This is a genomic window from Ruegeria sp. HKCCSP346 (assembly GCF_017872595.1).
Lineage (GTDB): Bacteria > Pseudomonadota > Alphaproteobacteria > Rhodobacterales > Rhodobacteraceae > Ruegeria.
The window spans coordinates 1-57,046 of sequence record NZ_JAEDOT010000006.1 but is presented as its reverse complement, the minus strand read 5'-3'; the positions used below and the strand labels follow the sequence as shown (position 1 = coordinate 57,046).

The 57,046-nt window shown below is 59.2% G+C and carries 54 protein-coding genes; 31 read left to right on the top strand and 23 right to left on the bottom strand.

Going from position 1 to position 57,046, the window contains the following annotated elements:
* Positions 1–71 precede the first annotated feature (71 nt).
* Together I9185_RS15690 and I9185_RS15685 are read right to left on the bottom strand one after the other, a co-directional pair.
* Positions 72–311, bottom strand: a complete 240-nt coding sequence (locus I9185_RS15690; RefSeq protein WP_210093591.1) for a hypothetical protein — start codon at positions 309–311, stop codon at positions 72–74.
* Between the two features lie 313 nt (positions 312–624).
* On the bottom strand, positions 625–855 hold the full coding sequence (locus tag I9185_RS15685; RefSeq protein ID WP_210093523.1) for a hypothetical protein: 231 nt from the start codon (positions 853–855) through the stop codon (positions 625–627).
* A gap of 353 nt (positions 856–1,208) precedes the next feature.
* Between I9185_RS15685 and I9185_RS15680 the strand changes: the two genes are divergently transcribed.
* Complete coding sequence (locus I9185_RS15680) at positions 1,209–2,075, top strand: lytic transglycosylase domain-containing protein (RefSeq protein WP_171636865.1); 867 nt, start codon at positions 1,209–1,211, stop codon at positions 2,073–2,075.
* Positions 2,076–2,112: 37 nt separating this feature from the next.
* Here I9185_RS15680 and I9185_RS15675 read toward each other — a convergent pair whose 3' ends face one another.
* Together I9185_RS15675 and I9185_RS15670 are read right to left on the bottom strand one after the other, a co-directional pair.
* Positions 2,113–2,739: a CoA transferase subunit B gene (locus tag I9185_RS15675; RefSeq protein WP_152457252.1), complete on the bottom strand. Its 627-nt coding sequence runs from the start codon at positions 2,737–2,739 to the stop codon at positions 2,113–2,115.
* A complete protein-coding gene (locus I9185_RS15670; protein WP_171724430.1) occupies positions 2,739–3,443 on the bottom strand; it encodes a CoA transferase subunit A in 705 nt (234 codons plus the stop codon). The genes I9185_RS15675 and I9185_RS15670 overlap by 1 nt, the downstream gene beginning before the upstream one ends.
* A gap of 205 nt (positions 3,444–3,648) precedes the next feature.
* Between I9185_RS15670 and I9185_RS15665 the strand changes: the two genes are divergently transcribed.
* A complete protein-coding gene (locus tag I9185_RS15665; protein WP_210093522.1) occupies positions 3,649–3,984 on the top strand; it encodes a hypothetical protein in 336 nt (111 codons plus the stop codon).
* 71 nt (positions 3,985–4,055) lie between these two features.
* Here I9185_RS15665 and topA read toward each other — a convergent pair whose 3' ends face one another.
* The 3 genes from topA to tldD form a co-directional block, all read right to left on the bottom strand.
* Positions 4,056–6,683, bottom strand: coding sequence for a type I DNA topoisomerase (topA, locus tag I9185_RS15660; RefSeq protein WP_210093521.1), 2,628 nt, complete (start codon positions 6,681–6,683; stop codon positions 4,056–4,058).
* Between the two features lie 167 nt (positions 6,684–6,850).
* A complete protein-coding gene (dprA, locus tag I9185_RS15655) occupies positions 6,851–7,975 on the bottom strand; it encodes a DNA-processing protein DprA (protein ID WP_210093520.1) in 1,125 nt (374 codons plus the stop codon).
* Between the two features lie 238 nt (positions 7,976–8,213).
* Positions 8,214–9,635, bottom strand: a complete 1,422-nt coding sequence (gene tldD, locus I9185_RS15650; protein ID WP_171724428.1) for a metalloprotease TldD — start codon at positions 9,633–9,635, stop codon at positions 8,214–8,216.
* Between the two features lie 176 nt (positions 9,636–9,811).
* Between tldD and coxB the strand changes: the two genes are divergently transcribed.
* From coxB to I9185_RS15595, 11 genes are all read left to right on the top strand, one after another.
* Entirely contained in the window at positions 9,812–10,723 is a 912-nt protein-coding gene (coxB, locus tag I9185_RS15645; protein WP_171636878.1) for a cytochrome c oxidase subunit II, read from the top strand.
* Positions 10,724–10,811: 88 nt separating this feature from the next.
* The gene (cyoE, locus tag I9185_RS15640; RefSeq protein WP_171636880.1) at positions 10,812–11,762 is read left to right on the top strand and encodes a heme o synthase; all 951 of its coding nucleotides are present in this window, start codon (positions 10,812–10,814) and stop codon (positions 11,760–11,762) included.
* Entirely contained in the window at positions 11,759–11,920 is a 162-nt protein-coding gene (locus I9185_RS15635) for a hypothetical protein (protein WP_171636882.1), read from the top strand. The genes cyoE and I9185_RS15635 overlap by 4 nt, the downstream gene beginning before the upstream one ends.
* On the top strand, positions 11,920–12,495 hold the full coding sequence (locus I9185_RS15630; protein WP_152457260.1) for a cytochrome c oxidase assembly protein: 576 nt from the start codon (positions 11,920–11,922) through the stop codon (positions 12,493–12,495). Before I9185_RS15635 ends, I9185_RS15630 begins: the two co-directional genes overlap by 1 nt.
* Positions 12,496–12,517: 22 nt before the next feature.
* Positions 12,518–13,333 carry a cytochrome c oxidase subunit 3 gene (locus I9185_RS15625; RefSeq protein WP_152457261.1) on the top strand — a complete coding sequence of 272 codons (816 nt, stop codon included), beginning with the start codon at positions 12,518–12,520 and terminating at the stop codon, positions 13,331–13,333.
* Between the two features lie 157 nt (positions 13,334–13,490).
* Positions 13,491–14,168, top strand: a complete 678-nt coding sequence (locus I9185_RS15620) for an SURF1 family protein (protein WP_210093519.1) — start codon at positions 13,491–13,493, stop codon at positions 14,166–14,168.
* Positions 14,165–15,553, top strand: a complete 1,389-nt coding sequence (gene thrC / locus I9185_RS15615; protein ID WP_210093518.1) for a threonine synthase — start codon at positions 14,165–14,167, stop codon at positions 15,551–15,553. Before I9185_RS15620 ends, thrC begins: the two co-directional genes overlap by 4 nt.
* Entirely contained in the window at positions 15,550–16,812 is a 1,263-nt protein-coding gene (locus I9185_RS15610; RefSeq protein WP_209834968.1) for a pitrilysin family protein, read from the top strand. Before thrC ends, I9185_RS15610 begins: the two co-directional genes overlap by 4 nt.
* Positions 16,812–17,396 (top strand): GNAT family protein, encoded by a 585-nt coding sequence (locus I9185_RS15605; protein ID WP_117869702.1) that lies wholly within the window; start codon positions 16,812–16,814, stop codon positions 17,394–17,396. Before I9185_RS15610 ends, I9185_RS15605 begins: the two co-directional genes overlap by 1 nt.
* 102 nt (positions 17,397–17,498) lie before the next feature.
* The gene (locus I9185_RS15600; RefSeq protein WP_210093517.1) at positions 17,499–18,317 is read left to right on the top strand and encodes an MBL fold metallo-hydrolase; all 819 of its coding nucleotides are present in this window, start codon (positions 17,499–17,501) and stop codon (positions 18,315–18,317) included.
* Positions 18,318–18,355: 38 nt separating this feature from the next.
* Entirely contained in the window at positions 18,356–19,771 is a 1,416-nt protein-coding gene (locus I9185_RS15595) for an FAD-binding oxidoreductase (protein WP_171636892.1), read from the top strand.
* A 36-nt stretch (positions 19,772–19,807) separates the two neighbouring features.
* Here I9185_RS15595 and I9185_RS15590 read toward each other — a convergent pair whose 3' ends face one another.
* Both I9185_RS15590 and I9185_RS15585 read right to left on the bottom strand, forming a co-directional pair.
* Entirely contained in the window at positions 19,808–20,290 is a 483-nt protein-coding gene (locus tag I9185_RS15590) for a fasciclin domain-containing protein (RefSeq protein ID WP_117869700.1), read from the bottom strand.
* A 170-nt stretch (positions 20,291–20,460) separates the two neighbouring features.
* Positions 20,461–21,000: an adenine phosphoribosyltransferase gene (locus tag I9185_RS15585; protein WP_171636894.1), complete on the bottom strand. Its 540-nt coding sequence runs from the start codon at positions 20,998–21,000 to the stop codon at positions 20,461–20,463.
* A 438-nt stretch (positions 21,001–21,438) separates the two neighbouring features.
* Here I9185_RS15585 and I9185_RS15580 point away from each other — a divergent pair, with 438 nt between their 5' ends.
* Positions 21,439–21,612: a hypothetical protein gene (locus I9185_RS15580; RefSeq protein WP_210093516.1), complete on the top strand. Its 174-nt coding sequence runs from the start codon at positions 21,439–21,441 to the stop codon at positions 21,610–21,612.
* A gap of 7 nt (positions 21,613–21,619) precedes the next feature.
* On the opposite strand, the gene I9185_RS15575 is transcribed toward I9185_RS15580, so the two are convergent.
* The 3 genes from I9185_RS15575 to I9185_RS15565 form a co-directional block, all read right to left on the bottom strand.
* Complete coding sequence (locus I9185_RS15575) at positions 21,620–22,249, bottom strand: LysE family translocator (RefSeq protein WP_171636898.1); 630 nt, start codon at positions 22,247–22,249, stop codon at positions 21,620–21,622.
* Positions 22,250–22,532: 283 nt separating this feature from the next.
* Positions 22,533–23,405 carry an S-methyl-5'-thioadenosine phosphorylase gene (locus I9185_RS15570; protein ID WP_171636900.1) on the bottom strand — a complete coding sequence of 291 codons (873 nt, stop codon included), beginning with the start codon at positions 23,403–23,405 and terminating at the stop codon, positions 22,533–22,535.
* Between the two features lie 66 nt (positions 23,406–23,471).
* Positions 23,472–24,032 (bottom strand): hypothetical protein, encoded by a 561-nt coding sequence (locus I9185_RS15565; protein ID WP_210093515.1) that lies wholly within the window; start codon positions 24,030–24,032, stop codon positions 23,472–23,474.
* Between the two features lie 166 nt (positions 24,033–24,198).
* Between I9185_RS15565 and I9185_RS15560 the strand changes: the two genes are divergently transcribed.
* Positions 24,199–25,833 carry a SulP family inorganic anion transporter gene (locus tag I9185_RS15560; RefSeq protein ID WP_209834978.1) on the top strand — a complete coding sequence of 545 codons (1,635 nt, stop codon included), beginning with the start codon at positions 24,199–24,201 and terminating at the stop codon, positions 25,831–25,833.
* Between the two features lie 31 nt (positions 25,834–25,864).
* Here I9185_RS15560 and I9185_RS15555 read toward each other — a convergent pair whose 3' ends face one another.
* Positions 25,865–26,503 (bottom strand): CatB-related O-acetyltransferase, encoded by a 639-nt coding sequence (locus I9185_RS15555; RefSeq protein ID WP_210093514.1) that lies wholly within the window; start codon positions 26,501–26,503, stop codon positions 25,865–25,867.
* Entirely contained in the window at positions 26,503–27,108 is a 606-nt protein-coding gene (locus I9185_RS15550) for a flavin reductase family protein (protein ID WP_171636908.1), read from the bottom strand. The genes I9185_RS15555 and I9185_RS15550 overlap by 1 nt, the downstream gene beginning before the upstream one ends.
* Positions 27,109–27,179: 71 nt before the next feature.
* On the opposite strand from I9185_RS15550, the gene I9185_RS15545 reads away from it, so the two are divergent.
* From I9185_RS15545 to I9185_RS15525, 5 genes are all read left to right on the top strand, one after another.
* The gene (locus tag I9185_RS15545) at positions 27,180–27,674 is read left to right on the top strand and encodes an N-acetyltransferase (RefSeq protein WP_171636909.1); all 495 of its coding nucleotides are present in this window, start codon (positions 27,180–27,182) and stop codon (positions 27,672–27,674) included.
* A gap of 52 nt (positions 27,675–27,726) precedes the next feature.
* Positions 27,727–28,470 (top strand): EcsC family protein, encoded by a 744-nt coding sequence (locus I9185_RS15540; protein WP_171724418.1) that lies wholly within the window; start codon positions 27,727–27,729, stop codon positions 28,468–28,470.
* A gap of 132 nt (positions 28,471–28,602) precedes the next feature.
* Positions 28,603–29,064, top strand: a complete 462-nt coding sequence (locus tag I9185_RS15535) for an NUDIX hydrolase (RefSeq protein ID WP_210093513.1) — start codon at positions 28,603–28,605, stop codon at positions 29,062–29,064.
* Between the two features lie 72 nt (positions 29,065–29,136).
* Positions 29,137–29,592, top strand: a complete 456-nt coding sequence (locus I9185_RS15530) for a DUF1178 family protein (protein WP_171330180.1) — start codon at positions 29,137–29,139, stop codon at positions 29,590–29,592.
* 2 nt (positions 29,593–29,594) lie between these two features.
* Entirely contained in the window at positions 29,595–30,233 is a 639-nt protein-coding gene (locus tag I9185_RS15525; protein WP_210093512.1) for an SDR family NAD(P)-dependent oxidoreductase, read from the top strand.
* On the opposite strand, the gene I9185_RS15520 is transcribed toward I9185_RS15525, so the two are convergent.
* Complete coding sequence (locus tag I9185_RS15520; RefSeq protein WP_171363717.1) at positions 30,227–30,583, bottom strand: hypothetical protein; 357 nt, start codon at positions 30,581–30,583, stop codon at positions 30,227–30,229. The two genes, I9185_RS15525 and I9185_RS15520, sit on opposite strands and share 7 nt — an antisense overlap.
* Positions 30,584–30,748: 165 nt before the next feature.
* On the opposite strand from I9185_RS15520, the gene I9185_RS15515 reads away from it, so the two are divergent.
* The 6 genes from I9185_RS15515 (at position 30,749) to I9185_RS15490 (ending at position 39,559) form a co-directional block, all read left to right on the top strand.
* Complete coding sequence (locus I9185_RS15515; protein ID WP_171636914.1) at positions 30,749–31,987, top strand: aspartate kinase; 1,239 nt, start codon at positions 30,749–30,751, stop codon at positions 31,985–31,987.
* Between the two features lie 46 nt (positions 31,988–32,033).
* Entirely contained in the window at positions 32,034–34,277 is a 2,244-nt protein-coding gene (gene ptsP / locus I9185_RS15510; RefSeq protein ID WP_171636916.1) for a phosphoenolpyruvate--protein phosphotransferase, read from the top strand.
* Between the two features lie 149 nt (positions 34,278–34,426).
* Complete coding sequence (gene zwf / locus I9185_RS15505) at positions 34,427–35,872, top strand: glucose-6-phosphate dehydrogenase (RefSeq protein ID WP_171636918.1); 1,446 nt, start codon at positions 34,427–34,429, stop codon at positions 35,870–35,872.
* A 2-nt stretch (positions 35,873–35,874) separates the two neighbouring features.
* Entirely contained in the window at positions 35,875–37,680 is a 1,806-nt protein-coding gene (gene edd, locus I9185_RS15500) for a phosphogluconate dehydratase (RefSeq protein WP_216598296.1), read from the top strand.
* Between the two features lie 4 nt (positions 37,681–37,684).
* Positions 37,685–38,317: a bifunctional 4-hydroxy-2-oxoglutarate aldolase/2-dehydro-3-deoxy-phosphogluconate aldolase gene (locus I9185_RS15495; RefSeq protein WP_171636920.1), complete on the top strand. Its 633-nt coding sequence runs from the start codon at positions 37,685–37,687 to the stop codon at positions 38,315–38,317.
* A gap of 51 nt (positions 38,318–38,368) precedes the next feature.
* A complete protein-coding gene (locus tag I9185_RS15490) occupies positions 38,369–39,559 on the top strand; it encodes an aminotransferase class V-fold PLP-dependent enzyme (protein ID WP_210093511.1) in 1,191 nt (396 codons plus the stop codon).
* Between the two features lie 131 nt (positions 39,560–39,690).
* On the opposite strand, the gene I9185_RS15485 is transcribed toward I9185_RS15490, so the two are convergent.
* On the bottom strand, positions 39,691–40,800 hold the full coding sequence (locus I9185_RS15485; RefSeq protein WP_210093510.1) for a pyridoxal phosphate-dependent aminotransferase: 1,110 nt from the start codon (positions 40,798–40,800) through the stop codon (positions 39,691–39,693).
* A gap of 88 nt (positions 40,801–40,888) precedes the next feature.
* Between I9185_RS15485 and I9185_RS15480 the strand changes: the two genes are divergently transcribed.
* A complete protein-coding gene (locus tag I9185_RS15480) occupies positions 40,889–41,959 on the top strand; it encodes an SMP-30/gluconolactonase/LRE family protein (protein WP_210093509.1) in 1,071 nt (356 codons plus the stop codon).
* Between the two features lie 66 nt (positions 41,960–42,025).
* On the top strand, positions 42,026–42,808 hold the full coding sequence (locus I9185_RS15475) for a crotonase/enoyl-CoA hydratase family protein (RefSeq protein ID WP_210093508.1): 783 nt from the start codon (positions 42,026–42,028) through the stop codon (positions 42,806–42,808).
* Here I9185_RS15475 and I9185_RS15470 read toward each other — a convergent pair whose 3' ends face one another.
* The 4 genes from I9185_RS15470 to I9185_RS15455 all read right to left on the bottom strand — a co-directional run bounded on the left by I9185_RS15470 (position 42,809) and on the right by I9185_RS15455 (position 48,454).
* A complete protein-coding gene (locus tag I9185_RS15470; protein WP_210093507.1) occupies positions 42,809–43,141 on the bottom strand; it encodes a DUF1992 domain-containing protein in 333 nt (110 codons plus the stop codon).
* Positions 43,142–43,182: 41 nt separating this feature from the next.
* Positions 43,183–44,346: a benzoate/H(+) symporter BenE family transporter gene (locus tag I9185_RS15465; RefSeq protein WP_210093506.1), complete on the bottom strand. Its 1,164-nt coding sequence runs from the start codon at positions 44,344–44,346 to the stop codon at positions 43,183–43,185.
* Positions 44,347–44,484: 138 nt separating this feature from the next.
* Complete coding sequence (locus tag I9185_RS15460) at positions 44,485–47,646, bottom strand: valine--tRNA ligase (RefSeq protein ID WP_210093505.1); 3,162 nt, start codon at positions 47,644–47,646, stop codon at positions 44,485–44,487.
* 79 nt (positions 47,647–47,725) lie between these two features.
* Complete coding sequence (locus I9185_RS15455; RefSeq protein ID WP_210093504.1) at positions 47,726–48,454, bottom strand: dienelactone hydrolase family protein; 729 nt, start codon at positions 48,452–48,454, stop codon at positions 47,726–47,728.
* Between the two features lie 113 nt (positions 48,455–48,567).
* Here I9185_RS15455 and I9185_RS15450 point away from each other — a divergent pair, with 113 nt between their 5' ends.
* Both I9185_RS15450 and I9185_RS15445 read left to right on the top strand, forming a co-directional pair.
* A complete protein-coding gene (locus I9185_RS15450) occupies positions 48,568–50,859 on the top strand; it encodes a xanthine dehydrogenase family protein molybdopterin-binding subunit (RefSeq protein WP_210093503.1) in 2,292 nt (763 codons plus the stop codon).
* A complete protein-coding gene (locus tag I9185_RS15445) occupies positions 50,837–51,913 on the top strand; it encodes a DUF2235 domain-containing protein (RefSeq protein ID WP_171724407.1) in 1,077 nt (358 codons plus the stop codon). The genes I9185_RS15450 and I9185_RS15445 overlap by 23 nt, the downstream gene beginning before the upstream one ends.
* A gap of 313 nt (positions 51,914–52,226) precedes the next feature.
* On the opposite strand, the gene I9185_RS15440 is transcribed toward I9185_RS15445, so the two are convergent.
* The gene (locus I9185_RS15440) at positions 52,227–53,249 is read right to left on the bottom strand and encodes an alpha/beta hydrolase (protein ID WP_171636939.1); all 1,023 of its coding nucleotides are present in this window, start codon (positions 53,247–53,249) and stop codon (positions 52,227–52,229) included.
* Between the two features lie 240 nt (positions 53,250–53,489).
* Positions 53,490–54,734 carry an alpha/beta hydrolase gene (locus I9185_RS15435; protein WP_210093502.1) on the bottom strand — a complete coding sequence of 415 codons (1,245 nt, stop codon included), beginning with the start codon at positions 54,732–54,734 and terminating at the stop codon, positions 53,490–53,492.
* Between the two features lie 196 nt (positions 54,735–54,930).
* On the opposite strand from I9185_RS15435, the gene I9185_RS15430 reads away from it, so the two are divergent.
* The gene (locus I9185_RS15430; RefSeq protein WP_245223607.1) at positions 54,931–55,440 is read left to right on the top strand and encodes a tyrosine-type recombinase/integrase; all 510 of its coding nucleotides are present in this window, start codon (positions 54,931–54,933) and stop codon (positions 55,438–55,440) included.
* A 1,475-nt stretch (positions 55,441–56,915) separates the two neighbouring features.
* On the opposite strand, the gene I9185_RS15425 is transcribed toward I9185_RS15430, so the two are convergent.
* Positions 56,916–57,046 (bottom strand): integrase core domain-containing protein (locus I9185_RS15425; RefSeq protein WP_210093585.1); only part of this gene is annotated, 131 nt, incomplete at its 5' end.

Genomic DNA, 57,046 nt, shown 5'->3' with positions numbered 1-57,046 from the left:
GCAGCGCTTTGCTTCGAAACGGTTAAGCAAGACGTTTTTGGAAACCAGCCAGAGCGCGCATCAGCCGCGACTTAGTTTCCGCCGCCGGCAGTTCCCGCCGTGATAATACCAGACGGCGCAGTATTCGAGCCGGTGCTGACGACGGCGCTGTTCATGGCCCCGTTGATATTGCCGCCCATGCTGTCGACGCTTGAGCTTATTACAAGGTAGGTCGCGCCTGACAATCCTATGACCACTGCGGTCAACACCACCCAGTCAACTGTCACCGCTCCTGCTTCGTCAGATTTGAACTGATTAAGGAACCTTAACATGTGCTTATCTCCAAATACGTCGCGTCAGTGCCAACAACAGGCTGGCCTGTAACTGGTTCGCATGGATGGCGAAAGTTGGGCTAAATATTGATTTCGTAGGGAAATTTTGAGCTTCTACCGGGTTTCGCGCGTTAGTCGAATTGATTGGAGCAGAAGAAACGCGGCAATTACAGCAAAACGCCATGATCGTCGCGATTGCCTTCACAACTTGCGCGCGGGCAGGCTCCAGCGAACTTGGGATGGAGCAGTTTCAGATCACAAAAAAAGGCCGCGCCCGATGAGCGCGGCCTTGGAAATTCTCTAGATCAGCAACTTAGTTGTTTTTGCCTTCGCCGGTGATACCACCTGTCGCGGTGTTGCTGCCGGTGCTCAGCGATGCGCCGTTCAGGGCGGTGTTCACGTCTGTTGCCAGGCCGGTCGCGCCAGCCGAGATCTGCTGATATGCAACGGCGGCCAGGCCGATGACTGCTGCGGTCAGAACAACCCAGTCAACTGTTACTGCGCCGTCTTCGTCTTTGCGGAAGTTCTTGATGAACTTGATCATGTTACGTCCCTCCTAAAGGATCAAAAAGAGTTTAACAAACCTAGGCGTCTTTCAGAGCTTTCTCTCTCAGTCCGCTCATGTCCGTCTCGGTATGGGACTATGTTTGACCGTTGGGCGTGGCAGGAATTGGGCCAAACACAGATTTTTTTTCGCATGGCTTAACTTTTTGGTTATAATTTTCATAACACAATGAAAATAAAAGATAAAAAAATCACAACGATTGAAGCAAAGGCCCTATAGCGATGCAAAATTGCGCCAAATGAGGCGAAACTGCCCCATTTCGCTTTGTTTTTCTGGCCTTGCGGGAAGATTCGGGGTTCAAATCGCCTAAAAAGAAAACATGAGGCAGGCAAATGAATCTCCGGAACGCACTTCAATGCGCCGGTGTGCTGGCGTTTCTGATATCGGGTACTGCATCCGTAAATGCGACCGAGACAGAGCCGCGCGGCGTATACAAGCGCGTCAAAGTCCCAAAACCCGGTGAACGTCCGCGTGTGACCGTGCAGATCACTCCGGAAGAACATGCAGCCAACCCTTCAGCGCCCAGCACGGGCACTGAACTGGTGGTGCCGGAAATCATCGCGCGTACCAAAGTCGCTCCGCTGCCGGCGCCCGGTGCGGAAGTCAAACGAGATCCCAAAGGATCGTACAAGGCTTTCTGGAACTTGATTTCACCGCACATTGATGAAGGTGGGGCCGGGAGGCTTGACGCGGCGATCAGCGCCCTGGCCGCAACCAACGTGAGATCACCGCGACTGCAATCGCTGCAAGATATCGCAAAGGAACGCGGGATCGATATCCTTCGTTCCACTGTGGGAACCAATGTTTCACCTGCGCTGGTGCTTGCGGTCATCTCGGTGGAATCGGCCGGGCGTACAGACGCGGTCAGTTCCGCAGGCGCGCAGGGGCTTATGCAGTTAATGCCCGCGACAGCGGCCAGATTCGGGGTAAAGGACAGCCTTAAGCCCTCTGAGAACATTGCGGGCGGTGTAAAATACCTCAACTGGCTGATGGAAGAGTTCGGGAATGATCCAATACTTGTATTGGCTGGATACAACGCAGGAGAGGGGGCCGTACGCAAACACAGCGGTGTGCCACCCTATGCTGAAACCCGGGACTACGTGCCAAAAGTCCTCGCCGCGTTTCAGATCGCGCGGGCTTTGTGCGCAACGCCGCCAGACCTGATTTCCGATGGCTGTGTTTTTCAGACTTCCAACTAACAAGGCCCGCCGTGATCCGGCGGGCCTTTCCATTTGATCAGGAAACGATTGTCGCTTCCGTTGCGGCGCGCAGCTCATCTTCGCTGACACCTTCCGCCAGTTCGACGATTTTCAGACCGCCTTCAACCACATCCAGCACACCAAGATTGGTGATAATGCGATCCACGACGCCCTTTCCGGTCAGTGGCAGGGTGCATTCCTTCAGGACCTTGCTGTCGCCGTGCTTGTTGGTGTGATCCATCACGACAATCACCCGGCCGACGCCTGCAACCAGGTCCATCGCGCCGCCCATGCCTTTCACCAGCTTGCCGGGGATCATCCAGTTTGCCAGATCGCCTTTCTCATCCACTTCCATGGCGCCCAGAATCGCCGCTGCGATCTTGCCGCCGCGGATCATGGCGAAGGACGTGGCACTGTCGAAATAGGCCGTGCGGGACAGTTCGGTGATCGTCTGCTTGCCTGCATTGATAAGGTCCGGGTCTTCTTCGCCCTCGAAGGGGAAGGGGCCCATGCCCAGCATGCCGTTTTCCGATTGCAGCGTGATGTCCTTGTCACCCACATAGTTTGCCACCAGCGTCGGGATCCCGATACCCAGGTTCACATACATGCCGTCTTCCAGTTCCTCTGCCGCGCGTGCGGCCATCTGATTGCGGTCCCAGGGCATTATGCTTCCTCCTTCTTGCGGGTGGTGCGCTGTTCGATGCGCTTTTCGTGTTCGCCCTGAATGATGCGATGCACATAGATACCGGGCAGGTGGATGCAGTCGGGGTCCAGCGAACCACGCGGAACGATCTCTTCCACTTCGGCCACGCAGATCTTGCCGCAGGTCGCGGCAGGAACGTTGAAATTACGGGCGGTCTTGCGGAAAACCAGATTGCCGGTGTCGTCAGCCTTCCAGGCTTTGACGATGGCCAGATCGGCAAAAATGCCTTCTTCCAGAATGTAGGTCTCGCCGTTGAAGTCCTTGTGCTCTTTCCCTTCAGCGATCACGGTGCCGACGCCGGTCTTGGTGTAGAAGCCCGGGATGCCCGCCCCACCGGCGCGCATCCGTTCGGCCAGTGTTCCCTGGGGGTTGAATTCCAGCTCCAGCTCACCGCTCAGATACTGGCGCATGAACTCGGCGTTTTCACCGACATACGAGCTGATCATCTTCTTGACCTGCTTGGTCTGCAACAGGATGCCGATTCCGAAATCGTCCACACCGGCATTGTTCGACGCAAAGCTCAGGTCTTTGACGCCCGAATCCCGGATGGCCTCAAGCAACAATTCCGGAATGCCGCACAGGCCAAACCCGCCTGCGGCAATCAGCATGCCATCCGACAGCAGCCCATCGAGCGCCTCGGTGGCATTGGCATAGACTTTCTTCATGGAAAACTCCCCCAATGACATGGTGATGGGCTGGTTGTGCCGTCGCGTCACAGGGAAGTCAATGAAACCGGAGGCTGGGTCGTATTTCTACCAATGGAAAAGGCCGTTGCAATTGATCGGGTGGCTCTGCATGTTCGCCGCACTTTTATAGGAGGTTGAAAACATGAAACGAATTTGGGTCTGAGCAACCGCAGCTGCTGCGCTTTTGACTTTGTCAGCCTGTGAGCCTGATCAGGCGGCGGTACTTCAGCTCGATGATAACAAGATCAAAGTTGTTGGTACTGGATATTCTGAGAAGTCTTCACTTGAATCTGCAATTTCAACCGCCAACGCACGGTGCGCACAGCAGGGCAAAGAGGCCTTCGTTCTGGCCAGCGATACCGGCTATCAGGAGGTGGACAAGAATGCAGCCCTGATCATCGATGTCCTGACGGCTGCTGCCCAGAACTCAGGCAGCGCACCCGGCTACTATCCTAGCTCAAGCAGCTCAGAAGACTGGCAGACGACGCTCGAAGTGCGGTGCGGCCCTCAGCCCAGGTAATTCGCTGACAGCCCCCCGCAATGCCGAAACGGCGATTGTGGGGGGGGTTTCAACCCCGACCACCTGTCAGACTAGGTTGTTGCTTTCTTGATGGTTGCTTTCTTTTTAGACGTGGCCTTCTTCTTGGTGCCTTTTTTGGCAGCGCGCTCGTTGACAAGCTCGATGGCCATTTCCTGCGTTACGTCCTCGGGTTTGATGTCCTTGGGGATCGTCGCGTTGACCTTTTCCCATTTCACATAAGGCCCATAGCGCCCGTCCAGAACCTGCATCGCGCCGCCATCGGGATGCTCACCCAACTCCTTCAGAGGTTTCGCCGCGGCCCGCCGTCCACGACCGGGGTTTGCCCGCTTTTCGGCCAGCAATTCAACGGCGCGGTTCATGCCGATCTCGAACACGTCATTGGGGTCTTTCAGATTGGCGTAGACCGGCTTTGCCTCCTCCGGCAGCTGATGCATCAGGTAGGGGCCGAACCGCCCGAAATTCGCGCTGATCATGCCGCCTTCGGGGTGTTCGCCGATCTGACGGGGCAGGGACAGAAGCGTCAGCGCCTTTTCCAGATCCATGTCATCCTTGCTCCACCCGCGCGGAAGGGATGCGCGCGGGGGCTTTTTGTTCTCGGGCGTGGGTTCGCCCCGCTGAACGTAAGGGCCGAACCGGCCGGACTTCAGCCAGATCTCATCCCCGCCATCTTCGCCCAGCAGCCTTTCGTCACCTTCCGCGCCTTCACCGGCAATCGGGCGCGTATAGGTACATTCCGGATAGTTCCCGCATCCGACGAACCCACCCGTACGAGAGGTCTTCAGGTGCAATTGACCGGTGCCGCATTTCGGGCAGATACGCGGATCGGACCCATCCTCGCGCGGCGGGTACAGCTGCGGAGCCAGAGCTTCGTCTAGCTTATCCAACACTTCCGAAATCCGGAGCTCGGAGGTCTCGCCAATCGCGGCTGAAAAATCACGCCAAAACTTGCCCAGCAGATCCTTGTAGTCGCGCTCCCCGGCGCTGACGTCATCCAGTTGCTCTTCCAGATTCGCGGTGAACTCGTAGCCAACATACTGGCGGAAGAAGTTCAGCAGGAAGATGGTGACGATCCGGCCCTTTTCCTCGGGGATTAGCCTGTTCTTGTCCTTGCGGACATATTCCCGGTCCTGGATCGTCGTCACGATCGAGGCATAGGTAGATGGGCGCCCGATCCCCAGCTCTTCCATCCGTTTGACCAAAGTGGCCTCGGTATAGCGCGGGGGCGGTTGGGTATGGTGTTGAAGGGCCAGAACGGATTCGTTCTCGGACAGGATTGCTTCTTTCGCGATCTTGTCACCGCTGTCGCTGGTCGCCTTGGCAAACTGATCCTTCAGAGAGGCTTTGGCAAAACGGGCCGGATCGCCCTGCGTGATCTGTGGCAGGCGCTTTTCATCCTCGTCCGCGACGTCATCCCGGCCTTCTTCGTATACCCGCATGAACCCATCGAACATTACCACCTGGCCCGTGGCGCGAAGGCCGACCTGACCGTCGTCGCTGCCGATCTCGACGGTGGTGCGCTCCAGACGTGCGGCAGCCATCTGACAGGCGATGGTGCGTTTCCAGATCAGGTCATAAAGCTTGCGCTGATCCTCGTCTGTCACTTTCAGCGCCTTGGCGTCGCGCGACATATCCGTCGGTCGGATACACTCGTGGGCTTCCTGCGCGTTCTTGGCCTTGTTCTTGTAGATGCGCGGGCTGTCCGGCACATATTCTGCACCGTAGCGATCCGCGATGGCGTCGCGGGTCGCGGCCACGGCTTCGGGCGCCATATCGATCCCGTCGGTCCGCATATAAGTAATGTATCCGGCTTCATAAAGCCGCTGCGCCACCTGCATTGCATGGCGCGCGCCCATGCCGAATTTGCGGCTGGCCTCCTGTTGCAGGGTCGAGGTCATGAACGGAGCGCTTGGGTTACGTGCGGCGGGTTTGGCCTCGACCGATGTCACGCTCAGCGCGCGGCTGGTGATCGCCTGAACCGCCAGCTCGGCCTGTGTCGCATTGGCCAGATCGTGCTTGTCCAGCTTCTTGCCGGCCAGCGTGACCAGACGCGCCTCATAGGTCTGCCCGCGCGGTGTCTCGAACAGCGCCCGAACCGACCAGTATTCCACCGGCTTGAATGCCTCGATTTCCATCTCGCGCTCGACGATCAGGCGCAGACAGACGGATTGCACGCGACCCGCCGATTTCGCACCGGGCAGTTTGCGCCACAAAACCGGAGACAGGTTGAACCCCACCAGATAATCCAGCGCGCGGCGGGCCAGGTAGGCCTCGACCAACGGCATATCGACCTGACGCGGGTTCTGCATCGCCTCGGTCACGGCGTCCTTGGTGATGGCGTTGAAGGTGACGCGGCTGACGGGCGTATCCTTCTTGATCGAGCGGCGTTTGGTCAACGCCTCCTGTAAGTGCCAGCTGATTGCCTCGCCCTCGCGGTCGGGGTCAGTGGCGAGGATCAGCGCATTGTCTTCTTTCAACGCGTCGGCAATGGCCTTGACATGCTTGCGGCTGTCGTTCCCGACCTCCCATTTCATCGAGAAGTCATGTTCAGGATCGACCGATCCATCCTTTGGCGGCAGGTCCCGCACATGGCCGTAAGAGGCCAGAACCGTGTAGTCGGGGCCCAGGTATTTATTGATTGTTTTTGCTTTGGCCGGAGATTCTACAACAACTACGGGCATTTAAGGGGAAACCTCGCTCGACGAATTTGGCGCCTTCTATGGTGGTGCAAAATGTGTGGGGCAAGCGGGAATTGTCAATGCGTTCCTTTCGTCGGTGGAAAAGCGCCGTGATTTCAGTGCGCTATCACAAATCTTCAGAAACCGGGCACGCCGGAACGAGGGTACGATCAACTTGCCAGCGACAACAGACCTCCGGGCTGACGCTGGATTCGCCCATCAAGTTCAAGGTCGATCAGCGCCGGTCCAAGCTCACCGGCCGAGGCCGCGATATCCCGCAGCAATTGATCTTCGGCGATGGGCGAGGGGCCAAGCCGCGCGATGATTTGCTCGTGCAGGTCTCTTGCAGGACGCACGATTGGTTCCGAGGGCGGTTCGATTGGCCGGGAAATCAGGTCGTCCTGCCTCGGCAAGGCTTCAATAACGTCTTCAGCAGATCGGACAAGTGTGGCGCCGTCACGAATCAACAGATTGCAACCGGCGGCCCGCGCGTCGAACGGATGGCCGGGAACGGCCAGAACCTCGCGCCCCTGATCCAGTGCGTCCCGTGCCGTGATCAGACTGCCGGACTTGGCGGCTGCCTCGACGACGACAACCGCCTGCGCAAGCCCCGAAATGATCCGATTTCGGCGTGGAAAGTGCCGGGCCTGGGGTGTTACGCCCATCGGTTGTTCCGAAATCCGTAAGCCGCGGGACGCGATGTCATGGGCCAGTTCCGTGTTTTCGGCGGGATAGATCACATCAACGCCACCGGCCATGACTGCCACGGTGCCGGTCTCCAGCGCGGCCATATGTGCGGCTGTATCGATGCCACGCGCCAGGCCAGAGACGATTACGTGCCCCTTGCTGCCCAGTTCGGTGGCCAGGCCACGTGCCATCCGCGCGCCGAGCGAGGAACAGTTTCGCGCGCCGACCATCGCAATCGTTGGTTTTTGCAGCAGCGAAACGTCTCCGATCGCCCAAAGCAGCGGCGGGGCTTCGTTGAGTCCAGCCAGGGCCGCGGGGAAATCAGCGGACCCAAGGCACAAAAGCCGCGCTTTAGCGGCTTTTGCGGCCCTGAGTTCCGCCTCGATCACGCCGGGGGGGCAGGTTTCATACCCTTTTATACCGGCGGCGCGTGCCATTTCAGGCAGCGCGGCCAGCGCGTTCTGCGCTGAGCCATGTTCGCGAAGCAGCCGACGAAATGTCGCCGGACCGACCTTGCGAGAACGCAACAGACGAAGCCACGAGAACCGGTCCTCTTCCGTGGTGGGTGGGAGTGGGGGGTGATTGGAAGAAAGCTGCTCTTCGGTCATCCGTTGCTCCGCCTTGTTGCAGAACTGGTTTACGGGACAGGCAGTTAACAGCTTGTGAATCGTCGAAAATTAGAACTGTTTTTTTGCAATTCTGTCAGAGAAAAGCATAGAACACATTGATAATAAGCAAAATAAATAATGCTCAGTCAGAAAGGGCGCTTTGGTCGCCTAAGGCAATTTTCGCAAAAAAAGAGACGCTGGGTTAACCCTGCGCCTCCGGGAATGCGCCGCTTCCGACTCAGGCGGCCGAACCACCGACAGTCAGCCCGTCCATCAGCACGGTCGGCTGGCCAACACCCACCGGCACCCATTGCCCGTCCTTGCCACAGGTTCCCATACCTGGGTCCAGCGCCATATCGTTACCCAGCCCGCGGATGCGTTTCAAGGCCGACGGCCCGTCACCGATCAACGTGGCGCCCTTGACCGGCGCGCCGATTTTGCCGTTTACGACACGATATGCCTCGGTGCACGAGAAAACGAACTTGCCGTTGGTGATGTCCACCTGACCCCCGCCGAATCCAACGGCCCAGATGCCGTCCTTGATATCAGCCACCAGGGCCTGCGGGTCGGCTTCGCCACCCAGCATGATCGTGTTGGTCATGCGCGGCATGGGTTTGTGCGCATAGCTCTGCCGCCGCCCGTTACCCGTAGGAGCAACCCCCATCAGTCGCGCATTCTGGCGGTCCTGCATGTATCCGGTCAATATACCGTCTTCGATCAGCACCGTGCGCGCGCTGGGCGTGCCCTCATCATCCACGGTGATCGAGCCGCGACGATCGGCAATCGTGCCGTCATCCACCACGGTCACGCCTTTCGAAGCAATCTGCTGCCCCATCAACCCGGCAAAGGCCGAGCTGCCCTTGCGGTTGAAGTCGCCTTCCAGGCCGTGGCCGATGGCCTCGTGCAGCAGGATGCCCGGCCAGCCGGGGCCAAGCGCGACTTCCATGACACCGGCCGGTGCAGGAACCGCGTCCAGGTTGACTAGTGCGATACGCAGGGCTTCGCGGGCCTTGGCCTGCCAGTCGGCGGGGTCGATCAACCCGCTCAGGCCAACCCGGCCACCACCACCGGCGGATCCGCTTTCGCGGCGTCCGTTCTGTTCGACAATGACCGACACGTTCACGCGGGTCATGGGGCGCACATCGCGGACCATCACACCATCGGGGCGCAGAATCTCGACCTCTTGCACGGCTGCCGCGATCGTGGCGCTGACCTGAACCACACGCGGGTCCAGATCGCGGGCGAAGGCGTCGATCTCACGCAATGTCTCGATCTTGACCGGGAAAGCGGCAGAATCAATCGGGTCTTCGTCCGTATAGAGGCGCGTATTGGTGGAGCGCGGAGCATCCGCCAAGACCCCGCCGCCATCCCCGACAGCCAGTCTTGCTGTTTCCGCCGCCCGTTTCAGGGCAGGAATCGAGACGTCTGTGGAATGCGCATATCCAGCCACTTCACCTTGTACGGCACGCAGCCCGAACCCTTCCGACGCATCGTAAGACGCGGTGCGCAGACGGCCGTCATCGAACACGAGAGACTCGGATTTTCGCCGCTCGACAAACAGCTCTCCGTCCTCGGCCCCGTCCGTGGCCGAGCGCAAAATGGCAAGCGCTTCATCGTGTGGTAGAGCGCTTTCAAACGGGCGAAACGGGGCGTCGGACATGGGTTGCGACCTTTCGGGTTTGATCCAGATCAAAAATAGCGTCTGTTTGACGCAAGCATTTTGCTTTATCTACCCGACGGAATATGGTTTTTAACGCGGCCAAAGACAACGGGAGAGGTGCGACCGATTCACACCTTTTCGCCAGGGACGCAAAGATCAAACGATCAGGACAGAACATGAAGAATGCTTTGATGCTTTCAGGGTTTATGACAGCCCTCTCCAGCCTTCCAGCCATGGCTCAGGAGCTTGAGATTATTGGCAAGCCGGTTGACGGCGGTATGGGCTTTCAGCCCGCGGCCACCAGCCTTGCCACGGGAATTCAGCGTCTGGACGGCATGATTCTGGTGATCATCACCGTCATCTGCCTGCTGGTTGCCGGCCTGCTGGTTTATTGCATCGTGCGTTACAACGAACGCGTTAACCCGAAACCGGCGCGTTTTTCACACTACACCCCGGTTGAGATTGCATGGACCCTTGGCCCGATCCTGATTCTGGTCTTCATCGGTGCGTTTTCGTTGCCGGTTCTGTTCAAACAGCAGGAAATTCCGGAAGGCGACATCACCATCAAAGTCGTGGGCAACCAGTGGTACTGGACCTATGAATATGTTGATCACGATTTTGCCTTTGACAGCTACCTGCTGGGCCATCCGGCCACTCTGGACGAGGGCGCGCGCCCGGCTGACGCCGACGTGACCCCGTTTGTTCTGGATGATGCCATGCGCGCCAAGCTGGCAGATGCGGGTTACAGCGAAGACGAATGGCTGCTGGCCACCGACACTGCCGTTGTTGTACCGGTTGGCAAGGTTGTCGTGATGCAGGTTACCGCATCTGACGTGATTCACTCCTGGACTATCCCGTCCTTCGGCGTGAAGCAGGATGGCGTGCCCGGGCGTCTGGCGGAACTTTGGTTCGAGGCCGAGAAGGAAGGCATCTATTTCGGTCAGTGTTCGGAACTCTGCGGCAAAGACCACGCTTATATGCCGATCACCGTGAAAGTCGTCAGCCAAGAAGCGTATGACCAGTGGCTGCAAGGTGCGATCGAAGAATATGCCGGTCTGCCGCAAAGCTATCAGGTTGCATCGAACTGAGCACACTGAGGGCGGGTAAAAGCCCGCCTGACACGAAATGCAGGCTGTGCGGGCTGACCGCGCAGCTTTCGCCCCAAAAGGACCCGAGATGACCGACGCAAGCATCAATGCCAGCACAGCGACCGCCCACGCGGACGAGGCCAGCTTTGGCGATTACTTCGCCTTGCTGAAGCCGCGCGTGATGTCTCTGGTCGTGTTCACGGCGCTGGTCGGTCTTCTGGCGGCCCCGGTTCCGGTCCACCCCTTTGTCGGGTTTTGCGCCATTCTGTTCATCGCCATCGGTGGCGGCGCATCGGGTGCGCTGAACATGTGGTGGGATGCGGATATCGACAAGGTGATGAAACGCACCAAAGGTCGCCCGATCCCCTCCGGCAAGGTAGAGGAGGGTGAGGCGATGGCCATCGGCCTGACCCTGTCGGGCCTGTCGGTGATCATGCTGGGCCTTGCGACCAACTGGTTCGCAGGTGCGTTTCTGGGCTTCACAATCTTTTTCTATGTCGTTGTCTACACGATGTGGCTGAAGCGCTCGACACCACAGAACATCGTGATCGGTGGTGCGGCGGGCGCTTTCCCTCCGGTGATCGGCTGGGTGGCTGCTACCGGGTCCATGGAGGTTGAACCGTGGCTGATGTTCGCCCTGACCTTCATGTGGACACCGCCGCATTTCTGGGCACTCGCGCTGTTCATGCGCTCGGACTATGATGACGCGGGCGTGCCTATGCTGACCGTCACGCATGGTCGCCGTGCGACGCGTGTACACATTCTCGTCTATACGGCCCTGCTGGCGATACTGGCGGTGGGAACCGCGTTCTCTGGCATCGGTGGTCCCATCTATCTGACCGTGGCTTTGGTGTTGAACGCGTTGTTCCTGCGCGGCGCCTGGCAAATTTCACGTCGGACCGAGGATGACTCGGAGGCCGATAATTTCAAGGTCGAACGCAGCTTTTTCAAGCTTTCGCTGCTCTACCTCTTCCTGCATTTCGGCGCTATTCTGGCCGAAGCCTTGCTGAAACCCTATGGTTTGGGAGGATGGTCATGAGCCTGCGCAAAAGCCATGAACTGCATCAGCGTCGGTTCAGCCGCAATCTGGGCGTCGGCCTGACGCTGGCTGCCTTTATCGTGATCATTTTCGGCCTGACGATCGTCAAGGTCTCGGGTACTGACTTCAACATGGCCACACAGGAGATCCAGAACTGATGGCTTTGTCTGGTCCACAGAAAACGGTCGCTCAAACCGTGGGTGTGGTTGTCCTGATGGGTAGCCTGGCCTGGGCGGCGGTACCATTCTACGACTGGTTCTGCCGCGTGACCGGATTTGGCGGTACAACCGGTGTGGCCGAAGCCGCCCCCGAAGACATTCTGGACCGCACGGTCACCGTACGGTTTGATGCGTCCAAGGCCAAAAACATGGCCTGGGAATTCAAACCGGTCGTTCGCGAGATGGAAGTGCGCATCGGCGAGACCGGACTGGCTTTCTATGAGGCCTACAACCCAACGGATCGTCCAATAGCGGGTCAGGCCTCATACAATGTGGCACCCTATTCGGCGGGCGGGTATTTTCAAAAAATTGCCTGTTTCTGCTTTGAAGAGCAGGTGCTGCAACCCGGCGAGCGGGTAGAGATGCCGGTGACCTTCTTCGTCGATCCTGAAATGGTCGAAGATCTTGAAGCAAAGTATGTTCATACGATCACGCTGTCGTATACATTCTACGAAATTGACCTGCCAGAGGGCTATGCCGCCCTTGAAGCGCAGGCAGAAACAAACACGAACTAACGCCTGTAGGTGAGGGACGCTGATGGCACACGCTAAAAACCATGATTATCACATTCTGGCCCCGTCGATCTGGCCTCTGATCGGAGCTGTCGGCGGCTTTGTGATGTTGTTCGGAGCCGTCCTTTGGATGCACGGATTGACCCCGTGGATGTTCTGGGCCGGTCTGGTCGCAGTTCTTTACACCATGTTCGCTTGGTGGTCCGAAGTTGTTGTCGAAAGCCGCCAGGGGGATCACACCCCTGTGGTTCGCATCGGTCTGCGGTACGGTTTCATCCTGTTCGTCATGTCCGAGGTGATGTTCTTCTTTGCCTGGTTCTGGTCGTTCTTCAAACATCGCATGTACCCGATGTACGACTATGCCGGCACCGAATACATCCAGCCGGACATCCACGCGGTTGACCCGTTCCACCTGCCGCTGATCAACACGCTGGTTCTGCTGCTGTCGGGCTGTGCTATCACCTGGGCCCACCACGCGCTGGTGCATGACAACGACCGCAAAGCGCTGATCAACGGTCTGGCCATCGGTATCGTTCTGGGCATTGCCTTTACCGGTTTGCAGGCGTTCGAATACTATGAGCTGCTGGCCCATGAAGGCTGGAAATTTGGCGATGATCAGTTCTATTCGAACTTCTTCATGGCGACCGGTTTCCATGGTTTCCACGTCATCATCGGCACCATCTTTCTGTCGGTCTGCCTGATCCGGGCCCTCAAAGGCGACTTCACACCGGAAAAGCATGTCGGGTTCGAAGCGGCGGCCTGGTACTGGCATTTCGTTGACGTTGTCTGGCTGTTCCTGTTTTTTGCAGTCTACATCTGGGGACAGGCCCCGCTGATGTAAGCTCGATCAGCTCATCAAATTGCTAAAGCCGCCCTTGAGGGGCGGCTTTTTCTCTGTTCCGGGCGCAAGATTGCGCCCCATACAATTGCGTGGTTGCAATTTGGCCCACACGCCCCTTAACAAGACGCCGGTTCCTGAAACGAGGTTCGACCCTGCCATGCGCCGCATTCTGTTCCTGCTGATCTTCGGCCTCGCCGGTTTGGGCGTTCTGCTGTCGCTGGGGATCTGGCAGATGCAGCGTCTGGCCTGGAAACAGGAGCTGTTGGCAGAGATTGAAAGTCGCATTTCAGCCGACCCTATCGCCTTGCCCCGGCAGGTTTCAGAGGACACCGACAAATACCTTCCGATAACGGTTTCGGGTGAGATGGAACCAGGCGAAATCCATGTTCTTGTTTCGGTCAAACAGGTCGGGGCAGGGTATCGCATCATCCAATCGTTCAGCACCGAGGACCGCACAATTCTGGTCGATCGGGGGTTTGTGCCGACAACTGCAAAACAGGCGTCGCGTCTGACCGGTCCGATGGAGATCACCGGCAACCTGCACTGGCCGGATGAGGTCGACAGCTATACGCCCGAGCCCGATATTGACGACAACATCTGGTTTGCCCGGGACGTGCCCAATCTGGCCGCCGCGCTGGGGGCCGAACCGGTGTTGCTGATTGCGCGGTCTCAGACCGACCCGAACGTGACGCCTTTGCCGGTGGATACGGCCGGGATTCCAAACGATCACCTGCAATATGCAATCACCTGGTTTGGCTTGGCTCTGGTTTGGGCTGTGATGACCGGTTATTTCCTGTGGCGCAATCGCGCCCCTTCTGAGAGTGAAGAGCAATGAAATACATCTCGACCCGTGGCCAAGCGCCAGAACTGACCTTTGAAGAGGCGATGCTGACCGGATTGGCCCGCGATGGGGGGCTTTATCTGCCCGTTGAGATCCCAGTGATGAGCCATGACGAGATCGCGGCGCTTGCTGGTCTGCCCTATGAGGACATCGCGTTCCGTGTGATGTGGCCCTATGTCAGCGGCTCCTTTGCCGAGGATGAGTTCAAGCAGATCATCGCGCGTGCCTACGAGGGTTTTGGTCATGACGCCCGCGCGCCGCTGAAGCAGCTGAACGAGAATCACTTCTTGCTGGAGCTCTTCCACGGCCCCACGCTGGCATTCAAAGACTTTGCCATGCAGTTGATCGGCCAGTTGTTCCAAGTGGCCCTGAAACGGCGCAATGACCGCGTGACCATCGTGGGCGCGACCAGCGGCGACACCGGTTCTGCCGCGATTGAGGCGTTCCGGGGGCTGGATGCCGTGGATGTGTTCATCCTGTTCCCGCATGGCCGCGTGTCCGAGGTGCAGCGTCGCCAGATGACGACGCCTGCGGACAGCAACGTTCATGCTCTGGCCGTGGACGGCGATTTCGATGATTGTCAGGCCGCGCTGAAAGATATGTTCAACGATTTCGACTTCCGCGACGGGGTCAAGCTGGCAGGTGTGAACTCGATCAACTTCGCCCGGGTGCTGGCGCAGATCGTTTATTATTTCTCGGCCGCCGTCAGCCTCGGCGCGCCGCACCGCAAGGTCAGTTTCACCGTGCCGACCGGCAATTTCGGCGACATCTTCGCAGGCTATCTGGCCAAGCGCATGGGCTTGCCCATCGACCGTCTGGTCGTTGCAACCAACCAGAATGACATCCTGCACCGCTGTCTGTCGGGTGAGGGGTATTTCAAGGGCGACACCATCCCCTCGATCAGCCCGTCGATGGACATTCAGGTCAGCTCGAACTTTGAGCGGGCGTTGTATTACGCCTATGGCGAGGACGGCGGTGCCGTGGCGCAGTTGATGGATGAGCTCAAGTCCGGCGGCTTCAATGTCAGCCAGGGCGCGATGGAAGCGCTGCGCGAGAGTTTCGACTCGGGCCGAGTGTCCGAGGAGGAAACGCTGGCGACGATCCGGCATACGCTTGCACACAGCGCGGAACTGGTCTGCCCGCACACTGCGGTCGGGATCAAGGTCGGCGAAGACCACCGTGCCACCGATACCCCGATGATCACCTTGGCGACCGCGCATCCCGCCAAGTTCCCTGCGGCGGTCGAGAGGGCGAGCGACGTGCATCCACCTCTTCCATCCCGCATGTCTGATCTGTATGAACGTCCGGAACGGGTGACCCGCATCGCCAATGATCTGGGTGCCCTTGAGGATCATATAAAAAGGCACATCGCTGAGTGACTGTCAGACAAGACCAACTGAAGAACGGGTTTCGTATCGTCAGTGAACATATGCCGGGGCTGCAATCTGCGGCCATCGGCATCTGGGTAACCGCCGGTGGGCGGCATGAGCGGATCGAACAGAACGGAATCGCGCATTTCCTTGAACATATGGCGTTCAAGGGAACAGAGCGCCGTTCGGCGCTGCAAATCGCCGAGGCGATCGAGGATGTGGGCGGGTATATCAACGCCTATACATCGCGCGAGGTAACGGCCTATTACGCGCGCGTTCTGAAGGACGACGTGGCGCTGGCGATGGACGTGATCGGCGACATCGTTCTGAACCCGGTTTTCGACCCGCGCGAAATCGAGGTTGAGCGCGGCGTGATCCTTCAGGAGATCGGCCAGGCCTATGACACGCCCGACGATGTGATCTTTGACTGGTTGCAGGAGCAGAGCTATCACGACCAGCCTTTGGGCCGAACCATTCTGGGACCATCCGAACGGGTCAGTGCGTTTTCACGAGAAGACCTCTCTGGCTTCGTAGCAGAGCATTATGGCCCCGATCAGATGATCCTGTCCGCTGCCGGTGCCGTGGATCACGATCAGCTGATAAAAATGGCCGAAGAGATGTTCGGTCATCTGCAACCACGCACCGGGCTGATCGCTGACCCTGCGCGCTTTACCGGTGGTGAAGCACGGCAGGAGAAAAAGCTGGAGCAGGCCCATTTTGCACTTGCGCTGGAAAGCCCGGGCTATCGCGACGATGCGATCTATACGGCGCAGATATATTCGACGGCTCTGGGTGGCGGCATGTCCTCACGGCTGTTCCAGGAGGTGCGTGAAACACGCGGGCTCTGCTATACGATCTTTGCCCAGACTGGTGCCTATGCGGATACCGGTACGACGACGATCTACGCCGGTACCTCGGCAGATCAGGTGGCAGAGCTTGCCACCATCACCATCGACGAGATGAAGCGCGCAGCAGAGGACATGACCACGGAAGAGGTTGCCCGTGCCCGTGCGCAGATGAAAGCCGGGATGTTGATGGGGCTGGAAAGCCCGTCAAACCGGGCCGAACGGCTGGCGCGGCTGGTTCAGATCTGGGGGCGGGTCCCGTCTCTGGAAGATACGGTGGCCAAGATCGATGCGGTCAGCACCGAAAATGTGCGCGTATTTGCCGAGCAGATGGCCGTCAACGCACCTGCCGCTTTGGCGCTGTACGGGCCGGTTTCGGGGGCGCCGACATTGGCCGAACTACAGGAGAGGCGCGCGGCGTGATGCTGTTGGGCAGACGCAAGCTGAAACTCGAGACTGCGCGGCTCAGCCTGCGCCCGCCTGTACATTCCGACTTCAACGATTGGGCCGCGTTGCGGCGGGCCTCGAAAGATTACCTGACGCCTTGGGAGCCGATCTGGGCCAAGGACCACCTGAGCCGCAAATCCTTTACCAACCGTGTGTATTGGGCACAACGTTCGGTAGCGGCCGGGACGGCAATTCCGCTTTTTCTGTTTCGCCGTGAAGATGACGTGTTGGTTGGGGCCATCACGCTGGACAACATTCGGCGCGGTCCCGCACAGGCGGGCACATTGGGGTACTGGACCGGTCAGGCTTTTGCCCGACAAGGGTATATGCGTGAAGCCATCGGCGCGATGGTTCACCATGCCTTTACCCGTTTGGACCTGAGCCGGATTGAAGCCGCCTGCCTGCCGGAAAACCGGGCGTCGCGCGGGTTGCTGGAAAGCTCGGCCTTTAAATACGAGGGCGTGGCGCAGTCGTATTTGCAAATCAACGGGCGGTGGCGGACGCATGTTCTGTATGCCAGCCTGCGGTCTGACCGGCGTGGAAAAACCGACGCGGGATAGGGGGCGCTGCCCCCGTCGCGGCAAGCCGCGCCTCCCCCGGGATATTTGGGGCCAGATGAACAAGGGGCATGACTTGTTGTCTTTCTGCGCTACACTCGGGGTATGCGCTGGTTGATTGCGGCATTGATGGTGATTTCGGGCGGGGCCGCTGCGCAGGAGCGACGGCCAAGTCATTGTGTCGCCATTGCCGATGCGGCGCCCGGAATCGAGTATCTGCACAGGGCGGCCTGGCAGGATCCGGTGCCGGAATTCTCGGTGCGGATCAGCTATATCGCGCATGCGTCTTTCATGATCCAGACCCGCGGCGGGCTGAATGCGGTGACGGATTTTACCGGATTTATCGGCAGCGCAAACCTGATCCCCGACGTGGTGACGATGAACCACGCCCACGGCACGCATTGGACGGCGCATCCCGACCCGGCCATTCCGCATGTTCTTCCGGGGTGGGGAGAGTTCGGGAAAGGTATCGAGCATCATCTGGATCTGGGTGAGATGCTGGTGCGCAATGTCTCGACCGATATCCGGTCTGTATATGGTGGGGTCGAAGAACGCGGCAATTCAATTTTTGTGTTCGAGGTTGAGGGGTTGTGCATAGGTCATCTGGGACATTTGCATCATGTCCCTTCGGATGAACAGTTTGCCGCGCTCGGGCGGCTGGATGTGGTCATGGCCGCCGTGGATGGCGGGACCACGATGCCTCTGCCCGATATGATTGCGGTTCTGAAACGGCTGAAAAGTTCTGTCATCATTCCGATGCACTGGTTCTCGCAGTTTTCGCTGGATCGCTTCCTAGTGGATATCAGGGATACATTTCCGGTTGAGCGCGGCGGGGTGTCGGAGATCACCGTGTCGTTGCGGAACCTTCCGGACCGACCCACGGTTGTGGTGCTTGAGCCGCGCTATCTGATTGATCTTGAATAAGGCTTGCGGCAACCGCATCGCTTGGGCATTGGAGGCGTATGAGTTTGAACCCCGCTGATGACCGTTTTGCCGCGCTGCTCCGTTCGAAACTGGGCGACGGTGTGCTGCGCCCCGTAGAGGAACGGTATTTGGAAGAACCGCGCGGGCGTTTTTCGGGACGGGTCGGTCTGCTGGCCTTGCCGCGCAACACCGATGAGGTGGCGCAGCTGGTAAAATTGGCTGCACAGGCACAGGTTCCGATTGTTCCATATGGCGGCGGCACTGGCCTGGTCGGCGGGCAGGTGATGTCGGCGGGGCCTGCGCCGTTGGTGATCTCGTTGGAACGGATGACCGTCATCCGGTCTGTCTTTCCAACCGAGAACGTTCTGGTCGCCGAAGCCGGGGCTATTCTTCAAGACGTTCAGGCCGCAGCCGAGGCGGTAAACCGGTTGTTTCCTTTGTCATTGGCGGCGCAGGGATCCTGTCGGATCGGGGGCAACCTGTCGACCAACGCAGGGGGCGTCAACGTTTTGCGGTATGGCAACGCGCGCGACCTGTGCCTGGGGCTTGAGGCGGTGCTGCCCAGTGGTGAGATCTGGCATGGCCTCAGCCGGCTGCGAAAGGACAACACCGGCTATGACTTGCGCAACCTGCTGATTGGGGCCGAGGGGACGCTGGGGATCATCACTGCCGCATCGCTGAAGCTGTTCCCGCGACCCACCGGTGTCGGGACCGCGGTGTTTCAGGTGGCTTCTCCCGAAGCGGCGATCGACCTGCTGGCTTTGGCGCGGGACAAGGTGGGTGAGGCCGTCAGCACGTTTGAACTGATCCACCGGCAAGGGCTTGATTTCCTGACCGAGGTTCTGCCGGATGTCCGTCAGCCGTTCGCCTCGCCCCCGGAGTGGAGCGTTTTGATCGAGCTGGGTCTGGCTGATGGGCAATCACCATTTGCCGCGTTGGAGGAACTCTTTGTTCGCGCTGAAGAACTCGGTCAGGTTCAGGACGGAGTAATCGCCCAAAGTGAAGCGCAGAGAGCCGATTTGTGGGCGGTGCGCGAACGCATTCCCGAAGCCAATCGTCTGATCGGGTCAGTGTCGAGCCATGATATCTCGATCCCGATTTCCAGAATCCCCGATTTCATTTGCGAAGGCAGAGAATTGATTGCACGCCTGGGGCCCTTCCGGATCAATTGCTTTGGTCATCTTGGTGACGGCAACCTGCATTACAACGTGTTCCCGCCCAAAGGGCGATACCGATCGGAATTTGATGATCAAAGAGGCGCGATCAAGCAGGCCGTCCATGATCTGGTCGATTCCTTCGACGGTTCGGTCAGTGCCGAACATGGGGTCGGGCGCCTCAAGACCAGCGATTTGGAACGCTACTGCGATCCAGCCAAGCTGGGCGCGATGCGGGCCATCAAGCGGGCATTGGACCCGCAGGGCATCATGAATCCCGGCGCGGTTCTGAAAGGGTGAACACGGCCCGAACGTCGGACCGTGCCCGGTTGATTCCTACGATGCAGGCAGGATCACCTTGTCGATCACATGGATCACGCCGTTCTTGGTTTCGATGTCGGCCTGAACCACGTTGGCGTCATTCACCATCACACCCGAATCCAGATCGATCGTAATATCGCCGCCTTGTACGGTTGCAGCCGTCATGTCATCGCTCAGATCACCTGACATCACTTTGCCCGGCACGACATGGTAGGTCAGAATGGCAACCAGCTGATCCTTGTTTTCGGGCTTCAGCAAGTTTTCGACGGTGCCTTCTGGCAAAGCCGCGAACGCATCATCGGTGGGGGCAAACACGGTGAACGGGCCTTCGCCTTTAAGTGTGTCCACCAGTTCGGCGGCCTGAACTGCCGCGACAAGTGTTTCAAAGCTGCCAGCGGCGACGGCTGTGTCGACAATGTCCTTGCCGTGACCATCGGCGAATGCAGCAGTGCTGAAGAGGATCGAGGCGACACCGGCGGCGGCGAATTTGCGGAACATGAGCTAAACTCCCTGGGTTGAAATGCTTCAAGCAGCATCACACAGGGTACGGGACAGCCTGACCACAAGATCACTTATATTGATCCGTTTTGCGGCTTGATCGGCGCGAAAACCAGCCTAAGCCTTTCCGGTTTTTAGCTTCCAGTCACGTTTTTGTGAAAAACTCCTGGTCAGAGTCCTTCGAATTCGCACAGGACATGCACGTCCATGCCCATCTCTTCCAACACTTTACTGCCGCCAAGCTCGGGCAGGTCAATGATGAAGGCGCACGAGACGATTTCGCCCCCAAGCCGCTCGATCAGCTTGATGCCCGCCGCTGCAGTTCCGCCCGTGGCGAGCAGATCGTCAACCACCAGAATTTTTTCGCCGGGTTGGATGGCATCGTCATGGATCTCGACGATCGCCTCTCCGTATTCCAACTTGTAGTCCTGGCTGATTGTCGTGCCGGGCAGTTTGCCTTTCTTGCGGATCGGGACAAAACCGACGCTCAACTGATGTGCAATCGCACCGCCCAGAATGAACCCGCGTGCTTCAAGCCCGACCACTTTGTCAATCTGCTCACCGGCATAGGGGTGCAGCATCTGGTCAATCGCCATCCGAAACCCACGGGGGTCGGCAAACAGGGTTGTCACATCCCGAAACATGATCCCTTCATGCGGGAAATCGACGATGGTTCGGATATAATCTTTGACAGATTTGTTTCTGGACATGGACCAACCTTTTAGCGTCAAACACAGGTATTGTGTTTGGCCCAACAGGGTTGGCCATGCAAGGAACAATTCCACGGCTGGATCAGCACGGGAGTGAGGTTGCAGCGTTGAGCAGGCCAAAAACCGAGTCAACTTGTGCGCCGGCCAAGATAAGTCTCCGACCCATTTTCTTGCTTGCTGCCACCTGTTCCAAACAGTTCCACGCTCGAATTTCCGGTAGCGCAATGAGCAATCTGTTTGGTTTGCAATTCGACATGTCCGTGTCTCAGGCGCGGTCGGCTTCAATTGCGAGGAGCTGGCTCAAGAACGGTCCGAAGGTGGCAAGGTTCATTGTCAATGTCCTGTCCTTGCCGTTAAGTGCCCGATAACGACAAAAACTATGCTATGGATATGCACAGCATCGCCAGATAGAGCTTAACTTCGTTGGGAAAAATACACGTGGCCAGGAATGAAGGCAAAGGATCGGCCAAGAAAAACAGTCAGTTGGTCTTACGCCTCGACAGGGATGAACGTGACTCGTTTGTCGAGCTTTGCAAAGAGCTGGACACGTCGGCTGCGCGCGAAATCCGCAGATTTATCCGTGGATTCATGAAAGAGCACGCCGAAGACTGATGCGGTGTCAGGCCGGTCGGCGTAGGACCGCCGTGGCCATACCCATGCCGATCAAGGTCAACCCGCCAAACCGTGTCATCGCAGTGATTACGCTGGCGCGGCCGATCAAACGCCGCAACCTGTCTGCCAACAGGGCGTAGGCCAACGCGTTCAACCAGGCCAGCCCGACGAATGTGGCAATCAGGATGACGAACTGAGGTCCAAGCGGTTCAGCGGGGCGTATGAACTGCGGCACAAAGGCAATGAAGAAGGCAATGGATTTCGGGTTCAGGGCTGTGACGGCGGCTGCGTGGCCAAATACGCTGCGCGCTGTGACATCCCGCCCGGTGTCGACCATGTTCAATCCACCGGCTGGCGCACTGCGCAACAGCTTGATCCCAAGCCAGACCAGATAGGCCGCGCCCACCCATTTGAGAACGGAAAACAACGTGGCCGAAGCCAGAACAAGCGCGCCAAGCCCCAGCAAAGATGCGGTCATGGCCAAAAGATCGCCCACCGCCACCCCCGTGGCCGATGCGACGGCGACACTGCGCCCCTTGGACAGGGCATAGCTGAGAACCAGCAACACCGTCGGGCCGGGGAGCAGCAGCAAAGCCGTAGATGCAGCCACAAAGGCCAGCCAGACTTCAAAAGGCATGATGCGGTTCCTTTACTCAACTCAATTCATACAGATTTTCTGTCATACTACGAATTGGATTCAAGTCGACAATGTCGGATTCAATTTCCCTCGAGGCGCTAAAACAGGCCAAATACGCAAAACGCATTACGCTCGAAACCCAAGAAGTCGCAGGAAACACTTAAAGAAAAATGCCAGGGAACGTTCCGTTCTGACAAACCGGCAGGACAACAAACCTTACCAGTACCCTGTGCCAGGCCGGGTTTCGGCGCGATTTCCAGCCATCAGTAGCAAAACCGGGCGTTTACATCACACGCCCGGCCACCGCATCCAACTTGGCCATAAGCGCCGGGTCGCGCTTTTCCGGTGCGGTCAGGATCGCGTATTCCAGCGCCCGGTCGCAACCGTGCGGGCAGGGTGTTCGTTCGGCCCCCAGAAGGGACGGCAGGCCCTTGACCAGTGCGCGGCCTTTTTCGGCATTGCCGGTCAGGGTGGCGATGATCGTGGTCACGTCCACCTCGCCATGGTCCGGGTGCCAGCTGTCATAATCGGTGACCATCGCGATCGACGCGTAACACAGCTCGGCCTCGCGGGCGAGTTTCGCCTCGGGCATGTTGGTCATGCCGATCACGTCACAGCCCCATTGCTCGCGATACATCCTGGATTCCGCAAGGCTTGAAAACTGGGGGCCCTCCATCGCCAGATAGGTGCCGCCCCGGTGGATTGTGATGCCGGCGGCCTTACCTGCCGTCTCGCATGCGTCCGACAGGCGTGGGCAGGTGGGGTGAGCAACGCTGACATGGGCAACGCAGCCCGTTTCGAAAAAGCTTTTGTCCCGTGCAAAAGTGCGATCGATGAACTGATCGACAATCACGAAGTCACCCGGTGCCATATGTTCGCGGAACGATCCGCAGGCCGACACCGAGATCACGTCCGTCACGCCCAACCGTTTCAGCGCATCGATATTGGCGCGATAAGGTACATCGGTGGGTGAATGCACATGACCGCGCCCATGACGTGGCAGAAAGGCCATTTCGATACCGTCAAGCGACCCTGTCAGGATCTGGTCTGACGGCGTTCCCCATGGGGTCTCAACCTCTACCCATTCCGGGTTTTCCAGCCCATCGATGTCATAGATGCCCGATCCGCCGATGACGGCTATTCTGGTTTGGGTCACTGTCCTGCTCCGCCTGAATATCTGATGTTGAATTTGTGCGGGTTCAGCCCGGATTTGACAAGAGGCCTATTCCCGTAACGTCAACAGGTTGCGCTGCTGCGATTGCACGGTGAAATCATCCCAGACCGCGCCAAACATGCCCAGAGACCAGGTCAGATCCTGTGATTGTCCGTGCCGGTCTCGAAACACAAAGCGGAACGCATCGCCGGTCAGCATGGCGTCCAAAAGCGCCTCGGCACGTTGGTCTTCGAAGGTACAGCCAAGCCCGGTCAGGCATCCGGGGCGCCGCGTGCGCCATATGGCTTCTTCGCCGTTGTCGATGCGAAATCCGGATGGGTTGAAGAAAGTGCCCGGCTCGATCCCGAATTCAACTTTGAAACCTTCAGGTTCGGGCGTAATGAAAACGAACTGTGCCGCAAATTTTGGCCGAAAGGAAAACACCTCTGCCCGTCGGATGTAACACCGCTGCCGCAGGGTGTTGTCTTCTTCGCGCTCGTCACAGATCGAATTCCAGATGCCGAAAATCTCGTGATGCGTTACCCGCCAGTTGCCGGCCGTGTCATTGCCATCCAAATCCTGTGCAAGGACGGGAAGGGCCGGGAACAGTAAGAAGAGGATCCAACGCATGGCCTCACATGTTGTGGCTTCATCATGGTTCTGCAAATCAACTTGCCGCGAGCGTCACGTATGCGCCACACGCATGGCTGCATCCCGTTTTATGCAGTAGCTCAATGCCGGCGCGCCAGCTACAACGACGCCTTCGCGCGAACATATAATCCTATAGGACTGTCTGATGCCCCGAGCCTTGCTGGCAAGCTTTGCCAATCGCCTCGCCATTCCCGATCTGCGCTGGGTTCCAGATGAAGGGCTGACCGTCTCACGCCTGCGGATCGAGCTGCTGTCCGGCCTGACTGTTGCTCTTGCACTGGTGCCCGAGGCGGTGGCCTTTGCCTTTGTGGCGGGTGTGCACCCGCTGGTCGGTCTTTATGCGGCGTTTTTGGTCGGTTTGATCACCGCACTGATCGGTGGACGGCCGGGCATGATCTCGGGCGCGACCGGCGCGCTTGCGGTTGTCATGGTGGCACTGGTGGCCGAGCATGGGGTTGAATACCTGTTCGCGACCGTTGTTCTTATGGGAATCCTTCAGGTCATCGCCGGGGCGATGCATTGGGGGCGCTTCATCCGTTTGGTGCCGCATCCTGTCATGCTGGGCTTTGTGAACGGTCTGGCCATCGTGATCTTTCTTGCCCAGATGGGGCAGTTCAAAGTGCCCGGAACCATGGAAAATACCGGTCATGGCATGGGCGGCGGCGAATGGTTGTCCGGGATGCAGCTTTACACCATGTTGGGTCTTGTCGGGCTGACAATGGCAGTGATCTGGGTCATGCCCCGGATTACACGCATCATTCCTGCGCCGCTGGCCGGTATTCTGGTTGTCGCGGCAATCGTGATCGGTTTTGGCCTTGATGTGCCGCGCGTCGGCGATCTGGCATCGATCGAAGGCGGCCTGCCTTCCTTCCATATTCCAATGGTTCCTCTGAACTGGGAAACCTTTGAGATCATCCTGCCATATGCAGTCATTCTGGCCGCCATCGGCCTGATCGAATCCTTGCTGACCCTGAACCTTGTGGGTGAGATCACAGGCAAGCGTGGTGGGGCGTCTCAGGAATGCATCGCGCAGGGCGCATCGAATATCGTGACCGGATTTTTCGGCGGCATGGGCGGTTGCGCGATGATCGGGCAGTCGATGATCAACGTGAAATCCGGCGGGCGTACTCGTATTGCCGGAATTGCAGCAGCGCTTTTCCTGCTGGTCTTCATCCTGTTCGCATCACCCCTGATCGAACAAATCCCGCTGGCCGCGCTGGTTGGCGTGATGTTCATGGTTGTGATCGGCACCTTTGCGTGGAACTCGTTCAAAATTCTGCGCAAAGTACCAATGACCGATGCGTTCGTCATCGTTCTGGTCACTGTCGTAACGGTGATGGAGGACTTGGCCGTTGCCGTTGTGGTCGGCGTCATCGTCTCGGCGCTGGCCTATGCCTGGAACAATGCCAAGCGCATTCATGCGGTCACGCGTGACTCCGAGACCGAGAAAGGCGCGAAAGTCTATGAAATTCAGGGGCCGTTGTTCTTTGGGTCCTCTGACGGCTTTATCGAACTGTTCGACGTCCCGAACGATCCCGAAACCGTCATCATCGATTTCGCCGAAAGCCGCGTGGTGGATCAGTCCGCGCTGCAAGCCATCGAGAATATCGCAGGAAAATACGAGGCAGCAGGCAAACGAGTCATGCTTCGCCACCTGAGCCGGGATTGTCACAAACTGCTGAACAAAGCCGGACACCTCATGGTCGACAGTGATGATGACCCGGACTACGAACTGGCGGTAGATTACTCTGTCCGCACCGGTATTCTGGGCGGGCACTGACTTCGAAAGGCGGCCAATCAGGCCGCCTTTTTCAAGGGTCCAAGCGCTCCAGCTTATCGATATCTCCCGTCAGCAGAGCGCTTTCGGCTTCGGCGATCAGTTCGGCTGGCCAATCCCACCACTTTAAAGCAAGCAACCGCTCGATTGTGTCGGCGTCAAACCGGTATCGCCGTACTTCGGCAGGATTGCCCGAGACGATCGCATACGGCGGGATGGTTCCACGCACGACTGAACCCGCGCCGATTATCGCTCCGTCACCGATACTGGCTCCTGGCATGATCAGCGCGCCATAGCCGATCCAGACATCATTGCCGATCACGGTTTCGCGGACGTCCGGCTGGAATTCCAGCATCTGTTCCGGATCGAAAACCGGAAAGGGAAAGCAGGTTATCCCATCCATCGCATGACTTGCCGAGGCTGTCACAAAGCGGACGCCGTGGGCAATTTGGCAAAACTTTCCCAAAACCAGCTTTTCGCGCGAGAACTCGAACAGGTAAGGGGCCAACCGATTGGCCCAATCCTCGGGTTCGTCAAAATCTGATGCGTAGGTGTAATCTCCCACCTGAATTCTGGGGTGGTTGATAACTCGTGACAGAAAGGCCGTTCCTTTATGTTCCGTGCCGTCAGGCAGAGTGACAGGATATCGGCGCGCAGCGTCAGGCAGGGGCATCAGTCATCCGGTCTCGAAAGGCTGAACAACTCGGAAACGACAGAGTAATCGCGATACCCAAGCCGCGCCAAAGGTTGGAACGAGGTCACGTCAAACTTGCCATCCCGAATATGATCGTCGTGCAGGTGTACACCCGTCACTTCGCCAAACACCACCCTATTGGCTTCACCGGGCAGCGTGACGATCTGGGTCAGCTTGCATTCCAGCGCAGCTGGAACCCCTTCGATCCGTGCGCAGGGTATGGTTTCGCATTCTATGGGTGAAAGCCCGGCATGCGAGAACTCATCAACTTCTTTCGGCAACCCGGCCGAACTTGCATTCATTGCGTCCCGATGCGCTTGGGCCACGACATTTACGCAAAACACGCCCGTGGCCTCGATATTGGCGATGCTGTCCTTGCCGGCGTTCTGATCCTGTTTGGTGCCGGTCGAGGCAAACATGACCTGTGGTGGCGTATAGGCGACGCCGTTAAAGAAGGAATAGGGTGCCAGATTGTTGACCCCATCCGCGTCCCGAGTCGAAATCCAGCCAATCGGGCGCGGCGTGATGATGGCGTTGAACGGGTTGTGCGGCAATCCGTGGCCGTCTTCGGGGCGGTAGAACATCTGATCTCCAAGCGTTTGCCCAAGGCGTAGCGAAGTGCTAGGGCGATTGCCAGCAAGTAAATGAGGGCAGGGTGCAGCAATTCGGGATCAGGCCGGAAGAACCGGACGACTGGTGGGAGGTCGAAGCCCTGTATGACCTGTGTTTTGCGCCGGGTCGCGAGGCTTTGTCGTCCTACCGCTTGCGTGATGATGTACCGCCGGTTGCGGGCTTGTCTTTGGTCGTGCGCGACGGTCAGGGGATTCTGGCCGGTGCGATCCGGTTCTGGCCTGTTCATGTTGGTGATCATGATGCTCTGCTGCTGGGGCCGGTTGCCGTGCACCCCACCCACCAAGGTGAAGGCCTGGGTGGATATCTGATACATGCAGGAGTCGAAGCGGGGCGCACCCGCGGTTGGCAGAGGGTCATGCTGGTCGGGGATCAGCCCTATTACAGCCGGTTCGGTTTCACGCGATTGCACGCGGTCGAAATGCCTCCGCCCACCAACCCTGACCGGGTTTTGGGGCTGGAACTGGTGCCCGGCGCCTGGTCCGGGGTTCAGGGCGCGGTGACACGTTGGAGCCGCTGACCTATTGAAACCATGCTGCGCAACGCCGATGTTGAAAGGCAGGAGGGCGTGAATGCAGAACGTTGTTCTTGTTGAAAACGTGGATACCGAGGCCGAACTGGATCGTTTGGCGGATCACTACCGGTCCGCCGGAGGGGTCGGCGTGAAACTTCTCAACAAACTTGGGGGGTCAGCCGAGTCTTTGCTGGAGCAATTGCCAGAACCCGTTCGGAATGGCCTGACAGGCGCAACCGAGCAGGCGTTATGGCTGGCGATGCATGCGGCCGAGGGCTCGCGGCGCGCGGTTCCTGATCAACAGCCCTGGGTCAATACCGCGCTGACGACTGCCATGGGTGCGGCCGGGGGGCTGGGCGGCGTTTCGACAGCCTTGATGGAGCTGCCCGCGACAACCGCGATGCTGCTGCGTGCCATTCAAGGGGCCGCCGCGCGCGAGGGGTTTGATCCCTCTGCCGAAAACGTAAAGTTCGATTGCGTTCGCGTCTTGTCGGCAGCTGGACCATTGTCGCATGATGATGGGGCAGACCTGGGGTTTTTCTCGGTCCGGCTGACCCTGACCGGACCGGCCATGCAACGCCTGATTGCCGCCGTTGCGCCGCGTTTTTCGATAGTACTGGGGCAAAAGCTTGCAGCCCAGTCCGTTCCTGTGCTGGGGGCATTGGCCGGCGGTGGCACGAATTATGTCTACACGCGCTACTACCAACAGATAGCGCGCGTGCATTTCGGTTTGCGCCGGTTGGCAATTGACGCTGACATCCCCCATGAGGATCTGGCACGGCGGCTTTCTGCCCGAATGTAGGCGATATCCTGGGCGACGTGAGTGACTTGGCGTGTGATACTTCATGTGGTATGATTGCAGGTGGCAGCCGCTAGATTGGGTGAGCGTACCAATTTGGATGGCTGACGTTCGACCGAAAGGGAGCGTCGCTTGATGAAAGCACGATTGTTGCTTCATGACCTTCCAAAAGCTGCAAGGCAGCCAGTTTTGCGGCAATCCTCGGCTTTGTGTTTCCGGATCAAGCGCGGCCGTCCCAAGATTCTGTTGGTCGCGACACGCAAGGCACGGCGATGGATCATTCCCAAAGGATGGCTCATCCCCGGTCTGAGCCCGCAGGAAACCGCATTGCAAGAGGCTTGGGAAGAGGCGGGCGTATCTGGTCGGATCAGCGGGGTGCGACTGGGGCAGTTCCTGCACCACAAACATCATTCGAACCGGCCTCCATCCTTATGTCTGGTGGATGTTTTTCCAGTGCATGTAAGCGCTGTGTCGCAGGAATACCCGGAAAAGACCGAGCGTCGGCGCAAATGGTTTTCGCCAAAAAAAGCGGCGCTAAAGGTCGATTCTCATGAGCTCGCTGAATTGTTGCGCGACTTTAAGCCGTACTCACATTGAAGTAGCATCTGATAGGCTTGATATTGTCACCTTGATCGGTATCTATTCGCCAATCGTTTTTTTGGACTGAACATGATTCAATACGCGTTGAAATGCAGCGAAGGCCACAGTTTCGACAGTTGGTTCCAATCCGCAGAAGCCTATGACAAGCTGGCCTCTGTGGGTATGGTCACCTGCGCGGTTTGCGGGTGCACGCAGGTCGAGAAAGCGGTCATGACGCCTCGCGTCCGCCCGGCGCGGAATGCCCGGAAGAAAAGTGAAATCCGTTCCACTCCGGAAGAAAAGATCGACGTTGCAACGCCATCGCCCGAAATCGAGAAGGTTTTGGCCGAGATGCGCCGCCATGTCGAAGAAAACTCGGATTATGTCGGGAAAGATTTCGCCAGCGAGGCGCGCAAGATTCATCTGGGCGAGGCTCCGGAGCGTGCCATCTACGGAGAAGCCAAGCTGGATGAGGCGAAATCCCTGATCGAAGATGGCGTGCCGGTGGCTCCGCTGCCGTTTGTCCCCAGCAGAAAGACCAATTGATCATGCACATCATGATCACCGGCGCCAATCGCGGCATCGGGCAAGCCCTGGCAAAGCATTACGTGAACCAGGGTGACAAGGTCACTGGGACGGCGCGTGACGGCAGCATGCAGGTGCGTCTGGATGTGTCCGATCCCGTGCAGCAATCCGCCATGGCAGAACAGATGAAAGACCAGCCTGTCGATCTGCTGGTCTGCAATGCCGGCGTGTATCTGGACAAGGGGCATTCGATCGATGGCTACCCGGCCGACATGTGGGCGCAAAGCTTTGCGGTAAATGTCACGGGGGTCTTTCTGACTATACAGACCCTGTTGCCCAACCTGCGCGCCGCGGGCGGTAAAGTTGCGATCCTTTCGTCGAAAATGGCGTCGCACACACTTGCGCCGGGTGGCAGTTATATCTACCGCTCATCCAAAGCGGCGGCTCTGAACCTTGGGCGGAATCTGGCGATGGATCTCAAAGATGACGGGATTGCCGTCGGCATCTATCATCCGGGCTGGGTTCAGACGGATATGGGCGGTGCAGCGGCGGATATCGATGTGGATCAGGCCGTGTCCGGCCTGATTGAACGATTTGATGCCTTGTCGCTAAGCACAACGGGCTGTTTTGAAACCTATGACGGGCAACCGCACGCCTACTGAGAGGCCAATGCGGCTTTGGGGATTTCGAAGACCTCACCAGGTTCAATGTAGACCACCATCATATCGCCTCGCGTTTCATGTGAGATTTTCGAGGTCGAATTGCTGGATTCCGGCACACCATCCTTGAAATAGATATTGCGCACATGTCCGCCTCCCAGGGCCACTGCGACCGTTATGTTTCCGTCATCATGGCGGCGCAGTTCCGCGTGGCAGCTTTGTACGGGATCACCGGCATTTGCAGCGCAGGGAATTGTGCCCAACGCGTTCTTGCCGTCCGTCCCGGCAACACTCGCGACCTGGGCCAGTGCAGGCGATGACAATAGGGCAAAGGCGAGGGCTAGGCGAAACATGAGGAACCTCTTGATCTGGTTGTTATCCTTAGGCTGACATCGCGCCGGTGCAATGTAAAGCGGCCCTGCGCCGCAGGCAGAACTCCTTTGCGCCCTTGCCCTTGCGGTGCCCCTCGCTTATGAGGCACGGAACGTCAAATCCAAGGCGCGGAGACTTTTGCCCCCATGCCCGTACTCGTAATGAAATTCGGCGGCACATCGGTCGCCAATCTGGACCGCATCCGCCGCGCCGCCAAACGTATCGGCGTTGAAGTTGCCAAGGGCTATGACGTGATCGTCATCGTCTCGGCCATGTCGGGCAAGACCAACGAGCTTGTGGGCTGGGTGAACGAAACGTCGCCTCTGTTCGACGCCAGGGAATACGACGCGGTCGTGTCCTCGGGCGAGAATGTTACCGCTGGACTGATGGCGCTGACCTTGCAGGAAATGGACATCCCCGCGCGCAGCTGGCAGGGCTGGCAGGTGCCGCTGCTGACCACCAGCGCGCACAGTCAGGCGCGGATCGAGGAAATCCCGACCGAGAACCTGAATCAGAAATTCGGCGAAGGAATGCGCGTTGCCGTGGTTGCAGGCTTCCAAGGGATCAGCCCCGAAGGCCGCATCACCACGCTGGGTCGGGGTGGGTCGGATACCACGGCGGTTGCCTTTGCGGCAGCCTTCGACGCCGAACGCTGCGACATCTATACGGACGTTGATGGCGTCTATACCACCGATCCGCGCATCTGCGAAAAGGCACGCAAGCTGGACCGCATCTCGTTCGAAGAAATGCTGGAACTGGCGTCGCTTGGTGCCAAGGTGCTGCAAACCCGCTCGGTCGAACTTGCGATGCGATACAAAGTCAAACTGCGCGTTCTCTCAAGTTTTGAAGAACAATCCGATGAGGCCGGCACGCTGGTCTGCGACGAGGAGGATATCATGGAATCCAATGTTGTGGCCGGTGTGGCCTATTCCCGCGACGAGGCGAAAATGACCGTTGTTTCCGTGGCGGACCGCCCCGGCATCGCCACGACAATCTTCTCGGCGCTCAGCGAAGAGGGTGTGAACGTCGACATGATCGTCCAGAACATCTCGGACGAGGGGCGTACGGACATGACCTTTTCCTGTCCCACCGATCAGGTGGCACGCGCCGAAAAAGCGCTGCTGGAGATCAAGGAAAAGGGCGAGCTGAACTATGCCGAACTGGTTGCAGACACTGATGTCTGCAAGGTCTCGGTTGTGGGTATCGGGATGCGCTCGCAATCGGGCGTGGCGGCCAAGATGTTCAAGGTGCTCTCGGATGAGGGGATCAACATCAAGGTCATTACAACCTCCGAGATCAAAATTTCCGTCCTTGTCGACAGGAAATACATGGAACTTGCTGTTCAGGCACTGCATGATGCCTTTGAACTGGACAAGGCGGCCTGAGCTTATCGGCCAAAGGTATCGCCTGACACACTAAATCGGTTGGGCCATGGCGGACGGCACGGAAACAGAATCCCGCAAGCTGCTGCGGCGGTTGCGCGAAGAAATGGCGAGCGAAGCCGCCGGTCAGGAACGTCTTGACCGGATCACGCACCTGATTGCCGACAGCATCAGGGCCGAGGTGTGTTCCATCTATCTGTTTCGCGATGAGGACACGCTGGAACTTTGCGCGACCGAGGGGCTGTCTCCGGAAGCGGTTCATAAAACCCGGATGCGCATGGGCGAAGGTCTTGTGGGGCGGGTCGCCAAGTTCGGCAAGGTCGTCAACACCGCCGACGCGCCGTCGGCCAAGGGCTTCCGTTACATGCCGGAAACCGGCGAGGAGCGGTACTCCTCGTTCCTGGGTGTGCCGGTTCAACGCCTTGGGGAAAAGCTGGGCGTTCTGGTCGTCCAGTCCCGCGAGGCGCGCGAGTTTTCCGCAGATGAGGTCTATGCACTGGAAGTGGTCGCCATGGTGCTGGCCGAAATGGCCGAGCTTGGCGCCTTTGTCGGCGAAGGCGCGGCCCTGTCGCCCCTGCACCAGCAATCGGTTCTGCTGCGCGGCGGCCCGGCGCAGGAAGGGTCTGCCGAAGGGCATGTCTGGCTGCACGAACCCCGCGTGGTGGTTACCAACCCCATTGCCGAAGACCCTCACCGGGAACGCGAACGTTTGGTCGATGCGGTGGAAGAACTGCGCGTCGGTGTCGACAAGATGCTCGAAATTTCGCAGGGCGGCGACAAGGAACAGCTGAAGGTCCTGGAAGCTTACCGCATGTTTGCCAATTCCAAAGGCTGGATGCGGCGGATGGAGGAAGACATAGCCCTGGGTCTCAGCGCCGAAGCCGCAGTGGAGAAAGAACAATCCCAGGCCCGTGCGCGCATGGGACAGGTCACCGATCCGTACTTGCGTGAACGTCTTGCGGATCTGGACGATCTCAGCAATCGCCTGCTGCGCATCCTGACTGGGCAAGGCAAGACGGACAGTGCTGATCTGCCACCCGATCCGATCCTGATCGCGCGCAATATCGGCCCCGGCGACTTGCTGGAATACGGACGGGCGCTGAAGGGGATCGTGCTTGAAGAAGGCTCTGTCGGCAGTCATGCCACGATTGTTGCACGGGCGCTTGCGATTCCTTTGGTCGTGCATGTGGGCCGGATCACCACCGAGGCACTGAACGGAGATCACATTCTGGTGGATGGTGATCAAGGTGTTGTGCATCTGCGCCCGGAAGACAGTGTGGTCAGTGCCTTCCGCGACAAGATCGCGATGCAGGCAAAGGCGCAGGAACGTTATGCGTCGATCCGCGAAACACCCTGCGTGACGCGCGATGGCTCGCGGATTAACCTTGTGATGAATGCAGGTCTGATGGCCGATCTGCCATCGCTTGGCACCTCGGGCGCCGAGGGCGTTGGCCTGTTCCGCACTGAACTGCAATTCCTGATCCGCAACCAGATGCCGAAACGGTCAGAACTGGTCAGCCAGTATCAGCGCGTTCTGGACGCGGCAGGTGGCAAAAGGGTGGTATTCCGGACACTCGACATCGGGTCGGACAAGGTTCTGCCCTATATGAAGCACGTGGCGGAACCAAACCCGGCGCTGGGCTGGCGCGCCATTCGGGTCGGTCTGGACAAGCGCGGCGTCATGAGGATGCAGTTGCAGGCCCTGCTGCGCGCCGCCAATGGTCGACCGCTGACCATCATGTTCCCTTTTGTCGCGCAGGCCGAGGAATATCGCGAAGCCCGTTGGGAAGTGAACAAAACCATCGAGCGGGAAAAACGGTTGGGTCATGTGCTGCCCGAGATGCTTGAAGTTGGCGCGATGCTGGAAACGCCGTCGCTGGCCTTCGCGCCGCAGAAATTCTTTGACGAAGTGGACTTCATTTCGATTGGCGGGAACGATCTAAAGCAGTTCTTCTTTGCTGCTGACCGTGAAAACGAACTGGTCCGGCGTCGCTATGACACGCTGAATGTCAGCTTCCTGAGCCTGATGGAACGCATCGTCGAACGCTGCGATATCTCGGACACGCCACTCAGCTTCTGTGGCGAAGATGCAGGCCGCCCGGTCGAGGCCTTGTGCCTTGCGGCGATGGGGATACGGACGCTGTCGATGCGGCCTGCCTCGATCGGCCCGGTCAAAAGCCTGCTGTTGCGGTCCAATCTGACGGAGGTTCGCAAAATCATCGCTGACGCGCGCCACCGCGGAGAGCAATCGGTGCGTCCTGCGGTCATGGACTGGCTGCGCCATCAGACCTGATGCGCTAAACGGCACGGTTTCTTCAAACTGTGCTTGATTTTTCATGGGCGGCTTTCTAATAGACAGGCAGTGTTAGCGATAACATGTCAGGTTTTGCGGGGTATCACGCCGTGCTAAGCTGATATCGGCAAATTCAGAAGGAGCCTGTGATGGTTTCACGCGTAATTCCGGTAGAGCCATTTGATCTGGTACTCTTCGGTGCGACCGGCGATCTGGCGCAGCGTAAAATCCTGCCGGGCCTGTACCATCGCTTCGAGGTCGGCCAAATGCCCGACGGCGCGCGGATCATCGGTACGGCACGCTCTGATATCGACAATGACGGGTTTCGCGATCAGGTCCGAAAATCGATGGAACAGTTCGCGCCCGGTTTTTCCCGGGAAACAATGGATCGGTTCCTTGCCCATGTCGAATATGTGCCCGTGGATGCGCTGGGCGAGGCCGGGTGGTCCGACCTGAAAGAACGGATGCGCGAAGACGTCGTGCGGGCCTTTTATTTGTCCGTTGGTCCAAGCCTTTTTTCGGGTATCGCGCAGCGGCTGCATGACACCGGTCTTGCGACACCGGACAGCCGCATTGTCGTCGAAAAACCATTTGGGCACGACCTTGCCTCGGCGAAGGCGCTGAACGAAGGCTTGCGTGCCTGTTTCGAAGAACATCAGATTTACCGGATCGACCATTATCTGGGCAAAGAGACCGTGCAGAATCTGATGGCGCTGCGCTTTGCCAACTCGCTGTTCGAACCGCTCTGGAATTCGACCCATATCGACCACGTGCAGATCACGGTGGCCGAGACCGTAAGCGTCGAAGGGCGCGGGGCCTATTACGATCAGTCCGGCGCAATGCGGGACATGGTCCAGAACCATCTGGTGCAGTTGCTGTGTCTGACCGCAATGGAACCGCCTTCGAAATTCTCGCCCAACGCGGTGCGCGATGAAAAGGTCAAGGTGATCGAAGCGCTCGAGCCCGTGGCCCAGTCTGACATCGCGCGCGGTCAGTATCGGGCCGATAAGGGCGTGGGCGGTTATGTCGATCATGTCGGCAACCCCGCCAGCCGAAGCGAAAGCTTCATCGCCCTCAAGGTTCATATCGGCAACTGGCGTTGGGCAGGTGTGCCGTTCTATCTGCGTACTGGCAAGCGTCTGCGCGCGCGGGAATCCGAAATTGCGGTGTTCTTCCGCGATCCGCCGCACACGATTTTTCCCAATGTCGGCCCTCTGCACGGAAACGTTCTGGTGATCCGGTTGCAACCTGACGAAGGCATCACCCTGCGCACCACGATCAAGGATCCGGGACCGGGGGGCTTCCGGCTGTCGGATGTTGCGCTGGACATGAGCTTTGCCGATGCGCTTGGGGCCGAAGCGCAAGCCCCCGACGCTTATGAGCGGCTGATCATGGATGTCATCCGTGGCGATCAGACACTGTTCATGCGTGGGGACGAGGCCGAGGCCGCCTGGGCCTGGGTCGATCCCATCATTCAGGGCTGGGAGCAGCGCGGAGACCGCCCGTCCCGGTACGATCAGGGCAGTTCAGGCCCCGAAGAAGCATTGATGCTGATGCATCGCGATGGGCGCCGCTGGCGTCAGATCGGAGGGTAATCATGGTTCACTCAGTCATTTCCGATGTCACCAAACGGATCATCGACCGCAGCGCCGATCTGCGCGGCCCACATCTTGAACGGATGGAGCAAGCCAGATCCAAGGGTCCTGCCCGTGCGCATCTGTCCTGTAGCGGTCAGGCCCATGCCTATGCGGGCGCGGGCGAGGATCAGCAATCGATGGCCACCGGCACTGCGGGCAATCTGGGTATTGTCACCGCCTATAATGACATGCTTTCGGCTCATCAGCCGTTTGAACGCTATCCCGCCCTGATCCGCGATGCGATCCGTGCCGCCGGCGGAACGGCACAGGTGGCAGGCGGTGTGCCAGCCATGTGCGACGGTGTCACCCAGGGCGAAGCGGGGATGGAGCTGTCGCTGTTCTCACGCGACGTCATCGCGTTGGCAACCGGTGTGGCGCTTAGCCACAACACCTATGACGCGGCTGTTTTTCTTGGGGTGTGCGACAAGATTGTGCCCGGCTTGATCATCGGCGCGCAGGCCTTTGGCCATCTGCCTGCCGTATTCCTGCCCGCAGGCCCGATGACCAGCGGCTTGCCGAACGACGAAAAAGCCAAGGTCCGACAGAAATTCGCCGCCGGGGAAGTGGGCCGCGAAGAGCTGATGAAGGCTGAAATGGCGGCCTATCACGGCCCCGGTACCTGTACCTTTTATGGCACCGCCAATACCAACCAGATGCTGATGGAGTTTATGGGGCTGCACCTGCCGGGCTCCAGCTTCGTCAATCCGAATACCCCGTTGCGTGACGCCCTGACCGAGGAAGGCGCGCGCCGTGCCCTGTCGCTCAGCGCGTTGGGCAACAGCTACACTCCGGTCTGTCAGGTTCTGGACGAGCGCGCTTTCGTCAATGGCATCGTCGGTCTGATGGCAACCGGTGGTTCAACCAATCTGCTGATCCACCTGATCGCCATGGCGCGCGCTGGTGGTATCGTGCTGGACTGGCAGGATTTTTCCGATATTTCCGCTGTGGTGCCGCTGGTCGCGCGGGTCTATCCCAACGGCCTGGCGGATGTGAACCATTACCACGCGGCCGGCGGCCTTGGGTACACGATCGGTACTCTGCTTGAACAAGGCTTGCTGCACCCGGACACGCTGACCGTCGCAGGTCAGGGGCTGCACAACTATACCAAGGAACCCAAACTGATCGATGGCGAGTTGATCTGGCAGGATGGTTCGGGACACAGCCTGAACGAAAAGATCCTGCGCCCAGCCAATGACCCGTTCCAACCCACCGGGGGCCTGTCGCGCCTGACCGGCAATCTGGGCACTGGGGTTATGAAAGTATCAGCCGTAGCGCCGGAACATCAGGTCGTCGAAGCACCCGTGCGGGTGTTCCACGATCAGGATGAGGTGAAAGCCGCCTTCAAAGCCGGAGAGTTCACAGATGACGTTATCGTCGTGGTCCGGTTTCAGGGCCCCAAGGCCAACGGGATGCCGGAACTGCACTCGCTGACGCCCATGCTGTCGATCCTGCAGGGCCGGGGCCAGAAAGTGGCTCTGGTCACCGATGGCCGCATGTCTGGCGCTTCCGGCAAAGTACCCGCCGCCATCCATGTTGTCCCCGAGGCGCTCGACCGCGGCCCCATTGCATACCTTCAGGACGGTGACGTCCTGCGCGTCGACGCGGTCAGGGGTGATCTGGAAATCCTCACCGCAGGCGTTCTGGACCGGTCCCCCGCGACCGCCGACCTGTCCGCCAATCAACACGGCGCTGGGCGCGATCTTTTTGGTGCGTTCCGCCAGAATGTCGGCTCGGCCGACACCGGTGCCAGCGTTTTCGGAGTTTAACCTCATGTCCAAATCCCAACGCACCCGCGAAATCTGCGCTATGGCACCCATTGTTCCGGTTCTGGTTGTCGATGATGTCGCGCAGGCCCGCCCGCTGGCCGAGGCATTGGTCGCCGGCGGCTTGCCCGCGCTTGAGGTCACCTTGCGCACGCCCGCCGCGCTCGACGCGATCCGCGCGATGGCCAAGGTGCCGGGCGGCGTGGTCGGCGCAGGTACGCTGGTCACACCCGAAGACGTCTGCGCCGCCAAAAAGGCGGGCGCGCAGTTCGGCGTTTCCCCCGGTGCCACGGATGCCCTGATCGCGGCCTGCGAAGCCGAAGACCTGCCGCTGTTGCCCGGCGCCGCGACGGCAAGCGAGGCTATGGCGTTGCTGGAAAAAGGCTATGACATGTTGAAATTCTTCCCGGCCGAGGCCTCGGGCGGCGCGCCCGCGCTCAAGGCAATCGGCGCGCCGCTCCCCCAGATCAGCTTTTGCCCGACCGGGGGCGTGTCCCCCGCCAACGCCCGCGACTACCTGTCATTGCCCAACGTGATCTGCGCTGGCGGAAGCTGGGTCGCACCAAAGCAACTGGTCGAAAACGGCGACTGGGCCGGGATCGAGACACTTGCGCGCGAGGCGTCGAAGCTGGCGGATTGACGCCGCGCGACCCCTCGGTAATGTGGGCGTCAATTCATACAGGTTGACCCCATGACACAGACAGTTTCCCTTTCCCAGGGGCGGACATATTTGGCCATTCCGGGCCCTTCGGTCATGCCGGACGCGGTATTGCAAGCCATGCACCGTCCGTCGCCTAACATCTATGATGGCGAACTTATTGATATGATGCCCGGCCTGACGCGCGATCTGTGCCGGGTTGCCCGCACAAATCACAACGTTGCCATCTATATCGCCAATGGTCACGGCACCTGGGAGGCCGCTCTGTCCAACGTGATCGCCCCAGGCGAAACCGTTCTAGCTCCTGCCTCGGGCCGGTTCACCCATGGCTGGGCCGAGATGGCCGAAGGCATCGGGGCAAAGGTTCAACTGATCGATTTCGGCACCTCGTCAACCTGGGATTTTGACCGGATCGCAGACGCATTGCGTGCGGATCGAAACCACCAGATCAAGGCGGTTCTGGCGGTCCACGTGGATACATCCAGTTCGATCCGGAACGACATCCCGGCGCTGCGCAGGCTTCTGGACGACCTGCAACACCCGGCGCTGCTGATGGCAGACTGCATTGCCTCACTTGGCTGTGACAGGTTCGAGATGGATGGCTGGGGCGTCGATGTCACAGTTGCCGCTTGCCAAAAAGGCCTGATGACCCCGGCGGGCATCGGCTTTGTTTTCTTCAACGAAAAAGCGCAAGCCAAACGGGCCACCATGCCGCGCGTTTCGCAATATTGGGATTGGCAGCCGCGCGCCGATCCAGACCTGTTCTATCAGTATTTCAACGGCACCGCGCCCACGCACCACCTCTATGGCCTGCGCGCCGCGCTTGATCTGATCCATGCAGAGGGGATCGAACAGGTCTGGGCCCGCCATGAACGTCTGGCCACTGCCATCTGGGCGGCCTGCGAAACATGGGCCGAAGGCGGCGCGCTGCATCTGAACGTTGCCGATCGCGCCCACCGCAGTCACGCCGTCACGGCCTTGCGATTGACAGAAGGTCGCGGCACGGCCCTGCGCGCGTTCACTGAACATCAGCTGGGCCTGACGCTGGGCATTGGTCTTGGGATGGAGGACTACGACAGCTGTTTTCGCCTCGGGCATATGGGGCATATCAACGGGCAGATGGTCATGGCGATTCTGGGCGGCGTGGAAACGGGCATGGCTTCACTTGACATATCGCGTGGCAAGGGGGCCCTTGAAGCCGCCGCCGCCGTGCTGGCGGCCTGACACCCTACGGGCATCTCCGCCCGATCCGCTTCTTCATCTGGCCAAAAATATCCTAGGGGGGGATCGCGCCGTGGCGCGATGGGGGGCAGACAGCCCCCCTTTTGCTGTCCGACCGGGCGCAAAGGGATCAATCAGCGCACCCGCGCGACCGTGAGCGCCTTGGGCATCGCGGCGGCAAACGCGTCCAGATCAGACGCCGGGCCACAGCTTACCCGAATGCACCTGTTCTGCGGTGCCGCGAACGGCATTCGGACAAAAATCCCCTGCGCCACCAGGGCGTCCAGCACGGCCTTGGCAAAATCCCCGTCGCGCCCGCAGTCAATCGCCACGAAATTGGTGGCCGAAGGCAGGGCCGCCAATCCGTTTTCCCGGGCAATCGTACCGATCCGCGCGCGTGCCTGTTCGATCTGCGCCTGAACATGCTCCAGCCACGCGCCATCCTGCAAAGCCGCCAAAGCACCGGCCTGCGCGGCGCGGTTCATACCGAAATGGTTGCGCACCTTGTGAAAGGCCGCGATCAGATCCGGCGTGCCCATGGCATAGCCAACCCGCGCACCCGCCATGCCATAGACCTTCGAAAAGGTTCGCATCCGGATTACGCGCGGATCATCTACACTCACAGGTGCCGCCGTCCCCTCGGGCGCACATTCCACATAGGCCTCATCCAGAACCAGCAGGCAGCCATCAGGCAAGGCATCCATGGCGGCCACGATGTCCGCGCCGGAATGCCAGCTGGCCATCGGATTGTCCGGATTGGCCAGATAGACCAGCTTGGCACCAACCTCCGCCGCCTTGGCAAACAGCGCCGATGGGTCCTCGTAATCACCTGAATACGGCACTTTGTGAAGAATGCCGCCGAACCCGGCCACATGATAATTGAAGGTCGGATAGGCCCCGTCCGAGGTGACAACCGCATCCCCGGGCCCGACGATCAGCCGCACCAGATAGCCCAGCAGCCCGTCAATACCTTCGCCCACGACGATATTTTCCGGCGATACGCCGTGATGGTCGGCCAAAGCATGGCGCAGGTCATGGTTTTCGGGGTCGCCGTACATCCAGATCTCTGACGCGGCTTGCGCCATGGCCTGGGTCGCGCGGGGCGAGGGGCCGAAAATGCTCTCATTGGCGCCCAGTCGGGCCACAAAGGACGCGCCGCGCTGGCGCTCTTGCGTTTCCGGGCCGACAAAGGGCACGGTGGCGGGCAGGGATTGGGCAAGCGGGGTGTATCGAGGTCCGGTCATGTCCGCAGATAACCCCAAGCCCGATCAATGAGCAAGCGCGCACAGGCGTTGGGCGCGCTGGAATAGAAGTATGAATAAAGGAGCGCAGATGCGCATTCTCTCGATCGTTTTTCTCCTGGGGCTCGCCTATCTTCTGATCTGGCCGGTCCCGGTAAAACCTGTCGCCGTCGAAATGCCGGTAGATGCCGGTTTCACAGGTGATTTCGCAGAGAACAACGCGCTGGGCGTCGCGCAGCTGATTCGCCTGCCGGGTGCAGAGATTGGCCCTGAAGACATCGCTTTCATGCCAGATGGCACGATCTACACAACCAGCCTGTCCGGCACTCTCTACCGCATCGACGGGGCGGAACCGGTCGAGGTTGACCAACTTGGCGGGCGTCCGCTGGGCCTCAAGGCCGGACCGGATGGCGCGCTTTACATCGCTGACAGCTATCGGGGGGTGATGCGTTGGACCGGTCCGGGCACATTGGACACGCTGGTGGGCGACATCAACGGCGCCCCGGTGATCTACGCCAACCAGCTGGATGTGGCGCGGGATGGCACGATCTACTTCTCGAATTCATCTGACCGCTTCGATCCTGAAACCATGGGCGGGACCAAACCGACCTCTGTCCTCACCATCTGGGAACAGTCCGATACGGGTTACGTCGCGCGTCGCACACCCGACGGCCGCACCGAGAAAATCGCCGAGGGCTTTGTCTATACCAACGGTGTCGCGCTTTCACCTGACGAGGATTTTCTGCTGATCGCGGAAACAGGTCGCGCGCGCGTGCACAAGCTGTGGCTGACCGGACCAAATGCAGGGCGGCAAGAGATCCTGCTGGAAAACCTGCCCGGCTATCCCGACAACCTCGAGGCTCAGGGCGACGGCACCTATTGGATGGCCTTCGCCAGCCCGCGTGTCCCGTCCGAAGCGCTGATGCCGTACCCGTTCCTGCGCAAGGTGATCTGGCGATTGGGTCCGGCAGTGCGCCCCGCGCCGATCCATCGCGGCATGATGGTGCAGTTTGATGGCGATGGTACGATCCTGCGCACGCTACAGGACCCGCAAGGCCGCTTGGGCATCACGACCGGCGGTAAGATTGCGGGGGATCAGTTCTATGTCATGACGCTCGATTCCCCGTGGTTCGGGCGAATGCCTGTCAGCGACATGCCCTGACGTCGCAGTGGTATTCCGCAGTCTGTCCGGGCATGTTTGTCACGATTGAATTTCCGGAGGTCCTCCATGTCACGCGTATCCGTTGCCTATCAAGACCACGTTGCCCATGTCACTCTGACCCGAGGCGACAAGATGAATGCGCTGGATGATGCAATGATCAAGGCACTTTTGTCCGCCGGGCAAGAGGTCGCCGCGTCGGATGCCCGTGCCGTGGTCCTGTCCGGCGAAGGCAAAAGCTTTTGCGCCGGGCTCGACATGGCAAGCTTTGCCAAGATGGCCCATATGGACCCCACGGAATGGCTGATGACTCGCAGCCATGAAGACGCCAACGAGATGCAGGAGCTGGCGCTGATCTGGCGTCGCGTTCCGGTTCCGGTGATCTGCGCAATTCAGGGCGCGGCTTATGGCGGTGGCCTGCAAATCTCGCTGGGCGCGGATATCCGTATCGCGCATCCCGAAGCGAAACTGGCCGTGATGGAGATGAAATGGGGCATCATTCCCGATATGGGCGGCATGGTTCTGTTGCCTCGGCTGGTCCGGTCGGACGTGCTGCGGCTGCTGACCTATACGGCCCGCCCGATCGGTGCGCCGCAGGCGGCGGAGTGGGGCCTTGTGACGCAATTGTCCGACGATCCGTTGACCGAAGCGTTGGCCCTAGCCGAAAACATCGCGGGCCAAAGCCCTTCGGCCATCCGTGCCGCCAAGCGTCTGATCGAGGTTGCCGAAACTCAGCCCCGCGCAGACGTTTTGATGGCGGAATCTGCTGAGCAGGTGGAACTGATTGGCAAACCCGACCAGATGGAAGTTGTCATGGCGCAGATGCAGGGCCGCAAGCCCGTGTTCAAATGATCACCGCATGAAGGCTTGCCGTGCGTCGCGGGCCATGTTGTAGCGCATTTCCAGATCGGCGATACGGGCCATTGCGGCTTTGCGCTCGGCGGGGTCCGTCAGGGTCGCATAATCCTGCCGCGCTGTGTCGAGCTGTTTTTTGATGTCGAATTCTTCCGGCAACACGCCTGCCTGCGCCATGATCCGATGGCCGGCGGCGGTGGCCGGATCGCTCAATGCCTCGGATGACCGGTCAGGCAGCGGTTCGCCTTCGCCCTCGAGGCCCTGCAACTGACCCTCGGTCTGGGCTTTCTTGATCTGGTGCTCGACCAGTTTTCCTAACGCTCCGAACATGGCCTCTTCATACCTGTTTTGAAGTGCGGTTTGAACCCGTTTTACCGAAAGTGTTGTTTCACAAGATAGGCCATCCCGCCTGCCAGCAAGCCCCAGACGGCCGCGCCAAGCCCGAACGCGGTAATGCCGGATGCAGTGATGGCAAAGGTCAGGATGGCCGCTTCGCGCTCGGCCGGAACTTCCAGCGCGGCGGAAGTGGCATTGGCCATTACCCCGATCAGCGCGACACCGGTCAGCGTGCCCATCAACAGTGGATCGGCATGAACGGCGAACCCGGTAATCGCCACGGCGAACACCCCGAACAGGCAATAGAACAATCCGCCCATCACGGCAGACCAATAGCGTTGCGTGGGGTCGGGGTGGCTGTCCTCGTTCGCGCACATCGCAGCGGTGATCGCCGCAAGGCAGGTGGCGGGGGCACCGAACGGAGAAGACAAGATGCTGGAAATACCCACGGACGAGAACAGCTTGCCGGTCTGCGGCGCATAGCCAAAGCTGCGGATCACCGCGATGCCGGGGATGTTCTGGGTCGCCATCGTGACGATGAACAGCGGCACGGCAATCCCGATGACCGAAGCCGCAGAGAAGCTGGGCGTGGTCCAGACCGGAGCCGCGATCCATTGCGTCGGCGTCAGCGACGCGTCCCCGGCGTTCAGAACGACGACGGCTGCCGCTGCTACGACCGCAGCCGGAACGGCAAACAGGCGGTTGATCCGGCCGGCGATGAACCATGTCAGAATTACCGGCAAGGCTTGCCATGGCAGGTCAACCGCTGCCTGAAAGGGCAATATGCAAAGCGGCAGCAACACGCCCCCCAACATGGCCTGCGCCAGGGTCGTCGGTATCGCCGCAGCCATTCGCCCCAATGGTCGCCACAGCCCGGCCAACACGGTCAAAGCCCCTGCACAAAGGAACGCGCCTGTCGCTTCGGCAAACCCCAGTGCAGGTGTGGCGGAAACCGCCAGCAGGGCCGCACCCGGCGTGGACCAGGCCACGCTGATCGGCTGTCGGTACCACAGGCTCAGCACGATGGCGGTCAGGCCCATGGCGATCGCCGCCATCATCAATCCGGACGCCGCCTGCGCCGGGGACGCGCCCATCGCCGCCAACCCTTGCAATACAATCGGGAAAGAGCTGAAAAAGCCGACGATTGCCACAACCAGCCCGGTCGAGACTGTCTGGAACGGTGGGGCTTTGTGCGTCATGACGGCCTCGGGGAAATGTGTTCGCTGATTGCTAACAAGCAGGGGCAGGGTCGGGCAAGGTCTGAACGTGCAAAAGAAAACCCCGCCGTTGTGGTCGCGGCGGGGTTCCGGATTTGAGTATTTGGGAAAAGATGAAGATCAGGCGATTTCGGTCAGTCGGGCCAGCGCCTCGTTCAGTTTCGCTTCTTCCTCTTCGCGGGCGGCGAGGTTGGCTTTGGCCTCTTCCACGACCTCTGCAGGGGCCGAGGCCACGAATTTCGGGTTGTTCAGACGCCCGCGCAGGCCACCAAGTTCCTTGGCCAGCTTGCCCTTGGCCTTTTCCAGCCGTTCCTTTTCCGCTCCGATGTCGATGATATCCGCCAGCGGCAGGCCAAAGGACGCTCCGGGCGCCGCGATAGAGATGGTGCCCTTGGGCAGCGTGTCGGCTTTGGTCAGGCTGTCGATCCGGGCCAGTCGCTTGATCAGCGCCTCGTTCCGGTCCCAGGCGGCCTGGCCGTGGGCGTCGATCTCGGTCACCAGCATCGGCACGTACAGACCGGCCGGAACGCGCATCTGGGCGCGGGCCGAACGGGTGTTCTCGATCACCGAGATCACCCAGTTCATTTCGCGATCCGCGGCGGCATCAACCAGTTCGGCGGCGGCATAGGTCGGCCAGTCGGCATGCACCAGCATCTTGGCGCGGGTGCCGGTCAGGCCCCACAGCTCCTCGGTGATGAATGGCATGATCGGGTGCAGCAGGACCAGGCACTGATCCAGAACCCAGCGCATGGTGGCGCGGGTTTCAGCCTGGGCCTCGGCGTCATCGCCTTGCAGCAGAGGTTTGGACAGTTCCACATACCAGTCACAGACCTTGCCCCAGACAAAGGCATAAAGCCCGTTCGCCGCGTCGTTGAAGCGGTAGCTGTCCAGCGCCGCGTCGACCTCTTCGCGCACGCGGGCAGTTTCGCCGATGATCCAGCGGTTCACGGCGGCTTTGGGCTTCAGATCGGCCGCATCCAATTGCGGCACGGCGTCGGTGAAAACCTCGTTCATCTCGGCAAAGCGGACGGCGTTCCACAGCTTGGTGCCAAAGTTGCGATAACCGGTGATGCGTTCGCGGGACAGTTTCAGCACCCCGCCAATCGCCGCCATCGACGCGTTGGTAAAGCGCAGCGCGTCGGCACCGAACTCGTCCACAATCTCCAGCGGGTCGATGACGTTGCCGGTGGTCTTGGACATCTTCTTGCCCTTCTCGTCGCGGACGAGCTGGTGCAGATAGACGGTGTGGAACGGGATCTGATCGACCACGGCCAGCTGCATCATCATCATCCGGGCGACCCAGAAGAACAGGATGTCAAAGCCAGTGATCAGAACGTCCGTGGGGAAGTAGCGCTGCAACTCTTCGGTCTGTTCGGGCCAGCCCAGCGTGCCGATGGGCCACAGGCCGGAGGAGAACCACGTGTCCAGCACGTCAGGGTCGCGCCACACCGGGTAAACCAGCTTGGTCGGATCCTGTTCAACGGCGTACTGCGCCAGGCTTTCGGCGAACCGATGGATCGCCTCCTGCTTGTCGGCGACTTCGATCACGGTCGCGTGGCTCAGAGGGCTGGGAATGTCCGCATTGTCGTCCAGGAACTTTTCGGTAACGGCCTCGAAGCTCGCGGCACATTCCATGACATTGCCACGATGCAGCATGCCGCCTTCGTTCAGCAAACGACCCAATTCAACCAGATCAAGGTCGCCATCATTCTCGTCGTCAATGAAGTCTTCTGCGGACAGGTCTAGACCATACCAAACCGGAATCTGATGCCCCCACCACAGTTGGCGGCTGATGCACCAGGGTTCGATATTTTCCAGCCAGTGGTAATAGGTCTTCTCGCCCGACTCGGGGATGATCTTGACCGTGCCGTCCTTGACCGCGTCCAGCGCAGGGCCGACGACCTTGGCGGCATCGACGAACCACTGATCGGTGAACATCGGCTCGATCACCACCTTCGACCGGTCGCCGAAGGGCTGCATGATCGGTTTGCTCTCGACCAGCGGAACCAGCGTGTCGGCGCCTTCCTGATCCGGCTTCAACGCGGTTGATCCCAGGCGCGGATCATCCGCGCGGGCCATCACGGCCAGACCATCGGCGGTGATCTCTTCCACCACCTTGGCCCGCGCTTCGAACCGGTCGAGGCCACGCAGATGATCCGGCACCAGATTGATCGCGTCGATCTCGTTCTCGGTGAACGCGCGCCCACGCGCATAGTCCTGCGCCTTGCCTGCCTCTTCGGCATAAGGGGCCCCATCGGCCCGCATCGCGCCCTTGGTGTCCATCAGGCGGTACATCGGAATGCCGCCGCGCTTGGCGACCATGTTGTCATTGAAGTCATGCGCGCCGGTGATCTTCACCGCGCCCGAGCCGAAATCGGGGTCGGGGTAGTCGTCGGTGATGATCGGGATCTGGCGGCGATGCTCTTTCGGTCCAACCGGGATTTCGCACAGCTTGCCGACGATCGGCGCATAGCGTTCGTCCGAGGGGTGCACCGCGACCGCGCCGTCGCCCAGCATGGTCTCGGGGCGGGTCGTGGCGATGGAAATGTAATCCCGCTCTTCCTCAAGGATGACGTTCCCGTCCTCGTCTTTTTCAACGTAAGTGTACGTCTCACCCCCGGCCAGCGGGTACTTGAAGTGCCACATGTGGCCGGCGACCTCGATATTCTCGACCTCGAGGTCCGAGATCGCGGTTTCGAAATGCGGATCCCAGTTGACCAGCCGCTTGCCGCGGTAGATCAGGCCCTTGTCGTACATGTCGACAAAAACCTTGATGACCGCGTCGTGGAAGTTGGGGCTGTTTTCATGGCCCGTGCGCGGGTCGCCCGCTGCACCGGCCATGGTAAAGGCGTTGCGCGACCAGTCGCAGGAGGAGCCGAGGCGTTTCAGCTGCTCGATGATGGTGCCGCCGTATTCACCCTTCCATTCCCAGACTTTCTCCAGAAACTTTTCGCGGCCCAATTCGTTGCGGCTGGGTTGTTGCGTGGCGGCCAGCATCTTTTCGACCTGCATCTGGGTTGCGATGCCGGCGTGGTCCTGGCCGGGCTGCCACAACGTGTCAAAGCCACGCATGCGGTGCCAGCGGATCAGGATGTCCTGAAGGGTGTTGTTGAACGCATGGCCCACATGCAGCGCGCCCGTCACGTTGGGCGGCGGGATCATGATGGTAAAGCTTTCCTCGCGCGAACGGTTCGCGCCTGCCTTGAAGGCTCCGGCCTGTTCCCAGGCCTTGTAGATCCGGGCCTCGGCCTCGGCCGCGTTGAATGTCTTTTCCATCGCCATGGGATGCGTCCTGCGTCAACAAATTCGGGTCAGCGCCTGCAATAGCGAATGCGCGCGGCAAGGGGAAGGCCTAGTGCGCCTAAGCCACGCCAAAGCGTGCTTTGAAATAGGCGTCAACGCGTTGATAGGCGGGTTCATGGAAATCCAGCGTCAGCAGCGAATGATCCTTGCCGGGATATTCGACGGTTTCCAGCAGATTGCCGAATGCCTGTTCAAGCGCCTGCATCAGTTTCTTTGGTGCAAGCTTGTCTTCGGAGTACCGCATCGCCAGACCGGGGCCTTTCGCGGCCATACCCGCAGAGGCCGCGCCGATGTCTTCAGCGCTCATATGCAGATGGCGGCCCCCGAGGATCGGCAGCGCAGGTTGGCTGGCTATTCCGCCCAGAACGGCGTCTTCGGCCATGAGGGTCAGGGCGAAACTGCCGGTCAGGCACATGCCGATGACGCCCACACCGGCGCTGTTTTCGCGTTGCTTGATCTCACGGGTCAGGGCGCGCATCCATCCTGCAATTGGGCTCTGCCTGCCGCGGGCGAAAATGTTGAACTCGCGCCGCACGCAGAACAACCGGGCCATGTTTTTGGCCATTTCAACCTTGCCATATGTTCCAAACAAATGAGGCAGGTAGACGCGAAAGCCGGATGCGTTGAGCTTGGCGGACAACGCCAGCGTTTCGGGCCCGATCCCTGGCAGTTCCTGAAGGATCAGGATCGGTGGGCCTTCACCGCCGACATAAACGTCATGTGTGGTCGACTGCCCGCTGGTCATCGGGGCAGAGAAGGGAAAAACGGTATCATGCGTCCAGCTCATGGCCCAAGGCTAGCCGAACATCCTTTGCGCGCAAACGAATTTCAGTGAACTCCGCTGGACATCGCCTGGTCGCGGGCTAGGCTCGCCCCTGAGACCGCGCAGGAGGGCCACCCATGGAAAAGTTCGGCAGAAGCCAGCCGGTGAAACGGACCGAGGATCAACGGTTCCTGACCGGGCAGGGGCGTTACATGGATGATGCGGTGCCCGGGAACGCTTTGTTTGCCGCATTCTTCCGCAGCCCGGTGGCGCATGGTGACATCACGTCTCTGGATGTCGAGGCCGCACGGGCTGCCGACGGCGTTCGGCTGGTCATGACGCTGGACGATCTGGCAGCTTCGGGCATCGACACGGTGCTAAACGCTGCCGTTTTACAAAACCGCGATGGATCGAAGGCCGCTGCGCCCGATCGGCACATGCTGGCCAGGGATCGCGTGCGTTTCGTGGGCGAGCCGGTGGCGGTTGTTATCGCGGATACGCTGGCACAAGCGCAGGACGCGGTCGAGTTGATTTGGATGGACACGGAAGAGCGCCCTGCCAAGCTGGACGTGAAGGCAGGCGGTGAGATCCTGCACGCGGAAGCGCCCGAGAACCGTGCTTTCGATTGGGGGCTGGGCGACGAAACCGCGACCCAGGCTGCCTTTCAGGCGGCCGCGCATACGGTGTCGCTGAACGTCGCCGACAACAGGGTCATCATTAGTTCGCTGGAGCCGCGCGGATGTCAGGCGAACTGGTCCGAGGGGCGCCTGCATTTCTCTTACGGAGGTCAGGGCGTTTGGGCGATGAAGGCCCAACTGGCGCAAAAACTGAAACTGGATGCGGACAACATACGCGTCACGACCCCGGATGTGGGTGGTGGTTTCGGTATGAAAGTGATGCCATACCCCGAATATTTCTGCGTTTCCGCGGCGGCGATGAAGCTGGGTCAGCCGGTGCACTGGATGTCCGACCGGTCCGAGGCGATGCTTTCCGATCACCATGGCCGCGACCTGACCTCGCTGGCCGAGCTGGCCTTCGACGCCGATCACAAGATCACCGCCTACCGCGTCCACAGCAAGGTGAACCTTGGCGCATACAACAGCCACTTCGGTCAGGCGATCCAGACCAGCCTGTTCAGCAAAGTGCTGATGGGTGTCTATGACGTCCAGACCACCTATTTGCGGGTCGAAGGCTTTTATACGAACACGACGCAGGTGGATGCGTATCGCGGTGCGGGCCGCCCCGAGGCGATTTACGTGCTTGAACGCGCGATGGACCGCGCCGCGCGCGAACTGGGCGTTGACCCGTGGGAACTGCGGCGCAGGAATTTCATCCGCTCCGCCGATTTCCCCTACACCACTTCCACTGGCGAAACTTATGATGTCGGCGATTTCGACATGGTCCTCACCCGTGCGGCCGACCAGACCACCGGGTTCGAGGCCCGAAAAGCTGCGGATGCCGAACGCGGTCTGATCCGGGGGCAGGGTCTCTGTTACTATATCGAAAGCATTTTGGGGGACCCTTCCGAAAACGCGAAGGTCGCGTTTTGCGAGGATGGAACGGTGAATCTTTACGTCGGCACACAATCGAACGGGCAGGGGCATGAGACGGTCTACGCCCAGTTCCTGTCAGATCAGACGGGTATCCCCATGGACAAGATCACCGTCATTCAGGGCGATACCGACCGGCTTGCCCATGGCGGCGGCACTGGCGGGTCCCGCTCGGTCACGGTGCAAAGCACGGCCACCCTGGCCACGATTGACAAGATGATCGCCGCATTCACGCCTTATCTAGCCGATAAGATGGGGGTCGAGGACAGTGATGTGCATTTTGACCACGAGACATTCCGAGCGCCGGGCTCCAACCTGACGCCGACCCTGACCGAAGCTGCCGAGATGGCGCGTGCCGATGGTCGAACGGATCTGCTGCAACATGAGGCCCGCGCAAACCTGGATGCGCGCAGCTATCCGAACGGCGCGCATGTTGCCGAAGTCGTGATCGATTCTTGCACCGGCGAAACCTGGGTGGACCGGTACACCGTGGTTGACGATTTTGGTAATCTTATTAATCCGTTGCTGGCAGAAGGGCAGGTGCATGGCGGGGTGGTGCAGGGTATCGGCCAGGCGCTGACGGAACATGTCGTGCACGATGCACATGGGCAACTGCTCACGGCTTCGTTTATGGATTACGCCTTGCCCCGTGCAACCGACATACCCATGATTAAGTTTACCTCGGCGCCGGTTCCGTCAACCTCGAACCCGATGGGGATGAAAGGGTGTGGCGAGGCTGGCACCGTGGGCGCGCTAGCCGCTGTGGCAAACGCGGTTCAGGATGCGCTCTGGGATAATGGGGTGCGGCAGGCGGACATGCCTTTCACACCTCACAAAGTATGGGAATTGCTGACGCATGAATCTGTCGCGGCTGAGTAGAAAGGTTCTGGGATGGCTCGGGCGCCCTTTGCGGTCCGAGCATTCCGCCGAGACGCGGCACCGCGAACCGATCAGCCATGTCATCATCCTTGATGGCACCATGTCCACTCTGGAACCGGGGTTTGAAACCCACGCCGGTCAGACATTTCGCCTGTGCTGCGAGATGGGCAGCAAGGTTTCGGTGTTCTACGAGGCAGGCGTGCAGTGGGAAAGCTGGAAGTCCTCGCTGGACGTGATGATGGGCAGGGGCATCAACCGCCAGATCCGTCGCGCCTATGGGTATTTGGCGTCCCGCTACAAGCCGGGCGACAAGATCTTTTTCATCGGTTATTCGCGCGGTGCCTATGGCGTGCGCAGCCTGGCCGGCGTGATCGACATGATCGGCCTGCTCAAGGCGGAACACGCCACTGAACGAAACATACTGCAAGCGTATCGCCACTATGAATGCAATCCAGAGGGCATCGCCGCCAGCGAATTCCGCCGACGTTTCTGCCACGAAGGGGTCGAGATCGAGATGGTCGGCGTCTGGGACACGGTCAAGGCGCTGGGTTTGCGTTTGCCGCTGCTGTGGCGTAGGGCCGAAGAGAAGCACGCCTTTCACAACCATCAGCTGGGCCCGGTCACCCGCCACGGGTATCACGCTTTGGCGCTGGATGAGACGCGCGAAGTGTTCGAACCAGTTCTGTGGACCTGCACGCCCGAGTTCAAGGGCCATGTGGAGCAGGTCTGGTTCCGCGGAACCCATGGCGACATAGGTGGCCAATTGAACGGCTACGAAGAGGCGCGGCCGCTGAGCAACATTTCCCTGATCTGGATGCTGGACAAGGCGGAATTGCACGGTCTGCCTTTGCCCGACGGCTGGCGCGATCGGTTTCCCATTGATCCCCATGCTCCGTCGGTTGGCACATGGCGCGGCTGGGGTAAGATTTTCCTGCTGCGAAAGCATCGCAAGGTCGGGCAGGACCCGTCAGAACGCCTACATGTTTCAGTTTCGCCGGACGAACTGCCCGGATGGGTCGCGATGCCGAACCTGCCGACACATCCCGCGCAGTGAAAGGCTACAATGTGCCGGTGACTCCAAGATCACCGGTACTTCACTGTCAGGTTCGAGCCCAACTTGTAAATTCGAATTTCTTGGTACGTGCGCACGCAGCACCAGAAATGCTGCATGCGCGTGAATTTCGGTGCCGCCGCGCAGCGGAAGGACCAGTCATTCATGTTGACCGCAGCGAGGAACAGACGCCGAATTCACTAGGAGCGGGACTTTGCTGCCGTTCTCGTCATTCACTCGTTTGCGGAAATCCGAAATTGCTGAAGTTCGTCTGAACTCGTGAATGCTTTCGGTTTTTGTAGATGCCGGGGGACCCTTACTTTGAACCCAAGTGCACATCAAGGAATGATATGATCCGGTCTCCCAAAGACATTCGAGTGCCATCGTCACCCAGCGATACAGCATTGTGCGGATAAAAATGGGCAAATCCCGGAACCCATGACAGTGAGTATTCCACACCGGCTTCCCTCAAAAGCGACACAACTCCTGGCAGGTCACTTAACTGCGTGTGTTCGTCGAATTGAGAGTACGCCAGTAGTGTGGGTGGCAAATCAGGGTGGTCCATCACCGCCTCATGCTCGAAGAGAATGTTCGGCCCGGACAGCGGAAAAATCGCGGCAAGTGGGGCGTCCATACCAATTCCGACGTTGAGTGTAATTCCGCCACCGGCCGAATGCCCGCCCATTGCAATGCGCTCAGGATCGATATTGAAGCGCTCCGCGTTCTCAATGACAAATTCGAGGGCGAGGTTGGCATCTTCCGCACCAGCCAGCCCGGCTTTCCACAGATAAAGCCTGTCTTCGGGGCTGTTCTCTAGCCGTGGCAATCCCATTGCATTCCGAGCCCGAACTGTCGCCTCAAACACCTGCGGCGTGATGTAGGCGTCAACATCGGCAATCAGGTTCCCTTCCCCCGGCGCTAAAGCAGGCTCAGGGTATTCGGTGGCAAGCCGATACTCGATAACAAAAACAACGTAGCCAAGCGGCGCAAGCAACCGCGCATAATCTTCCGGGCGCGAGTGCACAGCGGCCTCTAGCCGAAAGGGTTCTATACGTCTTCCACCGCGGTGATGCGCGCCACCATGCACGTATATTACCGCCGGATGCGGGCCGTCTGAAACTGACGCAGCCTTGGTGTAGTCCGCGTTGGCAGCAGAGGGTGAATAGACGTCCATCCGCAGTTCCCGCTCTGTCTGAATACCATCAGGCGCGATTTTTCCTGTCCCGTAAACAACATCGAGCTCAGTTTCGTATCCAAACACCTGATCAGCGTTGCCAGATTTGGCGGCTGAAAAAAGCAGCAAAGCGGCTACAGACAGCCAGACGCTTTTACGGATCATTGAATCCTCCAATCGAAAGTAAAGTGTGCTGGTTCGCAACGCTGTCGGCACTTCTGAATGAAGTGGTCGTCGGTACTTTGCCTCTGATTTGTCAAAGCGTCGAAATAGTTATGAAGATTGAAGCAAATAACCGTCGCAAAGTGCTCTACTGCCTGAAGAGCGTTGCAAAGTTCTCTTTGGTATGCGCTGTAAATACAGTCACTAGCAGAAACTGCCGAAGGCGAATGTGCAAGCCGCACTTCAGCGATCATCGGCAAAGGAGCGGTCAAGGAAGGCTGCAATCCGACCTTCTATCGACACACTCACCGCATCGCCGCCCAGACTGGCAGCACCAGCAGGGTAAAAATGGCCAAACCCGGGAACCCATGCGAACTCATAGTCAACGCCGACTTTTTCATAATGCTGGATGAGTTCAGGCACAGAGGATAGCGCGCCAGGAAGATCATATTGCCCCATAAACATCAAAGTCGGTGGTGTTACTGAGGTCGATGTCACGGTCTTTTTCACGTCAAAGCCCGCATCGGTTCCGGAAAGTAAAAAGACACCTGCAACGGGGACGCCCATGCCATAAGCGACGTTCCAGGACGTCACCGCGCCTGCTGAAAAACCTCCCAGAACGATACGGTTTGGATCGATCTGGTATGTCCCGGCTGCCTTGCGAATGTGTAAAACGGCTGTGCGCAGGTCTTCAGCGGCGGCGACTACGCCATCAACCATTGTCTTTTTTTGATCCGGAATCGCGAAATCTATCGGCGGCAGGTTCATCGTCCCCCGAATGTAATTGGCTTGAGGTAAAAGCGGTAACAGACTTTCAGGATCTATCCAGTCTTCTTGGTAGCCCTCGCCGGACAGCACCGGGCGTTCCGTTGTAAGCCGGTAATCAATCGCAAAGCAGGTATAACCTCTTGCAGCAAATCGGCGGCAATAGTTGCCCATCGAGGTGTCCTGCGCACCTCCGGATTGAAATGTCAGACGTGGACTGCCGCGATGGAAAGCCCCGCCGAAAGTAAGGATCACAGCTGGCCGTGGCTCGGTAGCATTTTCGGGGGGATAGTAGACGTCCATCCACAGATCTCGCGATACTTGCGTCCCGTCCTTCGTCACGAGGCCCGCGCCGTAGATCACATCAGCCTCCAGAGTGTATGTCTCCGCTGGTGCCTCCTGCGCGAGCAGAGGAGCACCTCCCGGAGCAGGAAAAAGGAGTGCAGCGACCAAAGCCATCAAATTGAAGTTTTGCAATTTGCTCACTTGGCGCCTCGATCGAATGATAAATTGAATTGCCCGAAGCTTTTCACGCAGGTGCGTAAATTCGGACGGCGTTCGCAAACACGCTAAATGAGGAGACCCGATCGCACAACTGGCAGGCAGAATAATTCGCTGGCTGCAAATGCAAAGTGTATAGATTAAGTAATTCTGCTTTGGGCTCTCTACTGCCCAATGCGTCTGCGGCGTTCGCCAATGAAACAGCAAGCTTATAACGGCCATTCAAACCACCAGCAAACTGAGGCGCCAGCGCTGTGCATAGTCAGGGTTTGGCGGGAGGATTGGAGGGCGCACAATGCCAAGAGTCCAACTTCCCGCTGTCACCCCGAAACGAAGAGCCTGGCACAAGGGCCGGATCATCGGCCAGAAATGGCCGCTTTGGCCGAAACAGGTCTGGGCGATCCGCGCGCGGCTCTAGCTGGCGGGCAACCTGCGCGATCTTGCGCTGTTCAGTGCGGCCATTGATAGCAAGCTTCGCGGATGCGATTTGGTGAAACTGGCCGTCGCCGACCTGGTAAAGGATGATCGCGTTCGCGAACGCGTGTCCGTGATCCGGAGCAAAACCAAGCGGCCTTTTCAGTTTGAACTTTCTGAAAACACGCGGGATACCATTGCCGCATGGATCAAGTCACCGGAGATGCTCGGCTGCCATTTCATATTTCCCAGCAGGTTTCATGACCGCCCGCATATCTCAACACGCCAATATGGCCGGCTTGTGAGGGATTGGGTGGCCGCGATTGGGCTGGAGCCCAGCGGATACGGCACCCATTCGCTGCGCCGGACCAAAGCAGCGGAAATCTACCGCAAAACCGGAAATCTCAGGGCAGTTCAACTCCTGCTTGGGCACACAAAGGTTGACAGCACTGTCAGATATCTTGGTGTCGAACTTGAAGATGCGTTGAGCATTGCCGAGCAAATCGACATTTGAACCATGTTGGCGGGCGGCACTTGCCGTTCGCCAATTCAGACCAGACCTACGATCGCACCGCGGCAGTGGTTCGGTTCGAGCCCACTTTGACCGATGCTGATCGATACCCCCATGACAGCAATGCGCAGAAATCTGACTTTGCAAAGATGCCGTTCATGCTTTTGCTCGCCTAACCAGACCGGCCCAGATAGCCGGAGGCCCATCTTGGAAGTGCGGCACTATAGATTGTTGGCCTATTTGAAAAAACTTAGGTACTGAGCAGTGTTGTGCTACGTCAGCCAACGTTAGTGCTAGGGGAATAAGGGCAGTACAAGCTCCAACAAATCAGACGATTTTGGACGAACTATTGGTCGATTAACATCATTGTCCGAGCGATAGCTGCCAGACAAGCTTCAGCGCTGTTTTCGTTTAACCGAAATAATGCACCCAGAGTGTTTTGGATGCCGTGCTGGTACATCCCGAGCCATAGCGTCCACGTTTCCGAGGTGCCGCAACGCTCCGTTGTTCAGCAACACACCACGCCCTGCATCGTAACGGCGCTGTCCAAATCCGCTGGCAACGCATTCCCAGTTTTCCTTTGCCGCTGCGTCGCGGAACCTGGGTAAGTCGTGCGGGTCATGCCGTCCAGGTGTTGCTGCGACATGATCGTGTTTCTTTGAATTGCTTTGGTGGGTCAAATGGTGGGTAACTTGTGTTGTGCCAGTTGGCTGGACAGTACCGGTTGTCGGCCTTGGCTTTGGGCGCATAACTGTCACTACGCCTTGTGGTTTCGGATGTCCTGGGACGGCCATATGAGTTGCGGTAGGTTTTGGAGTCAACTGTGGAACCTGACCAGGAACCGCTGTGGGAACCTGATTGGGAGTCGCGGTTGGGACGAGCGGTGGCACAGCAGTTTGACCGTTAGGTTGAGGCGGAACCTGACCAGGAACAGCGACTGTTATTTGGTTGGGTGTTGCTGTTGGCACCAGGGGCGGCACATTGGGTTGAGGCGGAACCTGGCCTGGGACAGCTATCGGAACTTGATTGGGAGTTGCAGTCGGAACTTGCGGCGGCACAGCAGTCGGTCCGGTAGCCAACGGCGGAACCAGATTGGGAACGGCTGTCGGAACCCGGTTTGGTGTCGGGTTTGGCACTAATGGCGGAGCTAGTGTCGGCGCTACGATCGGCGTTGGCACCTGACCGGGAATTGCGTTCGGGACCGCGCCCGGTGCAAGGACCGGGACTGTGACGGACGTGGGCGTTTGCGGCGTTCCTCGAGGTGGCAACTGATTTGCCACCGGCTGCGTTGGGCCGGTAATTTGATTGCCTGCCCCTAGCCCACCGGCCTGCCCGCATCCTTGGCTCGACTGGTGTGGGTTCCCTACGCCTCGGCACCATCCGGAGTGATTTCCGCGGGCAAAGACCTGAGTAGCGGCCAGTTCAGCAAACAAACAAGCTCAGGTGATCAGCCCCACTTGTGTGGTCCAAGTTGATTGTCAGTGCATGACCGGCCTTTGGTCCATTTGAACGATGGTTTCCGGGGCCGGCGGTTTATATCCCAGAGCACTGTGAGGGCGTTTTGTGTTGTAGTGTTTCCTCCATTCTTCGATCAAAATCTGCGCTTCTC

Bases quoted from the DNA above. Each gene is read 5' to 3' on its own strand.
- I9185_RS15690 (WP_210093591.1), bottom strand. From the start codon at position 311: ATGTTAAGGTTCCTTAATCAGTTCAAATCTGACGAAGCAGGAGCGGTG.
- I9185_RS15685 (WP_210093523.1), bottom strand. From the start codon at position 855: ATGATCAAGTTCATCAAGAACTTCCGCAAAGACGAAGACGGCGCAGTA.
- I9185_RS15680 (WP_171636865.1), top strand. From the start codon at position 1,209: ATGAATCTCCGGAACGCACTTCAATGCGCCGGTGTGCTGGCGTTTCTG.
- I9185_RS15675 (WP_152457252.1), bottom strand. From the start codon at position 2,739: ATGCCCTGGGACCGCAATCAGATGGCCGCACGCGCGGCAGAGGAACTG.
- I9185_RS15670 (WP_171724430.1), bottom strand. From the start codon at position 3,443: ATGAAGAAAGTCTATGCCAATGCCACCGAGGCGCTCGATGGGCTGCTG.
- topA (WP_210093521.1), bottom strand. From the start codon at position 6,683: ATGCCCGTAGTTGTTGTAGAATCTCCGGCCAAAGCAAAAACAATCAAT.
- dprA (WP_210093520.1), bottom strand. From the start codon at position 7,975: ATGACCGAAGAGCAGCTTTCTTCCAATCACCCCCCACTCCCACCCACC.
- tldD (WP_171724428.1), bottom strand. From the start codon at position 9,635: ATGTCCGACGCCCCGTTTCGCCCGTTTGAAAGCGCTCTACCACACGAT.
- coxB (WP_171636878.1), top strand. From the start codon at position 9,812: ATGAAGAATGCTTTGATGCTTTCAGGGTTTATGACAGCCCTCTCCAGC.
- cyoE (WP_171636880.1), top strand. From the start codon at position 10,812: ATGACCGACGCAAGCATCAATGCCAGCACAGCGACCGCCCACGCGGAC.
- I9185_RS15635 (WP_171636882.1), top strand. From the start codon at position 11,759: ATGAGCCTGCGCAAAAGCCATGAACTGCATCAGCGTCGGTTCAGCCGC.
- I9185_RS15630 (WP_152457260.1), top strand. From the start codon at position 11,920: ATGGCTTTGTCTGGTCCACAGAAAACGGTCGCTCAAACCGTGGGTGTG.
- I9185_RS15625 (WP_152457261.1), top strand. From the start codon at position 12,518: ATGGCACACGCTAAAAACCATGATTATCACATTCTGGCCCCGTCGATC.
- I9185_RS15620 (WP_210093519.1), top strand. From the start codon at position 13,491: ATGCGCCGCATTCTGTTCCTGCTGATCTTCGGCCTCGCCGGTTTGGGC.
- thrC (WP_210093518.1), top strand. From the start codon at position 14,165: ATGAAATACATCTCGACCCGTGGCCAAGCGCCAGAACTGACCTTTGAA.
- I9185_RS15605 (WP_117869702.1), top strand. From the start codon at position 16,812: ATGCTGTTGGGCAGACGCAAGCTGAAACTCGAGACTGCGCGGCTCAGC.
- I9185_RS15600 (WP_210093517.1), top strand. From the start codon at position 17,499: ATGCGCTGGTTGATTGCGGCATTGATGGTGATTTCGGGCGGGGCCGCT.
- I9185_RS15595 (WP_171636892.1), top strand. From the start codon at position 18,356: ATGAGTTTGAACCCCGCTGATGACCGTTTTGCCGCGCTGCTCCGTTCG.
- I9185_RS15590 (WP_117869700.1), bottom strand. From the start codon at position 20,290: ATGTTCCGCAAATTCGCCGCCGCCGGTGTCGCCTCGATCCTCTTCAGC.
- I9185_RS15585 (WP_171636894.1), bottom strand. From the start codon at position 21,000: ATGTCCAGAAACAAATCTGTCAAAGATTATATCCGAACCATCGTCGAT.
- I9185_RS15575 (WP_171636898.1), bottom strand. From the start codon at position 22,249: ATGCCTTTTGAAGTCTGGCTGGCCTTTGTGGCTGCATCTACGGCTTTG.
- I9185_RS15565 (WP_210093515.1), bottom strand. From the start codon at position 24,032: ATGCGTTGGATCCTCTTCTTACTGTTCCCGGCCCTTCCCGTCCTTGCA.
- I9185_RS15560 (WP_209834978.1), top strand. From the start codon at position 24,199: ATGCCCCGAGCCTTGCTGGCAAGCTTTGCCAATCGCCTCGCCATTCCC.
- I9185_RS15555 (WP_210093514.1), bottom strand. From the start codon at position 26,503: ATGCCCCTGCCTGACGCTGCGCGCCGATATCCTGTCACTCTGCCTGAC.
- I9185_RS15550 (WP_171636908.1), bottom strand. From the start codon at position 27,108: ATGTTCTACCGCCCCGAAGACGGCCACGGATTGCCGCACAACCCGTTC.
- I9185_RS15540 (WP_171724418.1), top strand. From the start codon at position 27,727: ATGCAGAACGTTGTTCTTGTTGAAAACGTGGATACCGAGGCCGAACTG.
- I9185_RS15535 (WP_210093513.1), top strand. From the start codon at position 28,603: ATGAAAGCACGATTGTTGCTTCATGACCTTCCAAAAGCTGCAAGGCAG.
- I9185_RS15530 (WP_171330180.1), top strand. From the start codon at position 29,137: ATGATTCAATACGCGTTGAAATGCAGCGAAGGCCACAGTTTCGACAGT.
- I9185_RS15525 (WP_210093512.1), top strand. From the start codon at position 29,595: ATGCACATCATGATCACCGGCGCCAATCGCGGCATCGGGCAAGCCCTG.
- I9185_RS15520 (WP_171363717.1), bottom strand. From the start codon at position 30,583: ATGTTTCGCCTAGCCCTCGCCTTTGCCCTATTGTCATCGCCTGCACTG.
- I9185_RS15515 (WP_171636914.1), top strand. From the start codon at position 30,749: ATGCCCGTACTCGTAATGAAATTCGGCGGCACATCGGTCGCCAATCTG.
- ptsP (WP_171636916.1), top strand. From the start codon at position 32,034: ATGGCGGACGGCACGGAAACAGAATCCCGCAAGCTGCTGCGGCGGTTG.
- zwf (WP_171636918.1), top strand. From the start codon at position 34,427: ATGGTTTCACGCGTAATTCCGGTAGAGCCATTTGATCTGGTACTCTTC.
- edd (WP_216598296.1), top strand. From the start codon at position 35,875: ATGGTTCACTCAGTCATTTCCGATGTCACCAAACGGATCATCGACCGC.
- I9185_RS15495 (WP_171636920.1), top strand. From the start codon at position 37,685: ATGTCCAAATCCCAACGCACCCGCGAAATCTGCGCTATGGCACCCATT.
- I9185_RS15490 (WP_210093511.1), top strand. From the start codon at position 38,369: ATGACACAGACAGTTTCCCTTTCCCAGGGGCGGACATATTTGGCCATT.
- I9185_RS15485 (WP_210093510.1), bottom strand. From the start codon at position 40,800: ATGACCGGACCTCGATACACCCCGCTTGCCCAATCCCTGCCCGCCACC.
- I9185_RS15480 (WP_210093509.1), top strand. From the start codon at position 40,889: ATGCGCATTCTCTCGATCGTTTTTCTCCTGGGGCTCGCCTATCTTCTG.
- I9185_RS15475 (WP_210093508.1), top strand. From the start codon at position 42,026: ATGTCACGCGTATCCGTTGCCTATCAAGACCACGTTGCCCATGTCACT.
- I9185_RS15470 (WP_210093507.1), bottom strand. From the start codon at position 43,141: ATGTTCGGAGCGTTAGGAAAACTGGTCGAGCACCAGATCAAGAAAGCC.
- I9185_RS15465 (WP_210093506.1), bottom strand. From the start codon at position 44,346: ATGACGCACAAAGCCCCACCGTTCCAGACAGTCTCGACCGGGCTGGTT.
- I9185_RS15460 (WP_210093505.1), bottom strand. From the start codon at position 47,646: ATGGCGATGGAAAAGACATTCAACGCGGCCGAGGCCGAGGCCCGGATC.
- I9185_RS15455 (WP_210093504.1), bottom strand. From the start codon at position 48,454: ATGAGCTGGACGCATGATACCGTTTTTCCCTTCTCTGCCCCGATGACC.
- I9185_RS15450 (WP_210093503.1), top strand. From the start codon at position 48,568: ATGGAAAAGTTCGGCAGAAGCCAGCCGGTGAAACGGACCGAGGATCAA.
- I9185_RS15445 (WP_171724407.1), top strand. From the start codon at position 50,837: ATGAATCTGTCGCGGCTGAGTAGAAAGGTTCTGGGATGGCTCGGGCGC.
- I9185_RS15440 (WP_171636939.1), bottom strand. From the start codon at position 53,249: ATGATCCGTAAAAGCGTCTGGCTGTCTGTAGCCGCTTTGCTGCTTTTT.
- I9185_RS15435 (WP_210093502.1), bottom strand. From the start codon at position 54,734: ATGGCCGTTATAAGCTTGCTGTTTCATTGGCGAACGCCGCAGACGCAT.